General features: G+C 73.4%; 52 protein-coding genes and 5 tRNA genes (2 of these 57 running past the window's edge). 30 read left to right on the forward strand and 27 right to left on the reverse strand.

The features are described from left to right. Both O7613_RS03660 and O7613_RS03665 read right to left on the reverse strand, forming a co-directional pair. Positions 1-91: the beginning of an ATP-binding cassette domain-containing protein gene (locus O7613_RS03660; protein ID WP_282292079.1), read on the reverse strand. It extends 842 nt beyond the left edge of the window; only the first 91 of its 933 coding nucleotides appear in the window; it begins with the start codon at positions 89-91; the stop codon falls past the left edge of the window. Between the two features lie 147 nt (positions 92-238). Then, the gene (locus O7613_RS03665; protein ID WP_281584194.1) at positions 239-922 is read right to left on the reverse strand and encodes a 50S ribosomal protein L11 methyltransferase; all 684 of its coding nucleotides are present in this window, start codon (positions 920-922) and stop codon (positions 239-241) included. Between the two features lie 177 nt (positions 923-1,099). On the opposite strand from O7613_RS03665, the gene O7613_RS03670 reads away from it, so the two are divergent. Together O7613_RS03670 and O7613_RS03675 are read left to right on the forward strand one after the other, a co-directional pair. Continuing rightward, positions 1,100-1,945 (forward strand): hypothetical protein, encoded by an 846-nt coding sequence (locus tag O7613_RS03670; protein WP_281584193.1) that lies wholly within the window; start codon positions 1,100-1,102, stop codon positions 1,943-1,945. An 84-nt stretch (positions 1,946-2,029) separates the two neighbouring features. Continuing rightward, the gene (locus O7613_RS03675; RefSeq protein WP_281584192.1) at positions 2,030-3,304 is read left to right on the forward strand and encodes an alkane 1-monooxygenase; all 1,275 of its coding nucleotides are present in this window, start codon (positions 2,030-2,032) and stop codon (positions 3,302-3,304) included. On the opposite strand, the gene O7613_RS03680 is transcribed toward O7613_RS03675, so the two are convergent. Beyond that, complete coding sequence (locus O7613_RS03680; RefSeq protein ID WP_281584191.1) at positions 3,225-3,827, reverse strand: TetR/AcrR family transcriptional regulator; 603 nt, start codon at positions 3,825-3,827, stop codon at positions 3,225-3,227. The two genes, O7613_RS03675 and O7613_RS03680, sit on opposite strands and share 80 nt — an antisense overlap. A 273-nt stretch (positions 3,828-4,100) precedes the next feature. Here O7613_RS03680 and O7613_RS03685 point away from each other — a divergent pair. From O7613_RS03685 to O7613_RS03700, 4 genes are all read left to right on the forward strand, one after another. Next, a tRNA-Gly gene (locus O7613_RS03685) sits at positions 4,101-4,173 on the forward strand. Between the two features lie 34 nt (positions 4,174-4,207). Further along, positions 4,208-4,278, forward strand: a tRNA-Cys gene (locus O7613_RS03690). Between the two features lie 13 nt (positions 4,279-4,291). Next, positions 4,292-4,366, forward strand: a tRNA-Val gene (locus O7613_RS03695). 89 nt (positions 4,367-4,455) lie between these two features. Continuing rightward, a complete protein-coding gene (locus O7613_RS03700; RefSeq protein ID WP_282292083.1) occupies positions 4,456-5,274 on the forward strand; it encodes an isocitrate lyase/phosphoenolpyruvate mutase family protein in 819 nt (272 codons plus the stop codon). A 92-nt stretch (positions 5,275-5,366) separates the two neighbouring features. Here O7613_RS03700 and O7613_RS03705 read toward each other — a convergent pair whose 3' ends face one another. Beyond that, on the reverse strand, positions 5,367-5,612 hold the full coding sequence (locus tag O7613_RS03705) for a DUF6458 family protein (RefSeq protein ID WP_282292085.1): 246 nt from the start codon (positions 5,610-5,612) through the stop codon (positions 5,367-5,369). A gap of 150 nt (positions 5,613-5,762) precedes the next feature. Here O7613_RS03705 and O7613_RS03710 point away from each other — a divergent pair. The 3 genes from O7613_RS03710 to O7613_RS03720 all read left to right on the forward strand — a co-directional run bounded on the left by O7613_RS03710 (position 5,763) and on the right by O7613_RS03720 (position 7,744). Next, a tRNA-Gly gene (locus O7613_RS03710) sits at positions 5,763-5,835 on the forward strand. A 13-nt stretch (positions 5,836-5,848) separates the two neighbouring features. Further along, positions 5,849-5,920 (forward strand) — tRNA-Val (locus O7613_RS03715). 177 nt (positions 5,921-6,097) lie between these two features. After that, positions 6,098-7,744, forward strand: a complete 1,647-nt coding sequence (locus O7613_RS03720) for a PKD domain-containing protein (protein WP_282292087.1) — start codon at positions 6,098-6,100, stop codon at positions 7,742-7,744. Between the two features lie 61 nt (positions 7,745-7,805). Here O7613_RS03720 and O7613_RS03725 read toward each other — a convergent pair whose 3' ends face one another. Then, the gene (locus O7613_RS03725; RefSeq protein ID WP_282292088.1) at positions 7,806-8,363 is read right to left on the reverse strand and encodes a hypothetical protein; all 558 of its coding nucleotides are present in this window, start codon (positions 8,361-8,363) and stop codon (positions 7,806-7,808) included. Between the two features lie 830 nt (positions 8,364-9,193). Between O7613_RS03725 and O7613_RS03730 the strand changes: the two genes are divergently transcribed. Next, complete coding sequence (locus O7613_RS03730) at positions 9,194-10,198, forward strand: NAD-dependent epimerase/dehydratase family protein (RefSeq protein WP_282292090.1); 1,005 nt, start codon at positions 9,194-9,196, stop codon at positions 10,196-10,198. Between the two features lie 21 nt (positions 10,199-10,219). Here O7613_RS03730 and O7613_RS03735 read toward each other — a convergent pair whose 3' ends face one another. Then, positions 10,220-11,188, reverse strand: a complete 969-nt coding sequence (locus O7613_RS03735) for a nitroreductase family protein (RefSeq protein WP_282292092.1) — start codon at positions 11,186-11,188, stop codon at positions 10,220-10,222. Between the two features lie 165 nt (positions 11,189-11,353). Here O7613_RS03735 and O7613_RS03740 point away from each other — a divergent pair, with 165 nt between their 5' ends. Beyond that, the gene (locus O7613_RS03740; protein ID WP_181572435.1) at positions 11,354-11,992 is read left to right on the forward strand and encodes a response regulator transcription factor; all 639 of its coding nucleotides are present in this window, start codon (positions 11,354-11,356) and stop codon (positions 11,990-11,992) included. Between the two features lie 2 nt (positions 11,993-11,994). Here O7613_RS03740 and O7613_RS03745 read toward each other — a convergent pair whose 3' ends face one another. Together O7613_RS03745 and O7613_RS03750 are read right to left on the reverse strand one after the other, a co-directional pair. Continuing rightward, the gene (locus tag O7613_RS03745) at positions 11,995-13,662 is read right to left on the reverse strand and encodes a GAF domain-containing sensor histidine kinase (protein WP_281590421.1); all 1,668 of its coding nucleotides are present in this window, start codon (positions 13,660-13,662) and stop codon (positions 11,995-11,997) included. A 92-nt stretch (positions 13,663-13,754) separates the two neighbouring features. Next, positions 13,755-14,765 (reverse strand): nitroreductase, encoded by a 1,011-nt coding sequence (locus tag O7613_RS03750; protein WP_281584185.1) that lies wholly within the window; start codon positions 14,763-14,765, stop codon positions 13,755-13,757. 170 nt (positions 14,766-14,935) lie between these two features. Between O7613_RS03750 and O7613_RS03755 the strand changes: the two genes are divergently transcribed. Then, positions 14,936-17,269 carry a heavy metal translocating P-type ATPase gene (locus O7613_RS03755; protein WP_348775398.1) on the forward strand — a complete coding sequence of 778 codons (2,334 nt, stop codon included), beginning with the start codon at positions 14,936-14,938 and terminating at the stop codon, positions 17,267-17,269. Positions 17,270-17,344: 75 nt separating this feature from the next. Here O7613_RS03755 and O7613_RS03765 read toward each other — a convergent pair whose 3' ends face one another. The 4 genes from O7613_RS03765 to O7613_RS03780 form a co-directional block, all read right to left on the reverse strand. Continuing rightward, positions 17,345-18,205 (reverse strand): universal stress protein, encoded by an 861-nt coding sequence (locus O7613_RS03765; RefSeq protein ID WP_281584184.1) that lies wholly within the window; start codon positions 18,203-18,205, stop codon positions 17,345-17,347. 43 nt (positions 18,206-18,248) lie between these two features. Next, positions 18,249-20,660, reverse strand: a complete 2,412-nt coding sequence (locus tag O7613_RS03770) for a phosphoketolase family protein (protein ID WP_282292095.1) — start codon at positions 20,658-20,660, stop codon at positions 18,249-18,251. A 128-nt stretch (positions 20,661-20,788) separates the two neighbouring features. Next, complete coding sequence (locus O7613_RS03775) at positions 20,789-21,616, reverse strand: universal stress protein (RefSeq protein ID WP_281584182.1); 828 nt, start codon at positions 21,614-21,616, stop codon at positions 20,789-20,791. A 93-nt stretch (positions 21,617-21,709) separates the two neighbouring features. Next, on the reverse strand, positions 21,710-22,510 hold the full coding sequence (locus tag O7613_RS03780; protein WP_282292096.1) for a PP2C family serine/threonine-protein phosphatase: 801 nt from the start codon (positions 22,508-22,510) through the stop codon (positions 21,710-21,712). 103 nt (positions 22,511-22,613) lie between these two features. On the opposite strand from O7613_RS03780, the gene O7613_RS03785 reads away from it, so the two are divergent. The 6 genes from O7613_RS03785 to O7613_RS03810 all read left to right on the forward strand — a co-directional run bounded on the left by O7613_RS03785 (position 22,614) and on the right by O7613_RS03810 (position 27,889). Continuing rightward, entirely contained in the window at positions 22,614-22,850 is a 237-nt protein-coding gene (locus O7613_RS03785) for an HTH domain-containing protein (RefSeq protein ID WP_089153892.1), read from the forward strand. Then, a complete protein-coding gene (locus O7613_RS03790; protein ID WP_282294470.1) occupies positions 22,850-23,425 on the forward strand; it encodes a Clp protease N-terminal domain-containing protein in 576 nt (191 codons plus the stop codon). Before O7613_RS03785 ends, O7613_RS03790 begins: the two co-directional genes overlap by 1 nt. A gap of 92 nt (positions 23,426-23,517) precedes the next feature. After that, entirely contained in the window at positions 23,518-24,525 is a 1,008-nt protein-coding gene (locus O7613_RS03795; protein WP_281584180.1) for a diacylglycerol kinase family protein, read from the forward strand. Then, complete coding sequence (locus O7613_RS03800) at positions 24,518-25,519, forward strand: YihY/virulence factor BrkB family protein (RefSeq protein WP_282292099.1); 1,002 nt, start codon at positions 24,518-24,520, stop codon at positions 25,517-25,519. The genes O7613_RS03795 and O7613_RS03800 overlap by 8 nt, the downstream gene beginning before the upstream one ends. A gap of 76 nt (positions 25,520-25,595) precedes the next feature. Continuing rightward, complete coding sequence (locus tag O7613_RS03805; protein WP_282292100.1) at positions 25,596-27,086, forward strand: phosphatase PAP2 family protein; 1,491 nt, start codon at positions 25,596-25,598, stop codon at positions 27,084-27,086. Between the two features lie 5 nt (positions 27,087-27,091). Then, on the forward strand, positions 27,092-27,889 hold the full coding sequence (locus O7613_RS03810; protein ID WP_282292102.1) for an endonuclease/exonuclease/phosphatase family protein: 798 nt from the start codon (positions 27,092-27,094) through the stop codon (positions 27,887-27,889). Here O7613_RS03810 and O7613_RS03815 read toward each other — a convergent pair. Both O7613_RS03815 and O7613_RS03820 read right to left on the reverse strand, forming a co-directional pair. Further along, the gene (locus tag O7613_RS03815) at positions 27,886-28,521 is read right to left on the reverse strand and encodes a GAP family protein (RefSeq protein ID WP_282292104.1); all 636 of its coding nucleotides are present in this window, start codon (positions 28,519-28,521) and stop codon (positions 27,886-27,888) included. The two genes, O7613_RS03810 and O7613_RS03815, sit on opposite strands and share 4 nt — an antisense overlap. A gap of 57 nt (positions 28,522-28,578) precedes the next feature. Beyond that, a complete protein-coding gene (locus O7613_RS03820; RefSeq protein ID WP_281584175.1) occupies positions 28,579-29,541 on the reverse strand; it encodes a TIGR03557 family F420-dependent LLM class oxidoreductase in 963 nt (320 codons plus the stop codon). 259 nt (positions 29,542-29,800) lie between these two features. Here O7613_RS03820 and O7613_RS03825 point away from each other — a divergent pair, with 259 nt between their 5' ends. The 3 genes from O7613_RS03825 to O7613_RS03835 all read left to right on the forward strand — a co-directional run bounded on the left by O7613_RS03825 (position 29,801) and on the right by O7613_RS03835 (position 32,845). After that, complete coding sequence (locus O7613_RS03825; RefSeq protein ID WP_281584174.1) at positions 29,801-31,195, forward strand: cellulase family glycosylhydrolase; 1,395 nt, start codon at positions 29,801-29,803, stop codon at positions 31,193-31,195. Positions 31,196-31,873: 678 nt separating this feature from the next. Continuing rightward, positions 31,874-32,134: a winged helix-turn-helix domain-containing protein gene (locus O7613_RS03830; protein WP_281584173.1), complete on the forward strand. Its 261-nt coding sequence runs from the start codon at positions 31,874-31,876 to the stop codon at positions 32,132-32,134. 141 nt (positions 32,135-32,275) lie between these two features. Beyond that, positions 32,276-32,845: a hypothetical protein gene (locus O7613_RS03835; RefSeq protein ID WP_282292107.1), complete on the forward strand. Its 570-nt coding sequence runs from the start codon at positions 32,276-32,278 to the stop codon at positions 32,843-32,845. A gap of 117 nt (positions 32,846-32,962) precedes the next feature. Here O7613_RS03835 and O7613_RS03840 read toward each other — a convergent pair whose 3' ends face one another. From O7613_RS03840 to O7613_RS03855, 4 genes are read right to left on the reverse strand one after another with little or no spacing between them, the layout of a single operon-like run. Then, positions 32,963-35,194 (reverse strand): alpha-galactosidase, encoded by a 2,232-nt coding sequence (locus tag O7613_RS03840; protein ID WP_282292109.1) that lies wholly within the window; start codon positions 35,192-35,194, stop codon positions 32,963-32,965. Then, positions 35,191-36,075: a carbohydrate ABC transporter permease gene (locus O7613_RS03845; RefSeq protein ID WP_281584170.1), complete on the reverse strand. Its 885-nt coding sequence runs from the start codon at positions 36,073-36,075 to the stop codon at positions 35,191-35,193. Before O7613_RS03845 ends, O7613_RS03840 begins: the two co-directional genes overlap by 4 nt. Beyond that, positions 36,072-37,028, reverse strand: a complete 957-nt coding sequence (locus tag O7613_RS03850; protein WP_282292110.1) for a sugar ABC transporter permease — start codon at positions 37,026-37,028, stop codon at positions 36,072-36,074. Before O7613_RS03850 ends, O7613_RS03845 begins: the two co-directional genes overlap by 4 nt. 22 nt (positions 37,029-37,050) lie before the next feature. Continuing rightward, entirely contained in the window at positions 37,051-38,382 is a 1,332-nt protein-coding gene (locus tag O7613_RS03855) for an ABC transporter substrate-binding protein (protein WP_282292112.1), read from the reverse strand. A gap of 217 nt (positions 38,383-38,599) precedes the next feature. Between O7613_RS03855 and O7613_RS03860 the strand changes: the two genes are divergently transcribed. Both O7613_RS03860 and O7613_RS03865 read left to right on the forward strand, forming a co-directional pair. Then, the gene (locus O7613_RS03860; protein ID WP_282292114.1) at positions 38,600-40,603 is read left to right on the forward strand and encodes a beta-galactosidase; all 2,004 of its coding nucleotides are present in this window, start codon (positions 38,600-38,602) and stop codon (positions 40,601-40,603) included. Positions 40,604-40,639: 36 nt separating this feature from the next. Further along, positions 40,640-41,416: a DeoR/GlpR family DNA-binding transcription regulator gene (locus O7613_RS03865; protein WP_282292116.1), complete on the forward strand. Its 777-nt coding sequence runs from the start codon at positions 40,640-40,642 to the stop codon at positions 41,414-41,416. Position 41,417: 1 nt separating this feature from the next. On the opposite strand, the gene O7613_RS30745 is transcribed toward O7613_RS03865, so the two are convergent. Beyond that, positions 41,418-41,630 carry a hypothetical protein gene (locus O7613_RS30745; protein ID WP_348775411.1) on the reverse strand — a complete coding sequence of 71 codons (213 nt, stop codon included), beginning with the start codon at positions 41,628-41,630 and terminating at the stop codon, positions 41,418-41,420. 341 nt (positions 41,631-41,971) lie between these two features. Here O7613_RS30745 and O7613_RS03875 point away from each other — a divergent pair, with 341 nt between their 5' ends. After that, positions 41,972-42,994, forward strand: a complete 1,023-nt coding sequence (locus tag O7613_RS03875; RefSeq protein WP_282292120.1) for a sporulation protein — start codon at positions 41,972-41,974, stop codon at positions 42,992-42,994. 61 nt (positions 42,995-43,055) lie between these two features. Here the strand turns inward: O7613_RS03875 and O7613_RS03880 are convergent, their stop codons facing one another. Continuing rightward, positions 43,056-43,391 (reverse strand): hypothetical protein, encoded by a 336-nt coding sequence (locus O7613_RS03880; RefSeq protein WP_281590416.1) that lies wholly within the window; start codon positions 43,389-43,391, stop codon positions 43,056-43,058. 411 nt (positions 43,392-43,802) lie between these two features. On the opposite strand from O7613_RS03880, the gene O7613_RS03885 reads away from it, so the two are divergent. Continuing rightward, positions 43,803-44,225, forward strand: coding sequence for a hypothetical protein (locus O7613_RS03885; protein ID WP_281590414.1), 423 nt, complete (start codon positions 43,803-43,805; stop codon positions 44,223-44,225). A 55-nt stretch (positions 44,226-44,280) separates the two neighbouring features. On the opposite strand, the gene O7613_RS03890 is transcribed toward O7613_RS03885, so the two are convergent. Then, positions 44,281-46,497 (reverse strand): AAA family ATPase, encoded by a 2,217-nt coding sequence (locus O7613_RS03890; protein WP_282294471.1) that lies wholly within the window; start codon positions 46,495-46,497, stop codon positions 44,281-44,283. A 240-nt stretch (positions 46,498-46,737) separates the two neighbouring features. Beyond that, on the reverse strand, positions 46,738-47,871 hold the full coding sequence (locus O7613_RS03895; RefSeq protein WP_282292122.1) for a sigma-E factor regulatory protein RseB domain-containing protein: 1,134 nt from the start codon (positions 47,869-47,871) through the stop codon (positions 46,738-46,740). Between the two features lie 95 nt (positions 47,872-47,966). Here O7613_RS03895 and O7613_RS03900 point away from each other — a divergent pair, with 95 nt between their 5' ends. After that, positions 47,967-48,623 carry a response regulator transcription factor gene (locus O7613_RS03900; RefSeq protein ID WP_281584163.1) on the forward strand — a complete coding sequence of 219 codons (657 nt, stop codon included), beginning with the start codon at positions 47,967-47,969 and terminating at the stop codon, positions 48,621-48,623. Beyond that, positions 48,620-50,140 carry a HAMP domain-containing sensor histidine kinase gene (locus tag O7613_RS03905; RefSeq protein WP_282292123.1) on the forward strand — a complete coding sequence of 507 codons (1,521 nt, stop codon included), beginning with the start codon at positions 48,620-48,622 and terminating at the stop codon, positions 50,138-50,140. Before O7613_RS03900 ends, O7613_RS03905 begins: the two co-directional genes overlap by 4 nt. A gap of 3 nt (positions 50,141-50,143) precedes the next feature. On the opposite strand, the gene O7613_RS03910 is transcribed toward O7613_RS03905, so the two are convergent. Beyond that, positions 50,144-51,835 (reverse strand): tetratricopeptide repeat protein, encoded by a 1,692-nt coding sequence (locus tag O7613_RS03910; protein WP_282292124.1) that lies wholly within the window; start codon positions 51,833-51,835, stop codon positions 50,144-50,146. A gap of 48 nt (positions 51,836-51,883) precedes the next feature. Beyond that, complete coding sequence (locus tag O7613_RS03915; protein ID WP_282292125.1) at positions 51,884-52,354, reverse strand: MarR family transcriptional regulator; 471 nt, start codon at positions 52,352-52,354, stop codon at positions 51,884-51,886. A gap of 50 nt (positions 52,355-52,404) precedes the next feature. Here O7613_RS03915 and O7613_RS03920 point away from each other — a divergent pair, with 50 nt between their 5' ends. Beyond that, a complete protein-coding gene (locus O7613_RS03920; RefSeq protein ID WP_281584160.1) occupies positions 52,405-52,926 on the forward strand; it encodes a VOC family protein in 522 nt (173 codons plus the stop codon). 48 nt (positions 52,927-52,974) lie between these two features. Then, complete coding sequence (locus tag O7613_RS03925) at positions 52,975-53,865, forward strand: hypothetical protein (RefSeq protein WP_282292127.1); 891 nt, start codon at positions 52,975-52,977, stop codon at positions 53,863-53,865. 69 nt (positions 53,866-53,934) lie between these two features. Here O7613_RS03925 and O7613_RS03930 read toward each other — a convergent pair whose 3' ends face one another. Then, complete coding sequence (locus O7613_RS03930; RefSeq protein ID WP_269701047.1) at positions 53,935-54,108, reverse strand: DUF4236 domain-containing protein; 174 nt, start codon at positions 54,106-54,108, stop codon at positions 53,935-53,937. Positions 54,109-54,326: 218 nt separating this feature from the next. Here O7613_RS03930 and O7613_RS03935 point away from each other — a divergent pair, with 218 nt between their 5' ends. Beyond that, on the forward strand, positions 54,327-54,860 hold the full coding sequence (locus O7613_RS03935; protein ID WP_281584158.1) for a flavin reductase family protein: 534 nt from the start codon (positions 54,327-54,329) through the stop codon (positions 54,858-54,860). 9 nt (positions 54,861-54,869) lie between these two features. Here O7613_RS03935 and O7613_RS03940 read toward each other — a convergent pair whose 3' ends face one another. Together O7613_RS03940 and O7613_RS03945 are read right to left on the reverse strand one after the other, a co-directional pair. After that, positions 54,870-55,325 carry an Rrf2 family transcriptional regulator gene (locus O7613_RS03940; protein WP_281584157.1) on the reverse strand — a complete coding sequence of 152 codons (456 nt, stop codon included), beginning with the start codon at positions 55,323-55,325 and terminating at the stop codon, positions 54,870-54,872. 7 nt (positions 55,326-55,332) lie between these two features. Continuing rightward, a protein-coding gene (locus O7613_RS03945; RefSeq protein WP_282292131.1) for an AraC family transcriptional regulator crosses the window boundary here: on the reverse strand, positions 55,333-55,477 show its end. The gene runs 770 nt beyond the window's last position; 145 of the gene's 915 nt are visible here — the last part of the coding sequence; its start codon lies off the right edge, out of view — the gene reads right to left on this strand; its stop codon occupies positions 55,333-55,335.

The following is a 55,477-nucleotide window of genomic DNA, read 5'->3' on the forward strand; positions in this document are numbered from 1 at the left end:
CGGTCACCTGGCCGGGGCGGATCTCGACGGTCAGGTCGTCGACGGCGGTCACCCCGCCGAACCGTTTCGTCAACCCACGAAGTGTGATCATGCGCCGACGCTAGGCGGCGGCACGTGCGCGCCACCGCCCCCCAACGGCACCCACCCACCCCCACTTTGGTAAGGCGGGGGCCCCGCTTAACGCATTTGGTAGAGGCGGGGGCCCCGCTTAACCCCACCTGTTAAGCGGGGCCCCCGCCTAACCGGCGCGGGCGGGGCGGCGGGTGCCGGGCGGGTCGGGGTTCAGCTCCCATACCCGGGTGTGCTTCACCCGGACGCTCTCCAGCGCCTCGGGGACGGGCACGTCGTACGCGGCCAGCTCGTGGAAGCGTTCGCGGGGCAGGTACGCCCGGTCCGGGTCACCCACCAGCACCCGCGCGCCGGAGCGGGCGGCCCGGAGCAGGAAGCGCAGCACCCGGCGGGCCATCGCCTCGCTGTAGAACACGTCCCCGGCCAGCACCACCTGGGCGTCCCCGGCGTCGGAGTCGAGGATGTCCCCGAGTTCGGCGTCGACGCGTACCCCGTTGCTGTCGGCGTTGAGGGCGACCGCCGCGACGGCCCGCTCGTCCACCTCGACGGCCCGGACGGCCGCCGCGCCGCCGCGCGCGGCGGCGATGGCGACCAGGCCGGAGCCGGCGGCCAGGTCGAGCACCCGGCGGCCGGCGACCAGCTCCGGATGGTCGGTCACGTACCTGGCGAGCGCCTGCCCGCCGGCCCAGGCGAAGGCCCAGAACGGGGGCGGCTGTTCGCTGCGGAACTCGCCCTCGGTCAGCTCCCAGAGACCGATCGGCTCGTCGGCCTGGTAGAGCCGCACCTCGGGGACGAACGCGACCGGGGTGAGGCGGGCGTGCAGCCGGACGAACGCGGCGGACAGCTCGGACACCCGGAGATTGTGGCCCACCGCCGATCCCGGGCGTGTCGGCGGGTGGCCGTGACCGGTTCACCACCGTCGGTGAAACCGCCCCCCGATGTTGACGTTGGGTGCGAACACGCCCGTCTACCGGGGCGGTGGCCGCGCTCCTAGCGTTGCGGGTGGATACGACCGAGGTGAGGAGGCGTGGTGAGCGGGTGGCGGCAGGCGCTGCGGATCGGGCTGGTGCTGACCTGCCTGGCGGGAGCCGGGTACGGCGGGGCCGCGCCGGCCCGGGCCGCGGCGACCTTCTCCACGGAGTTGAGCGGCCTGCCGGACGAGTTCACCGCGGGCAACCGGGTGGAGACGCTCTCCGCGGTGGTGTCCCGGTCCGACCGCGCCGACCGCAACGACTGCGTGAAGGTGCGCTGGTCGATGCTTCTCCAGGTGCAGGGCCTGCGGCTGGACCAGGTCAAGGTGGACCGGGTGGAGGAGACCGGCTCGTTCCCGCTGGAGATCCGCACCGAGGGGGACACCGCGCGCCTGACCGACCGGCAGCTCGATCCGGGGGTGCTCTGCCCGGGCCGGACCGTGACCGCGCAGTACCGGGTGGCGTTCGCCGAGGACGTGGGGCGCGGCCGGGTGAGCATCGCCGCCGAGGCGTACGACCCGCAGTTGCGGCTGTTGGCCCGGCGGACCGCCTCGCGCCAGGTGGTGGGTGAGGCGGTCGAGCCGACGCCGGAGCCGTCGCCGACGAGCGCCGCGCCCACCGATCCGCCGAGCGAGGAGCCGCCCACCGAGGAGCCGGTGACGGACGAGCCGACCGACGCGGCGGTGGTGGAGCCGCCGCTGCCGGGCGCGGCCGGCCGGCCGGTGGCCGAGACCGGGGGCTTCGGTGTGGTGCAGGCCGCTTTCCTGCTGGGTGGGCTGCTGCTCTTCCTCGGCGGCGGGTTGCTGCTGCGCATGCGGCGCCTGCTCCGTCCCGCGGGTGAGCCGGCGGAGGAGGAGACGGCGTCGTTCGGGCGGCGGCGGACCGTCCGGCGGGAATGGCGCTGACGCCCCTTTACAAAAACTCCGGTCTTGTAAAACTGCTCCCCGGCTGACACAGTCGGGTCAGGAGCAACAGATCGGAGTACGACGATGCGCACCGGCACCGTTCCGTGGCGGGACCCCCGCCGACCGCTCTGGCCGCTCGCCCTGCTCGTCCCGGCGCTGCCGTTCGTGGCCTGGTCGATCTGGCACGCCGGCGGCGCCGGCTGGGCCTGGTGGCTCACCCCGGCGGTGGTCTTCGGCGTCATCCCGGTGATCGACCTGCTGATCGGCGACGACCGGGAGAACCCGCCCGAGGCCGCGGTGCCGGCGTTGCAGGCCGACGGCTACTACCGCTGGCTCACCTACCTCTACCTGCCCGCCCAGTACGCGGCCCTGGTGCTCTGCTGCGCCGTCTGGGCCGGCGGCCGGCTCTCCTGGCCGGCCGCCGCCGGTCTGGTCGCCACCGTCGGAGTGGTGGACGGCATCGCCATCAACACGGCCCACGAGCTGGGGCACAAGCGGGAGCAGGCGGAACGCTGGCTGTCGAAGATCGCGCTCGCCCCGGCCGGGTACGGGCACTTCTTCGTCGAGCACAACCGCGGCCACCACACCCGCGTCGCCACCCCGGAGGACCCGGCTAGCTCCCGGCTCGGCGAGTCGTTCTGGGCGTTCTGGCCGCGTACCGTCGCCGGCAGCCTGCGCTCGGCCTGGCGGCTGGAGACCGGCCGCTTCCGGCTCCGCGGTCGCAGCCCGTGGACCTGGCGCAACGACGTGCTCAACGCCTGGGCCATGACCGTCCTGCTCTACGCCGTGCTGGCGGTGGTGTTCGGCCCCGGCGTGCTCGTCTTCCTGGTGCTCCAGGCGGTGGTCGGCTTCTCCCTGCTCGAGGTGGTCAACTACCTGGAGCACTACGGCCTGGCCCGGCAGCGCACCGCCGCCGGCCGCTACGAGAAGGTCGACCCGCGACACAGTTGGAACAGCGACCGGACGGTCACCAACGTCTTCCTCTTCCAGCTCCAGCGGCACAGCGACCACCACGCCAATCCGCTGCGGCGCTACCAGGCGCTGCGCAGCTTCGACGCCTCGCCGCAGCTGCCGGCCGGCTACGCCACCATGGTGGTCGCCGCGCTGCTGCCCCCGCTCTGGCGGCGGATCATGGACCACCGGGTGCTGGCCCACTACGGCGGCGACCTGTCCGCGGCGAACGTCCACCCGCCGGCCCGCGCCCGCTTCGCCCTTGGCCCGGGGCTGGCCGGCGGCCCGGGGCTGGCGGGTGGCGCCGGCCTCGGTCGAGCTGGTGGCCTCAGTCGAGTTGGCCGGGCTCCAGGCTCAGTTCGCGGGCGGCGACCAGGCGGACCCACTCGGCGATCTGCCGACGGGTGATCACCCGTTCGTGCACCGCGAGCTGCACCGCCAGGCCGTCCATCACGGCGCTGATCCGCCAGGCCGCGCCGGCCGGGTCGGGGCAGGCGAAGGTGCCGTCGGCGACGCCGTCCGCGATCACCGCCGCCAGGTCCTGCCGCCACCGCAGGTCGAGGCGGCGGGACAGTTTCTCCAACTCCGGGGTACGCAACGACTCCGACCAGCCGTCGATCCAGATCGACCAGGAGGCGGAGCGGCCGGTCGGCGCGTAGAGCCGGAGCATCCGGCGCAGCTTGGCCAGGGGCGGGGCGGTGGAGCGGAGCACCGCGTCGAGTCGGGCCAGGTCCTGCTCGACGGCGTACGCGAAGGCCTGCGCGAGCAGCCGGTCCTTGGTCGCGAAGTGGTAGAAGACGAGCGCCTGGCTGACCCCGGCGGCCTCGGCCACGTCGGCGGTGCGGGTGTTGGCGAGCCCTCGCTCCGCGATCACCTCGCAGGCCGTACGCAGCAGCGCGTCCAGGCGGATCTCGGCGGCTCGTCTCGTCACGCCGTTACGGTAACCCATCCGAATGACCACGAGGAGTTACCAGACCGGCCTGTCGAGGGTGGGACAGTCGGATGCCGGACACTCGGCCCGCCGGCTAGATTCGCAGGTGGACGGGCCTGTGATCGCTCGGCCGACCACCCCACCCAGGCTCCTAGGAAGCTTGGAGGGGTGCGCACCGTTCACCCCGAACGCGCCGGAAGGGGGATCCGATTTGGCAAGCCTTCCTCCGCTCGGCTAAAGTTCTCATCCGTCACCGGGAAACGCCGGGGGCGTGCGGACGTAGCGCAGCTGGTAGCGCATCACCTTGCCAAGGTGAGGGTCGCGGGTTCGAATCCCGTCGTCCGCTCGGAGATGCCGCCACGCACGTCGGGGGCAACCTCGGTGGAGTGGCCGAGAGGCGAGGCAACGGCCTGCAAAGCCGTGTACACGGGTTCAAATCCCGTCTCCACCTCGGCAGTTGACGAGGGCGATTGGCGCAGTGGGAGCGCGCTTCCTTGACACGGAAGAGGTCACTGGTTCAAACCCAGTATCGCCCACCAACGGAAAGGCCGTGTCGATCACTCGACACGGCCTTTCTCGTCGCTCGGGCGGGACACCGCGAGCGCCCCGCGTGCCCGAGACTGGCCGGGTGAACGAACAGCGCATCCGAGCCCAGCAATTCCGTAGCCTGCACCTGCCCGGCGAGCCGCTGGTCCTGGTCAACGCCTGGGACGCGGCGAGCGCCCGGATCGTGGCCGCCGCCGGAGCCCGCGCGGTCGCCACCACGAGCGCCGGCGTGGCCTGGAGCCGCGGCGCGCCCGACGGCGACGCGCTCGCCCGGGAGACCGCCGTCGACGCGATCCGCCTGGTCGCCGCGGCGGTGCGCCTCCCGGTCACCGCCGACATCGAATCCGGGTTCGGCGACACCCCCGACGACGTCGCCGACACCGTGACCGCGGTGCTCGCGGCCGGCGCGGTCGGCGTGAACGTGGAGGACGCCCGGTACGACGGGGACGGGCCGCTGCGCGCGGTCGACGAGCAGTGCGCCCGGCTCGCCGCGGTCCGGTCCGCCGCCGACCGGGCCGACATTCCGCTGTACCTCAACGCGCGGGTGGACACGTTCCTGCGCCGGGCCGGTGGGGTGCCGGAGACGGTCGCCCGGGCCGAGGCGTACCTGGCCGCCGGCGCGGACGGCATCTTCGTGCCGGGGACGGTCGACCCGGAGACCGTGGCGGCGCTGGTGGCGGCGATCCCGGCGCCGCTGAACGTGCTCGTCGGGCCGGGAGCGCCGCCGGTCGCCGAGCTGGCCCGGCTCGGGGTGGCCCGGATCAGCCTCGGGTCGAGGGTGGCCGCATCCGCGTACGCGGTGGCCGGTCGGGCGGCGGCGGAGGCGCTTCGCGCCGGGACGTACGAGACGCTCGCCGGGGGGCTCGACCACGGCACGCTGAACGAGCTGATGCGAGGCTGACCCGGGTACGCGGACGGGGGGCGCCGCTGGGCGCCCCCCGTCCGGACCAGGCCGGGGACCGATCAGCTCCGTCGGCCCCCGGTGCGGTCGGATCACATCGGCGGCGTGACGTCCCGCCGCTCCTCCACCCGGCGATATTCCACCGGCTGCTCGGCGGTGGTGGTGACCACCTGGCGGCGCCGGCCCCAGACCAGCGTCGTCAAGATCAGGCCGAGCACGCCGGCCGCCATCAGGATCCAGCCGACGATGTCGAGGTCGACGCCACCGACGTTGGCGTTCAGCGCGAACGTGAGGATCGCGCCGACCGCGATCAGGAAAATGCTCGTACCGATACCCACGACAGCCTCCTTCAGGGTGATGGTTGTGCTGTCGTGTCGCTCAGTACCCCGGTGGCGAGCAGCGCAATCGCCATCGCTCGGGGGGCTGCCGCGGGTGGGTCCGGGCGTCGGGTAGAGTTTCCCCCGTCGCCGGCGCGAGCCGGTGACGACGCGGACGTAGCGCAGCTGGTAGCGCATCACCTTGCCAAGGTGAGGGTCGCGGGTTCGAATCCCGTCGTCCGCTCGCGAACTGCCCCGGGCGATTGGCGCAGTGGGAGCGCGCTTCCTTGACACGGAAGAGGTCACTGGTTCAAACCCAGTATCGCCCACCCGAAGAAACATCCTCCGCCGCCGGTTGATCGGCGTGCGTATCCCACCGGCCGGCCGGCACCGGCCACATCGGTCGCCCATCGCGCCGACAGCCTGGTCGGCATCCTCCGAGCGGATTATGGAGCCCAGCTCCGGCGCATGTCAGGGTGAGGCCCGATGCGCAGGGAGGCGGTCACATGCGGGCGATCGGGCAGGGAAAATGGCGGCGGAACACCGCCCGACTCGGCGTGGCGGCGATCGTCGCGGCGGCCGGGGTGACGGTGGGGGCCGTGCCCGCACAGGCCACCGCGACGCGGACCGTGGCCTTCTGGAGCATGGACGAACCGGCTTCGTCGACCCTCCTGAGGGACAGCAGCGGCAGCGGACGGCACGGGACCGTCGGCGGCGAGGTGGTCACCGGCGCGATCTACGCCGGGGCGACCGGCCACCGTTTCGCCACCCACCTGCCCACGGACCAGGAGTACGTGCCGGACCACGTGAACCTGGTGCCGCACAGCACCGACTTCAACCCGGACGCCGGGGACTTCTCGGTGACCATCCGCTACCGGACCACGTACTCCTTCGGCAACATCCTCCAGAAGGGACAGGGCAACACCGCCGGCGGCTACTGGAAGTTGGAGGCGCCGGGCGGCCGGCCGAAGTGCCTGTTCCGCGGCGGTGACGGCGCCTCCCGGACCGGTTACACCGACGTGCCGATCGCCGACGGCCAGTGGCACACGGTGACGTGCAACCGCACCGCCGCCTACGTGGAGATGTACGTCGACGGCGTGCGGACCAGCCGGCTCAACGGGCCGACCAGCACCATCGCCAACTCCTGGCCGCTGTCCGTGGGCGGCAAGAGCCAGTGCGACGGTACGAAGGTGACCTGCGACTACTTCGCCGGTGACATCGACTACGTGAAGATCCTCAAGGGCTCGGGCGGCCCGGCGAACCAGCCGCCGGTGGCGGACCTGACACCGTCCTGCTCCGGGCTGGTGTGCACGTTCTCCGGGGCCGGCTCGACCGACGCCGACGGCGCGGTCCAGGACCACCTGTGGGACTTCGGCGACGGGTCCACCACCGACACCGTGTCCGTGCCGACCACCTCCCACACGTACGCGGCGGCCGGCACCTATCCGGTCACGCTGACGGTCACCGACGACCGGGGCGCCGCCGGCACCGTGACCGTGGACGTCACCGTCGCGCCGGTGCCGGAGCGGATCTCCTTCGTCGGGCAGGCCACCGCGAACGCCAACTGGACCAGCCACACGGTGACCGTCCCGACCGCCGTGCAGCCCGGGGACACGCTGCTGCTCCTGCTCAGCCAGAACACCCACACCGGCACCGGGGAGCCGACCGGGGTGACCGGCTGGAACCGACTCGACCGGCTCGACGGGGGCTACGCCACCACCACCGCATGGTGGAAGACCGCGACCGCCGGAGACGCGGGCACGGCGGTACGGGTGGCACTGGACAGCCAGGCGAAGGGCAACCTGGTGCTGGCCGCGTACCGCGGGGTCGCGCCGGGCCCGCCGGTGTTCGCCCGGACCACCGACCCGGCCAGCGCCGCCACCCGGACCACCCCGTACGCGCCGGTGACCACCGCACAGAGCTGGGCCGTGTCGTACTGGCTGCACGGCGACGCCGCCACCACCAGCCTCACCCCGCCGGCCGGGGTCGCGGTCCGCAGCAACAGCTCGCAGACCGGCGGCGGCCGGGTGACCGGTCTGCTCGCCGACGCGGCGAGCAGCGTCCCGGTGGGCAGCTACGGCGGACTGGCCGCGGTCGGCGCCGCGGCGAGCACGACCACCACCACGTGGACGTTCATCCTGCCGCCGGCTTGATCCGGGTACGCGTGAAGGCCGGCACCCCGTTGTTGCGGGTGCCGGCCTTCAGCGTTGTTCGTCAGCTGTTCCAGTGCTTGGTGACGAGGTCGGTGGCCTGGTTCTCCCACTGGGCGTAGGCGTCGGGGTAGGCGCTCACCTGGACGGTCTGGGCGGCCTTGGTCAGGGGCATGTCCTGCCAGCCGTCGACCTGCTTCAGGCCCTTGAGGAAGGCGAGGGTGGAGTATTCGGGGTCGGTGATCTGCTCGGGGGTGCCCCAGCCGGAGGAGGGGCGCTGCTGGAACAGTCCGAGGGAGTCGTGGTCGTTGGTGTCGCCGAGGTGGCCCAGGTTCTCCAGCTTGGATTCCTGGAGGCTGGTGGCGATGGAGATGATCGCGGCTCGTTCGGGCAGGCCGGCCTTCTTCGTGGCGGCGATGATCGCCTTGACGTTGGCGGTCTGCTCGTCGTTGAGGGTGATGCTCGACTGCTTGCCCTCGGCCTGCACCACGGCCGCAGCCGTGGCGGGCTTGCCGGTGTGGGTGGGGGTGTCGGCGTGGGCGGCGATCGGGCCGGCGAACACACCACCGGTGAACGCCAGACCAGCGATACCCAGGACGCTCTTGCGCAGGATCGTGTTCATCAGGGGGCTCCATTCCGGGGGTCGACACACGCACCGGGGGAGGGTGGCGCGCGGGCGAGCACCGTCAGGCGCTCAAAGTTTCGGGGGGATCCGACGTGGTCCGCGGGGCAGGGCCGCACCGCGGGGCGCCGGAGTGACTGTGTAACGACCGGCTGCCCACCGTCATTCCCGGGGGCGGGTCGACCGCGCGGCATGGGCGCGCTGGCCTTCCTCGGTCGTTCACCGGGTTACAACGCCCGCACCCCCGCGACGATTCCGCCGCCAGAGTGCCGCCCACCACCCCCGAACCGGACACCCCACCCACCCGCAAACACCCGACGGCACACGGCGACCGGATTCCACACGCCGTCAACACCCCCAGGCCCACGACGGGAACGCCATGGACGCCTCAGCACGCCCGAGACAGCCATAACGTTTCCACCCGCGCTCCACCCGGGCCACGACTGGAACGCCATGGGTGCCTCAACGCGCCCGAGACAGCCATAACGTTCCACTCGCCGCCGGACCCGACATCCCTGCCCACCCGGCAGCGGTGGGGGCGGGTGGACATCGTGGCGTGGCGGGTCTGAGCCGTCTCTGCCCTCAGCTCCACAGGCGACGCGGAGGCGGCTACGCCTGCCCGCACTCACTCGCGCCTCCGCGAACCGGGTCGCCTTCCGCCTTCCGAGATGGATCATCCGAATCGGGATCCGCCATCCCGTGCCGCCTCACGAGCGGGGGCGGGCGACTGGTCGATTGGGCGGAGCGGGGTCGTTCATTCTGCCGCTGGCAGATCCGCTCACCGTGAAACCGAGTGCCCGGGCTCGGTGCTACCGGGCAGGGTGGGGGTCATGCGACTGCTGATGCTGGGTGGCACGGGCTTCGTCGGTGGGGCGGTGGTGGCCGAGGCGGTACGCCGCGACTGGTCGGTCACCGTGTTCAACCGGGGGGTGCACGGGGAGGCGCCGGCCGGCGTACACCGGTTGCGGGGTGACCGGGACGCGCCCGACGGTCTCGCCGCGCTCGCCGGCGGCGAGTGGGATCTGGTGGTGGACACCTGGGACGGCGCGCCCCGGGCCGTCCGGGACGCGGCGCGGGCGCTGGCCGGCGCGGTGCCGCACTACGTCTACGTCTCCAGCGGCTCGGTGTACGCGCCGCCGGTCGACCCGGGCAGCGGGGAGGAGGCGCGGACCGTCGCCGCCGAGCCGGACGCGGACGACGGCGACTACGCGAGCAACAAGGCCGGCGGGGAGCGGGCCGCGGTGGAGGTGTTCGGCGACCGGGCGCTGCTGGTCCGGGCCGGTCTGATCCTCGGGCCGGGGGAGGACATCGGCCGGCTGCCGTGGTGGCTGCACCGGATCGCCCGGGGTGGTGCGGTGCTGGCACCGGGCCCGCGCGACCTCCCGGTGCAGTACGTCGACGTCCGCGACCTGGCGAGCTGGCTGCTGGACCGGGGCGCCGAGGGCGTCGGCGGGGCGTACAACGTGGTCAGTCGCACCGGGCACACGACGATGGGTGAGCTGCTCGACGCGGTGGTGGCGACGACCGGGTCGGACGCGACGCTGCGCTGGACGGAGCCGGAGCCGATCCTGGCCGCCGGGGTGGAGCCGTGGAACGACCTGCCGGTCTGGATCCCACGCGGCCACGAATACCGCTGGTTGCAGGAGCGGGACGTGGAGCGGGCGTACGCGGCGGGTCTGGTCTGCCGGCCGGTCGCCGAGACGGTCGCCGACACCTGGCGGTGGCTGCGCGAGGTGGGTCGGGTGCCGGCGCGGGCGGGACGGCCGGCGCGGGCACCGGTGGGTCTGGCCCCGGAGCGGGAGGCTGCGCTGCTGGCCTCGCTGCCGGCCGCCTGAGAGCGACCCGGGGCGCGCAGGTCAGGCCGGCACGACCGGCAGGTCGAGCACCTCGTCGACCGGGCGGCGCGGGGTGGCGCGTCCCGGCTGCCCGTAGCCGATCCGCATCACCATCTGCGGGGTGCCGAACCGGCCCAGGGACAACCGCAGCGCCTCCCGTGCCGCCGGCACCTCGATCGGTTGGGAGAGCAGCGACGCGCCGAGGCCGGCGTCGGTGGCGGTGAGCAGCACCCGTTGCAGGGCCTGCCCGGCGACGACCTGGTCGGTGCCGGTGTTGCCGGGGGTGCCGAGCACCGCGACGAGCGGTTCCGGTTCGAAGTCCCGGCCGGGGGCGCGGTGGCGTCCGCCGAAGCCGCGCTGCGGCAGCAGGTCCTGCGGCTCACTCTGCGGCCCGCCGGCGGCGGCAGGGACCCCGTCGGGGGCGGGCTCCGAGCGCATCCAGTCGACCCGCTCGGCCACGTACGCGGGGTCGCGTTCGAGCACCCGGTGGGCGCTGCGGGCGACCTCGGCGAGCGCGTTGACCGCGCTGGCGCCGATGACCAGTTCCAGCCAGCACTGCTCGGCCCGGGCCGCCTCGCCGAGCCGCCAGCGGGCCTCGGCCGGCACCGGGTCGGGCCAGAACGGCGCGCGGTTGCTGAACCGGCGGGCGATCGCCCCGTGCAGGCTCTGCTCGGTCGGGGTGGGCCGGCGCGGCACGTCGGGTTCGAGCCGGGCCACCACGTCCGGGTCGGTCGGGTAGGGGCGCAGCCGGACCGTGGCCGGGGTGCCCGCCACGGCGAGCGCCAGCCGCAGGTTGAACAGGGCCGCCCCGCAGGCGACCCGCGCGCCCCAGCCGGTCGGGTCGGTGGCGGGCAGGGCGCGCCGCGGGTCGACGGTGACCTCGATGCCGCCGTCGCGCAGTCGGAACCGCCACGGCTGGGTGTTGTGCAGCGACGGGGCGCGTACCGCGTCGGCGACCGCGCCCCGCAGCTGCCGGACGGTGTATCCCATGGTCGTGCTCCCTCCGCTCGGTCCACCCCCACGGTGCGTCACCGCGACGCGCCCTGAGCAGGGCCGGAGGTCCCCACCCGGGCGGGGCCGACCGTCCCGGACCGGACGGGTCGGACGGGACCTTCGGCCCGTGCGGGGGCGCCGGGGGAACGGTAGAAAGGACTGATGATCCGGGTGTTCCTGCTCGACGACCACGAGGTCGTCCGCCGTGGCCTGGCCGATCTGCTGACCAGCAGCGGCGACATCGAGGTGGTCGGCGAGTCCGGCCTGGCCCAGGAGGCGACGCGTCGGATACCCGCGCTCCGCCCCGACGTGGCGATCCTCGACGCCCGGCTGCCCGACGGCAACGGCATCGACGTCTGCCGGGACGTCCGCGCCGTGGACTCGTCGATCAAGGGGTTGATCCTCACCTCGTACGAGGACGACGAGGCGCTGTTCGCGGCGATCATGGCGGGTGCCGCCGGCTACGTGCTCAAGCAGATCCGCGGCACCGATCTGGTGGACGCGGTGCGCCGGGTGGCGGCCGGGCAGTCGCTGCTCGACCCGGCGATCACCACCCGGGTGTTGGAGCGCATCCGCAGCGGCGTGGAACAGCCGCGGGAGCTGAAGTCCCTCACCGAGCAGGAGCGGCGGATCCTGGAGTACGTCGCCGAAGGGCTCACCAACCGTGAGATCGCCGGCAAGATGTTCCTGGCGGAGAAGACGGTGAAGAACTACGTCTCAAGCGTGCTGGCGAAGCTGGGCCTGGAACGGCGGACCCAGGCGGCGGTCCTGGCCACCCGGCTGCTCGGCAAGACCCACTGACCTCAGTCGAGCGGGACGCTCCACCGCAGCTCGGTGCCGTGCGGCTCGACCCGGCGCAGGGTGAACCGGCCGCCGAGCCGTTCGGCGCGCTCGCGCAGGTTGACCAGGCCGCTGCGGGCCGCCTCCGGGTCGCAGCCGATCCCGTCGTCGGTGACCGTGACGTCGATTCGGCCGCCGTCCGCCGCCACCCGCACCGCCACCCGGTCGGCGTGCGCGTGGCGTACCGCGTTGGACAGCGCCTCGCGCAGCACGGCGACCAGCTCGGGGCGCAGCTCGTCCGGGACGGCGCTGTCGACCGGGCCGACCAGTTCCAGGTCGGGCCGGTGGCCCAGCGACTCGGCGGCGGCCTCGACCGCCTCCCGGATCTCGGTGCGCAGCGCCGCGCTCATCGGGGTGCGCAGCTCGAAGATGGTGCGGCGGATGTCGCGGATGGTGGCGTCCAGGTCGTCGACCGCCTGGTTGATCCGCTTGGCCGCCTCCGGGCGGGCGTTCATCGCGCCGCTCTGCAGTTGCAGGCCGGTGGCGAAGAGCCGCTGGATCACCACGTCGTGCAGGTCGCGGGCGATCCGCTCGCGGTCCTCCAGGACCACGAGCAACTCCCGCTCCTCCTGCCCGCGGGCGCGTTCCATGGCCAGCGCCGCCTGGCCGGCGAAGCTGGCGAGCAGGGCGAGGTCGTCGTCGGCGGCGGGTCCGTGGTCGGACCGGTGGGCGATCACGAGTACGCCGTGCAGCGTGTCGGCCGCGGCGAGCGGGGACACCACGGCCGGCCCGGCGATCACCGGGCGGGGCCAGGGCGCCGCCCCGGCGAGGTCGTCGACCTGCTCGTGCCGGCGTTCCGTGGCCGAGCCGGCGAAACTGGTCTCGGCGGCCGGCAGGACCGCGCCGACCAGCTCCCGGGCGGCCGGGTCGGCGCCGTCGACCACCTCGACGGTGAACTGCGCCTCGTCCTCGTCGTAGAGCAGGACCAGGGCCAGTTCCGCCTCGGCGACCTCGCGGGCGCGGCGGGCGACGAGCGACAGCGCGTCAGTGCGGCGGACCTCGCCCAGCAGCACCGAGGTGATCTCGGCGGCGGCGGCCAGCCAGCGTTCCCGCCGGTGCGCCAGCGCGTAGAGGCGGGCGTTCTCGATCGCCACGCCGGCCGCGGCGGCGAGCGCGGTCACGATCTCCTCGTCGTCGTCGGTGAACTCGGCGGCGCCCTGCTTCTCGGCCAGGTAGAGGTTGCCCCAGACGTGGTCGCGGATGCGCACCGGCACGCCGAGGAAGCTGTGCATCGGCGGGTGGTTCGGCGGGAACCCGTACGACCGGGGGTGCCGGGTGATGTCCGGCATGCGCAGCGGCTTCGGGTCGTCGATGAGCAGGCCGAGCACGCCCCGCCCGTGCGGCAGCTCGCCGATGCGGGCGTGCAGCTCAGCGTCGATGCCGTGGACGATGAAGTCGTGCAGCAGACGGTCGGGGCCGATCACCCCGAGCGCGCCGTAGCGGGCGCCGGCCAGCTCGCACGCCGACTGCACGATCCGTTGCAGCGTGCTGCGCAGGTCGAGGTCGGAGCCGATGCCGACGACCGCGTCGAGCAGCGCGCGTAGCCGTTCCCGGCTGGTCACCACCTCGCCGACCCGGTCGAGCATCTCCTGCAACAGCTCGTCGAGGCGGACCCGGGACAGCGGGGTCAGCCCGAGCGACGGCGTGACGTGCTCGTGCCGGGGGTTCGGTGCGGCGGCCACCGGGCGATGCTATCGCCAGGTGGCGCGCGCCGACGAGACCCTCAGGAGCTGTGGTCGCGTACCGCCGAGGTGTCGACGGTCTGCGCGGCGTCCAGCCGCGGGGTGTGCGGCGGGGCGGCCTGCGTCGGGTCGGCCAGGCCGAGACGCATGCTCAGGTAGGGGTGGCCGAGACCGGCGAGCGTCTGCCGCAGCACCTCGCGGGTGCCGTCGACCTCCACCACGCCGGAGAGCGGCACCAGGGACACCCCGTGCCGGGTGGCTTCGAGCCAGGCGGCGGAGAGCGCCTCGCCGGCGCGCAGCCAGCTCATCGGCTCGTCCTCGGAACCCCAGAGGATGGCGTAGACGGCGGCCTTGTCGTGGCCGGGGCCGATCGGCAGCGAGCCCGGGGTGCCGAAGTCGCGGCCCGGCACGGTGGTCTGCGCCGCCTGGTCGGGCAGCACCTCCGGCGGCAGGCCGGTGCCGGCGCCGGCCCGGCTGATCCAGTAGGCCAGCTCCTCGCGTAGCTCCGGGCTCTCCGACTCGACGACGGCGGCCTGCTGGGCGGCGCCGGCCAGCTCGATCTTCTGCATGTCGTTGAGGAGTTGCAAATTCACGCCCTCGCGGGTGGCGGCCCGGTCGATGTCGCCGAGCGTGGCGGTGGGGACCTGCTCGTCGCTCACCGGCCGCCGGTCGGTGTGCCGCACCCGCATGCACTGCACCAGGCGCATGGCGTCCGGGTCGGCGCCGGTGTGGCGCAGCCCGGTGAGGCGGGCCATCAGGTCGGGCTGGTGCGGGTCGGGCAGGCGTTCCACCGCCGGGGTCCAGCCCTCGGCGGCCAGCGCCACTCGGGCGTGGTGCAGCGCGGTGCCGCAGCTCACCACCAGCAGCCGGCCCTCCGGGTCCATGACGCTGAGGTGCCGTTCCCGGACGACCCGCAGTTCCAGCGCGTCGGGCAGGACGGTCCAGTGCCAGGGCTGGGTGTTGTGCACCGAGGGCGCGTGGCCGGCCATCCCGGCGGCCTCCGCGAGCGCGGTGGTCAGCGGGCGGTCGGTGGCCGGCGTCTCGTGGCTCATCGTCACGACCTTTCCTGTTTCTCCCCATCGTGCCCCACGCCCGGGACGCGCCGGGTGGGGTTGCCGCTCCATCCTCTGGCATGGTCGGGCGGATCGCACGGGTCCTTCGACCTCCCGGATTACCCGCGTTCGCCCTACCTGCCCCGCGCCGGCACTGAGACGATCCGCACGTGGGAACCGAACCGCGCGAATGCGTACCCGAACGGCCGGCCCGGGCCCGGCGGGCCGTGACCGCCGAGTGGGTCCCGCTGGCGCTGCTCACGCTGGCCGTGCTCGGCGGCGCGGCGCTGTGGTTCGCGGGCGCGCGGGGCGTGGCCGGTCTGGTCTGGGCCGCGGTCACCGTGTTCGCCCTGGTGCCGGCCGCCTGGTCGGTGCTGCGTCAGCTGCGGCGCCGGCAGTTCGGCGTGGACGTCATCGCCGTGCTGGCCCTGCTCGGCGCGCTGCTGGTGCGGGAGTACCTGGCCGGGGCCGTCATCGCGGTGATGGTCGCCACCGGGCGGGCGCTTGAGGAGTACGCCCGTGGCCGGGCCACCCGCGACCTGCGGGCGCTGCTGGAGCGCGCGCCCCGGCAGGCCCGCCGGCGCACCCCCGGTGGCGGGATCGAGGTGGTGCCGCTGGACCGGGTGGCCGCCGGCGACCGGCTGGTGGTGGGCCCCGGTGACGTGGTGCCGGTGGACGGCACGGTCGAGGAGGCGGCCACGCTCGACGAGTCGGTGGTGACCGGCGAGTCGCGGCTGGTCGGCCGCGCCGCCGGCGAGCAGGTGGCAAGCGGCGTGGTCAACGCGGGTGCCGGTTTCGGGTTGCGGTCCAGCCGCAACGCGGCGGAGAGCACGTACGCCGGCATCGTCCGGCTGGCCGGGGAGGCGACGGCGCGCAAGGCCCCGATGGTGCGGCTCGCCGACCGGTACGCGGCCGGGTTCGTGCCGTTCACGCTGCTGCTGGCGGGCCTGGCGTGGCTGCTGTCCGGCGAGTTCGTGCGGGCGGTGGCGGTGCTGGTGGTGGCCACCCCGTGCCCGCTGCTGCTGGCCACCCCGATCGCGGTGGTCTCCGGGCTGTCCCGGGTGGCCCGCCGGGGTGTGCTGGTGCGGGACGGCGGGTCGCTGGAGCAGCTCGGCCGCGCCCGTACCCTGCTGATGGACAAGACCGGCACGCTCACCGCCGGCCGGCCGCGGGCCGCGGAGACGGTGGTGGCGCCGGGCGGCGACCGGGACGAGGTGCTGCGGTTGGCGGCCTCCGTCGAGCAGCTCTCGCCGCACGTGCTGGCCGCCGCGCTGGTCCGGCAGGCCCGCGAGCGGGGCCTGCCGTTGGCCGAACCGACCGGGGTGACCGAGGAACCGGGGCGCGGGGTGGCCGGCCGGGTCGACGGCCGGACGGTCCGGGTCGGCCAGCTCGACGGCGAGCCGCCGCCGTGGGCGGACCGGGCGCGGGAGCGGGCCGAGCTGTCCGGCCGCTCCACCGTGTGGGTGAGCGACGAGCGGGGGCCGCTCGGCGCGATCCTGCTGGAGGACCCGGTCCGCCCGGACGCCCGGCGGACCGTGCGGCGGTTGCGGGAGGCGGGGCTGACCCGGCTGATCATGGTGACCGGCGACCGGCCGCGCACGGCCCGGCAGGTGGCGCAGGTCGTGGGCGTGGACGACGTGATCGCGCGGTGCTCTCCGCGGGAGAAGGCCGATCGGGTACGCGCGGAGTCGGCGCGGGCGGTGACCGTGATGGTCGGCGACGGGGTGAACGACGCGCCGGCGCTCGCCGAGGCGCACGTCGGGGTGGCGATGGGCGCGACCGGGGCGACCGCCTCCGCCGACGTGGCCGACGCGGTGCTCTCCGTGGACCGGCTGGACCGGCTCGCCGACGCGGTGGAGATCGCCAGGTACGCCCGCCGCGTCGCGGTGCAGAGCGCCACCGTGGGGATGGGGCTGGCGGTGCTGGCCATGCTGGTGGCCGCCGCCGGCCGGCTGCCGCCGGTGGCCGGCGCGTTCCTCCAGGAGGGCATCGACGTGCTGGTGATCCTCAACGCGTTGCGTGCCCTCGGCGGCGGCCTGCGGCGGCGGGAGGTGCCGCCGCACACCCGGGAGCTGCTCGACCGGTACGAGCGGGAACACGGCGGCGTGCGTGACGTGCTGGCCCGGCTGCGCGACACCGCGGACCTGGTGGCGACCCGCCCGGACGCCCCGGAGTGCGGGCCGGCGCTGCGCGACGTGCACCGCCGGCTGGTCGACGAGGTGCTGCCGCACGAGGAGGCGGAGGAACGGCAGCTCTACCCGGCGTTGGCCGGCCCGCTCGGCAGCGACGAGGCGACCTCGACGATGAGCCGGGCGCATGTGGAGATCGTCCGGCTGGTGGAGCGGATCGGCGGGCACCTGGCGACCCTGGACGGCCGGCTGCCCGCGCAGGAGGTGCCCGACCTGCTGGCGGCGCTCTACGGACTGGACGCGGTGCTGCGTCTGCACCTGGCCCAGGAGGAGGAGGACTTCTTCTCCCTCAACCCCGCCGACCGCCCCGCGTGACGGTCAGCGGGGCGGTCGGCGGGGCGTTAAGCGGGGCCCCCGCCTCTACCAAAGGCGTTAAGCGGGGCCCCCGCCTTACTCCCGGACGACGGCGACGGGGCAGGCGGCGTGCTGGATGAGCTGCTGGCTCACCGAGCCGAGCAGCATGCCGCGCAGGCCGCCCCGGCCGCGGCTGCCGACCACCACGAGCTGCGCCGATCGGCTCGCCTCCACCAGCAGCGACGCCGCGCTGCCGGGGACCGCCGAGATCTCCACCGGCACGTCGGGGAACGTCTCCCGCCACGGGGCCAGCTCCGCCTCGACGGCAGCCCGCTCGATCCCGGTGCTCTCCTCCGGGTCGAAGCCCGGCGACGCCCACCTGTCGCGCGGCGGATCCCAGGCCCGCAGCACCCGCAGCGGCACGTCCCGCTGGGCGGCCCGCTCCACGGCGAAACCGAGCGCCCGCAGGGCCGGCTCGGAGCCGTCCGTGCCGACCACCACCGGCCCGGACGTGGCGACCTGGCCGTCCCGGACCACCACCACCGGGCAGTGGGCGTGCGCGGTGACGGAGACCGCGGTGGAACCGGCGAGCAGGCCGCCGAAACCGCCGTGCCCCCGGCTGCCGAGCACCAGCATCCCCGCCTCGGCGGAGCGTTCCTGGAGCACCAGCGCGGGCGGGCCGTCGAACACCTCGCCGTGCACGGTGACGCCGGGCCGCTCGGCGGCGGCGTCCGCCGCCGCCTTGCGGACCAGTTCCTCCACCTGCCCCCGGGCGTGTTCGTCCGGCCAGATCCCCGGGGCCACGCCGGGACCGATCCAACCGGCCACGGTCAACCACTCGAAGACGTACGCCAGCCGCACCGGCCGGCCCGAGCGGCCGGCCTCGTCGAGCGCCCAGCGCAGGGCCACCGACGCGTCGGCGGAGCCGTCGTAGCCGACCAGGATCTCCTCGTTCATTCGCCGTGCCTACCTTTCGTTCGCGACTGCGGGGTCGGCGAGCTCACTGCTCCCGCTCACCGGTCCGCAGGGCCGGTTCGGTCTCGCGGATCCAGCGCCACTCGGCGACCCGGGGGTCGTCCTCGCCGTACTCGCGGGTGTGGTCGCGGCAGGACTGGCGGGTGTCCACCATCTCCTGGCGCAGGTGGGCGGCGCGTGACCGCAGCCCGGGCACCCGGTCGATGACGTCGATGACCAGGTGGAAGCGGTCCAGGTCGTTGAGCATCACCATGTCGAACGGCGTGGTGGTGGTGCCCTCCTCCTTGTAGCCGCGTACGTGCAGGTTCTCGTGGTTGGTCCGGCGGTAGGTGAGCCGGTGGATCAGCCACGGGTAGCCGTGGTAGGCGAAGATGACCGGCCTGCCGCGGGTGAAGATGGTGTCGAACTCGTTGTCCGGCAGGCCGTGCGGGTGTTCCGAGGACGGTTGCAGGCGCATCAGGTCGACCACGTTCACCACCCGCACCTTCAGGTCGGGCAGGTGCTGGCGCAGCAGGTCGGCCGCCGCGAGGGTCTCCAGCGTCGGCACGTCGCCGGCGCAGGCGAGCACCACGTCCGGCTCGGCCCCGTCGTCGGTGCTGGCCCAGTCCCAGATGCCCAGGCCACGGCGGCAGTGTTGGACCGCCTCGTCCATGGTCAGCCAGTTCGGCGCGGGTTGCTTCCCGGCCACCACCACGTTGATGTAGTGCCGGCTGCGCAGGCAGTGGTCCATGGTGGAGAGCAGCGTGTTGGCGTCCGGTGGCAGGTAGACGCGGACCACTTCGGCCTTCTTGTTGGCCACGTGGTCGATGAAGCCCGGGTCCTGGTGCGAGAAGCCGTTGTGGTCCTGCCGCCAGACGTGGCTGGAGAGCAGGTAGTTCAGCGAGGCGATCGGCTCCCGCCAGGGGATGTGCCGGGTCACCTTGAGCCACTTGGCGTGCTGGTTGACCATCGAGTCGACGATGTGGATGAACGCCTCGTAGCTGGTGAAGAGGCCGTGCCGGCCGGTCAGCAGGTAGCCCTCCAGCCAGCCTTCGCAGAGGTGTTCGGAGAGCACCTCCATCACCCGGCCGTCGGGGGAGAGGTGGTCGTCGCCGGGTTCCCGGCGGCCGACGAACGCGCGGTCGGTGACCTCGAACGCGGCGCCGAGCCGGTTGGAGGCGACCTCGTCCGGGCCGAACAGGCGGAACGTCTCCGGGTTACGGGTGATCACGTCGCGGACCCAGGGGCCGAGCGTGCCGGTCGCGCCGGCCACCGTGCCGCCCGGCTCCTCGATGTCCAACCCGTAGTCGCGGAAGTCCGGCAGGTCCAGGTCGCGCAGCAGTTTGCCGCCGTTGGCGACCGGGTTGGCGCTCATCCGCCGGTCGCCGGTCGGTGGCAACGCGGCCAGCTCGGCGACCGGGCCGCCGGTGGCGTCGAACAGCTCCTCCGGCCGGTAGCCGCGCAGCCAGCGCTCCAGCTCGGCCAGATGCGCCGGGTTGTCGCGTACCTCGGAGATGGGCACCTGGTGGGCGCGGAAGGTCCCCTCGACCTGCTTGCCGTCGACGTCCGCCGGCCCGGTCCAGCCCTTCGGCGTACGCAGCACGATCATCGGCCAGCGGGGGCGCTCGACGTCGCCGCCGGAACGGGCCCGGCGCTGGATCTCGGCGATCTCGTCGACCGCCCGGTCGAGCGTCGCGGCGAGCAGGTGGTGCACCGCCGTCGGGTCGTCGCCCTCGACCACGTACGGGTGGTAGCCGTAGCCGCGCATCAGGTCCAGCAGGTCCTCGGCGGGGATCCGGTCCAGCACGGTCGGATTGGCGATCTTGTAGCCGTTGAGGTGCAGGATCGGCAGCACCGCCCCGTCCCGGGCCGGGTTGAGGAACACATTCGACAGCCAGCTCCCGGCGAGCGGGCCGGTCTCCGCCTCGCCGTCGCCGATCACGCAGGCGACGAGCAGGTCCGGGTTGTCGAACGCGGCGCCGTAGGCGTGGCTCAGCGCGTACCCCAGCTCGCCGCCCTCGTGGATCGAACCCGGCACCTCCGGCGCCACGTGGCTGGGGATGCCGCCGGGGAAGGAGAACTGGCGGAACAGCCGCTGCATGCCGGACTCGTCCCGGGGGATGTGGTGGTAGAGCTCGCTGTAGGTGCCCTCCAACCAGGTGTTGGCGACGAGCGCGGGGCCGCCGTGGCCGGGGCCGGTGACGAAGATCGCGGACAGGTCCCGGTCGACGATGACGCGGTTGAGGTGCGCGTAGAGCAGGTTGAGGCCCGGGCTGGTGCCCCAGTGGCCCAGCAGCCGCGGCTTGATGTGCTCGGGCCGCAGCGGCTCGCGGAGCAGCGGGTTGTCGAGCAGGTAGATCTGCCCGACGGTGAGGTAGTTCGCCGCCCGCCAGTAGGCGTCCAGCCGGCGCAGGTCGTCGTCGGTCAGGGGGCTGTGCAGGTCCAGCGCGGTCTCCATGCTGCGTTAGCCTCTCGTGGCTCGGGGTCGTCTGCCACTCGGGGAGGTGTCTGCCGTCCCCGGCACGTCCAATCTCTCCCGTGGGCGGTGGCGCCGGTCAGGGCCGGAGGTCCCGGGCCGGGTGGGCGTCATGACCCGTCCCGGGCGTCCGGGTCGAGCCCGCGTACCACGATCAGCGGGGCCGGCGAGTGGTAGAGCAGGGACTGGCTGACCTCGCCGAGGCTGGACTGCACCGGCCCGTCGCCCCGCGCGCCGACGAGCGCGAGCTGCGCCGAGCGGGACCGGTCGAGCAGGACGGTCCGGGGGTCGCCGCGCACGGTCTGGCAGCTCGCGGCCACCCTCGGGTGCCGGGCGGCGTGCCGGTTGACCGCTTCTTCGAGTACGCCGTCGTCGTCGCCGCGGTCCGGCTCGACCACCCGGACGGCGAGCAGCCGGGCGCCCCGGCGTTCGGCGCAGTCGAAGGCGTAGCCGAGGGTGGCGCGGGAGCCCGGTGAGCCGTCGTAGCCGACGAGCAGCGGACCGGGCGGGGCCGGCTCGGTCCGACCGATCAGGACCGGGCAGCCGGCCCGGGCGGCCAGTTCGACGGCCGGCGCGTCGGCCGGTACGCAGGCCGAGCAGGTGGCCATGCCGCCGTCGCCGAGCGCGACCAGGAACGCGGCGTCGGCGGCCCGCAGCAGCGCCTCGACCGGTGAGCCCTCCACGATCTCGCCGCTGACCGGCACCTCCGGCGCGGCGGCGGCGGCGATCTGGCTGGCCCGTTCGAGCAGGTCCTCCGCGTCGGTGCGGGTGCCGCCGGCCGGGGCCGGGCCGGAGGTCGCGGCCCAGTTGAACGCGTGCAGCAGGTGCAGCGGCCGGTCGTGTGCGGCGGCCTCGCCGGCGGCCGTGCGGACCACCGTGAGGGCCTCCGTCGACGGGCCCACGCCGACGACCACCGCGCCGTGGCCGGGTGCGGCCATTGCGGCTCACCTCCCGACCGCGCTTTCCCCCACGGTAGACGGGTGGTCGGGTCGGCCGGACCGGGTCGCCGGAATCGGCGGGCGTCGGGATGCTCAGCGCGGGGCGGGCAGGGTGGGGTGGACGCGCAGCACCACGGCGGTGGCGTTGTCGTCGCCGCCGGCGTCGAGGCTGGCGTCGAGGAGGGCCTGGGCGGTGCGTTTCGGGTCGCGCCGGGCGGCGAGCAGGTCCCGCAGCCGGTGGTAGCCGAGCTGGTCGCTCACCCCGTCGGTGCAGAGAAGCCAGGTGTCGCCGCGCCGCAGCGGCACGGCGAGCAGGTCCGGGTCGGGCCGGTCCGGGTGGCCGAGGTAGCGCAGCAGTTGGTAGCGGGCCCGGACCGCCTCCGGCGAGCCGGCCGGCCACCAGCCGTGCAGCACGCCGAGCCAGGCCATCGTGTGGTCGACCGTGACCAGTTCCAGCAGCCCGTCGCGCAGCCGGTACGCCCGCGAGTCGCCGATCTGCACCAGCCACCCCTGGCCGCCGTCCGGTTCGACCACGAGCGCGGTGAGCGTGCACCCGGTCAGCCCGACGAGCGCCGCGCCGGCCCGGCGTACCCGGGTCTGGGTGACGGCGGCGGCGGCCCGCAGCCCGGCGGCGTCGACGGTCGGCCAGGCGGCGCGGACCTGCTCGACGAAGGTCCGCGTCGCGGTGGCGCCGGCCACCCGGCTGCCGTCGCCCTCGCCCATGCCGTCGCAGACCACGGCCAGCGGCAGCGTCTCGTCGACGTGCAGCACGTCGTAGTTCTCCGGGTAGTGGTGCCCGACCACGCTGCCCCCGGCGATCTCCACGGTGAACCGGCCGGCGGCGAGGCGGCGTGCGGCCCCGACCGGCTGATCCAGCGGACGGCGACGGAACACCTACGGACCGTAACATCGACCGGCCGCGCACGTGGTCAGGCGGCGGCGTGTCCGTCTGTCAATCGGAGTTGACACAATCCGTCTGTCAACCTACATTGACAGCATGAGTCAAGCGACGGAACTCGCGGCGGCGGCCGGCAGCACCGACCCGAAGGTCGGCCTGCGCGCGGTTCTCGCCCTGCGCCGGCTGCTCGAACGGCTCGAGGTGGTCCAGGTGGACAACGCCCGGCGGCAGGGCTGGTCCTGGCAGGAGATCGCCGACGCGCTCGAGGTCAGCCGGCAGGCGGTCCACAAGAAGCACGCCGGGCGGCCGGCGGTGCGCCAGAGCTGGGAGGCATGATGTTCGAACGATTCACCGACCGGGCCCGGGCCGTGGTGCGCCACGCGCTCGTCGAGGCCGAGACCGAGGGCCGGCGCCCGGTGGGCACCGAACACCTGCTGCTCGGCGTGCTTGCCGACCGCGACAACCTGGCGGTGCGGCTGCTGTCGGCCGACGGCGTCGACGCCGACGGCCTGCGCGCGGCGGTGGCCCGCCACACCGCGCAGGGCGTCGACGGGCTCGGCGCGGCGGACGCGGCGGCGCTGCACGAGATCGGCATCGACCTCGCCGCGATCGTGGCCCGGATCGAGGAGTCCTTCGGCCCGGACGCGCTCCGCGAGGCGGTGCCGCGCCCACGCCGGTGGTGGCGGCGCCGGCACGGCAGCGGCCGGTTCTCACCCCGGGCCAAGAAGGTGCTCGAACTGTCGCTGCGCGAGGCGCTGCGGCTGCACCACCGGCACATCGGCACCGAGCACATCCTGCTCGGCCTGCTCCGGGAGGGCGACGGACTGGCCGCGCAGGTGCTCACCGAGGCCGGCGCCGACCTCGACGACCTGCGGCTGCGGGTCGAGGCGGCGCTGCGCGAGGCGGCCTGACGCGGGGTCGGGATTTCAAACCTGATTGCGGTCCTCGCAACGACCGCGCCCGCCGGCTCGCCGCCGCGCCCGGCGTCCTGCACACTGACGCCGTGGACGGTGCAGACGACAAGCGCCCGGTGACCGCGGAGAACCCGACCCCGCGCTCCGCCGTGGTGGTCAACCCGGTGAAGGTCGCCGACCTGGACGAGTTCCGGCGGACCGTGGACGGCGCGCTCGACGCCGCCGGCTGGCCGGCCCCGACCTGGCACGAGACCACGGTCGAGGACCCGGGTCGCGGCCAGGCCGAGGAGGCAGTCAAGGCCGGGGCCGAGGTGGTCTTCGCCTGCGGCGGCGACGGCACCGTGATGGCCTGCGTCACCGCGCTCGCCGGCACCGACGTGGCACTGGCCGTGCTGCCCCAGGGCACCGGCAACCTGCTCGCCGCCAACCTCGGCCTCTCCGGCGACCTCGCCGCCGGGCTCCAGGTCGCCGTCGAACGCGGGATGCGCCGGCTCGACGTCGGCGTGGTCGACGACCAGTGCTTCGCGGTGATGGCCGGGATGGGCTTCGACGCCCAGATGCTCGACTCCACCTCCGAGACCACCAAGAAGCGGATCGGCTGGCCGGCCTACCTGGTCGGCGCCGCCCGTCACCTGCGGGACCGGCCGATGCGGGTCTCGGTGCGGATCGACGGCGGGCCGCCGCTGCGCCGCCGCGCCCGCTCGGTCCTGGTCGCCAACGTCGGCCGCCTCCAGGGCGGGGTACGCCTGCTCACCGACGCCGAGCCCGATGACGGCTGGCTCGACGTGGCGGTGCTGACCCCGCGCCGGCTCGGGCACTGGGTGGCCATGGGCTGGGCGGTGATGCGTCGCCGCGGCAGCGTGCCCCGGATGGAGGTGTTCCGGGCGCGCACCGTCGAGATCGCCAGCAACCGGGCCCAGCCCCGCCAGCTCGACGGCGACCTGATCGAGCCGGGCCGCTCGCTCAGCGCCACCATCCGGCCCGAGTCGCTCTGGCTCTGCGTCCCGCAGCCCGAGGACCACCCCGACCTGGCCGAGGACGCCGAGGCGGCCGGTGAGCGCGGCGAGCACCTGGTCGAGGAGGCGCGCCGTGAGTAGCACCAAGCTCGTCCCCGAGACCCGGCTGATGAGCTCCGACGAGCTCTCCGCCGACGACGCCTGGCACACGCTGCGCCGGCACGGCGGCTGGCACCTGCTGCGGGACGCCTTCATCCGGTTCCGCTACGGCGACGGCTTCAGCCACTCCCGCGCCCTGGCGTTCCAGCTCTGCCTGGCCGTGGTGCCGTTCCTGATCGCGCTCACCGGTCTGATCACCGACCTCGGTGCGGACGAGGGCGGCAAGGTCGTGGCCGACACGGTGCTGGCGATCACGCCGGGTCAGAGCGAGTCCATGGTGCAGGAGCTGCTGTCCGACTCGGACCGCACCGAGGACGTCGGTGAGCTGGCGCTGACCCTCGGCCTGATCACCGGACTGGTGGCGTTGACCACCACGATGGCGCAGATCGAGCGCGGCGCCAACCGGATCTACGGCGTGGAGCGGGACCGCCCGGCGTTCCCCAAGTACGTGCGCGCCGCGGTGCTCGCCGTGGTCGCCGGTGTGCCCGCGCTGGTCGGGTTCCTGATCCTCGTCGGCGGCGGCGCGGTGGGCGACTCGGTCCGCCGGCACTACGAGTGGGGCGTCGTCGCCACCGTGATCTGGGACGTGGTCCGCTGGCCGCTCAGCCTCGGCCTGACCGTGCTCGCCGTCGCCGCGCTGTTCCGGCACACGCCCCGACGCAAGCAGCCCGGCCTGTCCTGGCTCTTCTTCGGCGCCGGCATCGCCATCGCCATCTGGTGGGTGGCCAGCCTGCTGCTCGCCGTGTACGTGAAGTACGGCGGCGGTTTCGGCCAGACCTACGGCGCGTTGACAGGCATGATGGCGCTGCTGCTCTGGGCCAACCTCACCGGGATGGCGCTCTTCGGTGGGCTGGCCTTCGCCGCCCAGTTGGAGGCGATGCGGATCGGGGTGGAGGAGCCGGCCCAGCCGGACCTGTGGGAGCCGGACGCGCAGCGCGAGGAGCTGTTCGACACCGGCGAGATGACCGCGCTCTGACGCCGCGCCGGCCCGGCGTGTACGAAACACACCGATCGGGTACACCGCGCCTCGCAGAAGAAGAGGGAGGTGCGGTGTGACCGAGGTCAGGGAGTCCGGTCGCCGGCCGCTCGGCCACTTCGCGGAGCGGAGCCTGGTCGGGCTGCTCGCGGTGGCCGGGGCGGGCGTGGCGTTCGGCGTGCTGCTCATGCTCGTCCGGTTCCGGTGGAGCCCGCTCCAGCACGCCGACCACGAGGCGGCCGAGTGGTTCAACAACCTCGTGGCGCCGCACCACCCGCTGGTCACGGTGCTCCAGGCGATCACCGACCTGGGTGGCCGGCCGGTGCTGATCTGGCTGGTCACCATCGCCGTGGTGGGCCTGCTGATCCGTCGGCAGTCCCGGCTGGCGGTCTACCTGATCATCACCGGTGTGGGCGGGCTGATCCTCGACCCGTCGCTCAAGGCGCTCGTCGGGCGACTGCGTCCGGTGGTGGACGTGCCGGTCGCGAGCGCGCCCGGCAACAGCTTCCCCAGCGGCCACGCGCTCGGCTCGTTCGTCGCGTACGGGGCGCTGCTGCTGGTGTTCCTGCCGGCCATGGCGCCGCGCTGGCGCAAACCGGCCATCGCCGTCGCCGCCGTGCTGATCTTCCTGGTCGGGCTGACCCGGATCGCGCTGGGCGTGCACTTCGTCTCCGACGTGCTCGGCGGCTGGCTGCTCGGCGCGGCCTGGCTGGGCGTCACCGCGTACGCCTTCCGGCTGTGGCGGCGCGAGCGCGGCCGGCCGGTGCCGCCGCTCACCGAGGGCCTGGAGCCGGAGGCGGGCGAGGAGATCGCCCCCGCCCCGGCCGAGGAGAAGGTGCTGGAGCACCCCCGGTCCGCGGTGGCCGAGCTGCTGGTCGGCTGGGTGATCGTCTTCGGCGCGCTCTACGCGTTCGGCATGTACGTCAGCTACCACGCCAAGGGCACCGTCTTCGACTGGCTCGACACCGAGGTGCCCCGCTGGTTCGCCGCCCGGCACACCGACGCGCTCACGGATCTGAGCTGGTGGTGGAGCAAGTTCGGCGACACCCACGCCATCCTGCTCGTCTCGCTGGTGTTCTGCCCGATCGTGCTGGCCGTGTGGCGTCGCTGGCGGCCGGTGCTGTTCGTGGTGCTGGCGATGTTCGGCGAGCTGAGCCTCTTCCTGTCCAGCGCGCGGGTGGTGGAGCGGCCCCGCCCGCCGGTGGAGAACCTGGACGGGCAGATGCCCACCTCGTCGTTCCCGTCCGGGCACATCGCGGCGACCATCTGCCTCTGGGCCGCGATGGCGATCATCGTGTTCCCCCGCACCGACAGGTGGTGGCGGTGGCTGTTCGTGGCGATGGCCGTGATCATGCCGGTCGGCGTGGCCACCTCCCGGATGTACCGGGGCATGCACCACCCGACCGACTTCATGGGCGCGATCATCCTCGGCACGCTCTGGCTGTCGCTGCTGTGGTGGGTGGTCCGGCCGAACGCCGACGTGGCGCGGGGCAACCAGCCAGCGATCGAGTCGGAGCAGGTGGACGAGCTGGACGACGAGCTGGCCCGGGCCGGCCGGGCGGACTGACCCCGATGCTGCGGGTGATGACCTGGAACATCCGCACCGGCGGGCGCGACCGCGACGGCACCGACCGCCGGGACCGGATCGTCTCGGTGGTCACCGCGCAGCGCCCCGACGTGCTGGCCCTCCAGGAGCTGCGCGGGCTGGACCGTACCCTCGGCGGGCTGGCGGAGCGGACGGGGCTGGTGCCGCACCTGGCCCGGTCCTGCTTCGGCCAGCCGGTGGCGGTGCTGGTCCGGCCGCCGCTGCGGGTGTTGCGCGCCGGGCGGGTGCGCCGGCCGTTCCACCACGCCGCCGCCCGGGTCGAGGTGGCCACCGGGGCGGGGCCGCTGACCGTGTTCAGCACCCACCTCAACCCGTACTCGGGTGGGCGGCGGCGGATGGAGGCGGACTGGCTGGCGGCGGCGGTGCGGCGCACCGGGGGAGAGCTGGCCCTGCTCGTCGGGGACCTGAACACGCTGGAGCCGGCCGTCGACCACACCGACCGGCTGGCCGGGCTCGCCCCCGGCTACCGGCGTCGGCACCTGCGCCGCGACGGCCGTACCGTGGACACCCGCGCGGTGGCCCGGCTGCTCGACGGCGGCCTGGTCGACCTCTGGCCGCGCTCCGGCGGCGACGGGCCCGGCGGGTTGACCGTGCCGACCGGGCACGGCGGCGCGGAGTTCGCCGGGATGCGGCTGGACTACCTGCTCGCCACGCCGGCGCTGGCCGAGCGGGTCCGGGCGGTGCGGGTGGTCCGCGACGGCGACGCCGACGTCGCCTCCGACCACTACCCGGTGCTGGCCGAGCTGGACCTCGCGGCCGGCTAGGCCAGGTCGGACAGCACGATCGCCACGAAGATCAGGATCACCGCCTCGCTGATGATCCAGGAGTGCGCGTTCGACCAGTCGCGGACCTTCGGCAGCAGGCGCTCCGCGCGGGCGCCGAGCAGCACAAGCGCGAGCAGCGGCAGCGCCAGCAGCAGCACGGTCAGCACCAGGAACGGCAGCAGGTGCCACCACGGCTTGTCGTGGCCGGCCAGGCTGCCGGCGACCGACGCCATGGTGACCTCGTCGCTGGGCATGGCGAGGAAGAGCACCACGCCGAGACCGAACGCGAACGTGGGCCGCGGGTCCTCCAACCTGCGCATCCAGCCCGGGGGCTGGTTCCGCTTGCGCCGCAGGAACGTGATCACCATGAGTACGAGCAGCAGCACCAGCACGATCCAGTCGATCAGGTGCCGGCTGCCGCTGTCCTTCGTCCCGTTGCCGGCGGAGTGGCGCACCAGCCGGAACACGCCGTACCAGACGGTCAACGGGATCAGCGTGCCCAGCGCGGCGCCCGCCAGGTAGGCCACCGAACTGCGGCGCGGGTCGCGGCTGGCGGCCAGGAAGACCGCGCTGATCAGCTGCGGCCCAGCGATCATCACCAGCGTCAGCGGCAGCACGGTCAGCAGGTTCATGGGCTCATTCTGTTGCCGCCCCTGCGGTGGCGCGGCCGGTTCCGGAAACGCACGGCGTCACAGCTCGCGCAGTCGGGGCAGCAGCTCCTCCCGGGCCCAGTCGATGAACATCGGCTGGCTGTCCCCACCCACCTGGACCAGCGCCACGTGGGTGAAGCCGGCGTCGACGAACTTCTTGAACGCCTCGACGTGCCGGTCGGTGTCCGGACCGCAGGAAATGCCCTCGGCCACGTCCTCCTCGCGGACGAACTGGGTGGCCGCCGCGAACGCGTCCGGGTTCGGCAGGTCGGCGTTGACCTTCCAGCCCATCCCGAACCAGCGGAACTGGTCGTGCACGATCTTGCGGCACTCGTCCTCGTCCGGGCCGTAACAGATGGCCACCTGGCCGTAGCGGGGTCGGCCCGCGCCGCCGGCCTCCTCATACATGTCGATCAGGTGAGGCAGCGGATCGGTGGCGATCATGGCGTCCGCGTACTCGGCGGCGAGCGTGGCCGACTGCCGGCCGGACGCGGCCACCGCCATCGGCACCGGACGCTCCGGGCGGTCCCAGACGTACGCGTCGGGCACGTCGAAGTGGTTGCCGGAGAACGTCAGCGTCTCGCCGTTGAGCAGCGGCCGGATGATCTGGAGCGCCTCCTCGAACATCTCGTGCCGCTGCTGCACGTGCGGCCATCCGCCCACCACGTGCTCGTTCAGGTTCTCCCCGGCGCCGAGGCCGAGCGTGAACCGCCCGTCCGAGAGCACGCCGATGGTACTGGCCTTCTGCGCCACCACCGCGGGGTGGTAGCGCCGGATCGGGCAGGTGACGAACGAGAGCAGCTCGGGCCGGGTGGTGGCGTGCGCGACCGCGCCGAGCACCGACCAGGCGTACGGGGAGTGGCCCTGCGACTCCAGCCACGGGTAGTAGTGGTCGGACATGACCAGGTGGTCGAAACCGGCGGCCTCGGCGCGCACGGCGTGGTCGACCAGGTCCTTCGGGCCGGCCTGCTCGCACATCAGGGTGTAGCCGACGTTGACCATGGCGCCTCTCCTTCCGGGGTGGATCGTCCCGGGATACCCCGCCGGGCGCCGGTCAACCTTGACGCGTGGTTCGACGCTGCCTAGAGTCCGGCTTAACCGGTTCAGGCCGGGAGGCGCACCATCCTGTGGTGGGGATGACCGCCCCTGCGGCGGCCCGTGGCGACACGGGCCGCCGCAGGACTTAACCGGTTGCCTTCGAGGGCGCATCGTCCTACGCTGATGCCGGCGTCCGGGACGTCGCCACCTTCTGAGGACAGCCATGAAGAAAATGCTCTCCGTCGCGGGCGTCGCCCTGCTGACGGCCCTCGCCTCCGTCTTCGCCTTCGGGCAGCCGGCGCAGGCCGCCACCGGTTTCTCCGTCTCCAACGGGCGGCTCTACGACGCCAACGGCACCGAGTTCGTCATGCGCGGGGTCAACCACGCGCACACCTGGTACCCGCAACAGACCAGCTCGTTCGCCAACATCAAGGCGCTCGGCGCCAACACCGTCCGGGTGGTGCTTGCCACCGGCGACCGCTGGACGAAGAACAGCGCCGCCGACGTGGCCAACGTGATCTCGCTGTGCAAGACCAACCGCCTCATCTGCGTGCTGGAGGCGCACGACACCACCGGGTACGGCGAGGACGGCGCGGCCACCACGCTGGCGAAGGCCACCGACTACTGGCTGAGCATCGCCGACGTGCTCAAGGGTCAGGAGAAGTACGTCATCGTCAACATCGGCAACGAGCCGTTCGGCAACCAGGGCTACAGCGCCTGGACCACCGACACCTCGAACGCGATCAAGCGGCTGCGCGCCGGCGGCCTCACCCACACGATCATGGTGGACGCGCCGAACTGGGGCCAGGACTGGACGTTCACCATGCGCGACAACGCCGGCACCGTGTTCGCCGCCGACCCGCAGCGCAACACCGTCTTCTCCATCCACATGTACGGCGTCTTCGACACCGCCGCGGAGATCACCGACTACCTGGGCCGGTTCCGCACCGCCGGGCTGCCCATCGTGGTCGGCGAGTTCGGCTTCAACCACTCCGACGGCAACCCCGACGAGGACACCATCATGTCGTACGCCCAGGCCAACCGGATCGGCTACCTGGGCTGGTCGTGGAGCGGCAACGGCGGCGGCGTCGAATACCTGGACATGACCACCAACTTCAACCCGGCCCAGCTCACCACCTGGGGCCAGCGCATCTTCGCCGGGGCCAACGGCATCACCGCCACCTCCCGCGAGGCGTCGGTCTACTCCGGCAGCTCACCCAGCCCGACGACCAGCCCCACCACCAGCCCGAGCCCGACCACGAGCCCCACCACCAGCCCGAGCCCGACCACGCCGCCGACCAGCACGCCCCCGCCGGCCGGTGGCTGCACCGCCGCCTACACCGTCACCAACTCGTGGCAGGGCGGCTTCCAGGGCGACGTCAAGGTGACCGCAGGCTCCGCCGCGATCAGCGGCTGGACGGTGAAGTGGACGTTCGCCAACGGCCAGGCCGTCAGCCAGGCGTGGAACGCCACGGTCAGCAACAGCGGGTCGACCTGGACCGCCCGCAACGTCGACTACAACGGCCGGCTCGGCGCCGGCGCGAGCACCAGCTTCGGCTTCATCGGCAGCTGGACCGGCACCAACAGCACGCCCGCGGTGACCTGCACCGCGAGCTGACCGACCCCGCGCACGCCGGTGGCCGGGTCCGCACGGACCCGGCCACCCGTTTTCGGGTACGCCTCAGGCCGGTGCGGTCGGACCGTCGGCGTGCCTGCCGTGAGGGCAGAGACGACTTAGCCTCCGCCGCCCCGGCTTCGCTTCGACCGAACCATTCGGCGGTCACTCCGGCGCCCTGACACATCCATTCCGTTCCACCCACTAGCCGGGCGGGGCATGGGTGGAACGCTATGGGTGTCTCCGGCGCCCGTCGAGAGCATCCGCGCGAAGCGACGAAGACGAACCCGGCGTACTCATCCTCGCCTGGAAACGCTCCTAACCCGAACCGTCCTCTCGGAAGGCGACGCACTCTCGGGCGTGGTCCTCGATAGCCTCAGCCAGTTCGGACAGCGCCGTGAGTCGATGCATTGGCAACGGTGAGCCGCACTCGCCGCACTCCAACCGGTCAATCCGGGTAGGCCACCACCAAACGTTGGTGTTGACTGGAACGCGCATCGGCTCTTCCTCCGACAGCACCGATCCACCTCCGTTACAAGTCGGTGAGGCGCCCTGATCCGTGCCGGGGGTCAGGACGCCCTCCGATGGCCGACTGCCCGCACCGACATGACGTCCACTACGGGCCGCGCCTTTCCTGAAAATATAGTGCCAGAAGTGCAAGTAAGGCAAGTAGTGCCAGGCGTGTCAACGGTGCTGATCCGGGTAGGCGGCACGATGACGCCCGTGCCCATCCCGCACACGGCGAAGGAGATCGCCGACGATCTGACCCGCCGCATCGGCGCCGGGGAGTTTCCGCGCGGGACCCGCCTGCCGACGTACGACGCACTTGCCGCTGAGTACGGCTCGGCCCGGCGCACCGTCGCACGTGCCGTGGACATCCTCAAAGCGCACGGCATCGTGGTGGGCGTGCCGGGGTCGGGAACATACGTTGCAGAGGCGTAGGCGCCCGGCGACGATCCTCAGGAAACGGCCTCGGCTCGAATCCTGACACTGGGCGAGGTGCGGGCGTACGGGCCGAGCTGCCGTACGATCTGGCGCGCGTCGCGCCGACCGGCCGGCGCGCGATCGTCGGGAGGGGACGCGATGAGTACGCCGGGGACCAGGGGACGACCGTCGGGTTCGGTGATCGGCTCGCTCGTGGCGATCTCGTTCGGGACCGTCTTCATCCTGGTCAACAGCGGAGGACTGCCTTCGCCGTGGCCGCTCGTGGTGCGGGTGCTCGGTCTGTTGGTGGCCGCACTGCTCCTGGTCGGCCTGTTCCGGGTGGCCCGGCACGCCCCACCGGCAGCGCAGGGACCGGAGGCGGCCGGGTTCATGGACCGCCGCTACTGGATCGTGGTGGCGCTGGAGGCGGTCGCCCTCTTCGGCGGCCTGGCCGTGATCAACGGCGTGCTCGACCGGCCCGCCGTGGCGGTGGCCTGGGTCGCGGTGGTGGTCGGCGTGCACTTCTTCGGCCTGGCGGCGGTCTGGAGGATGCCGCGCTACCACTGGCTCGGCGCGGTGATGACCGCGCTCGGCGTGGCCGGCTTTCTCACCTACGCTTTCGGCGGCGACGCGGGAGCGGTCGGCCTGGTCTCCGGCGTCGGCTGCGGCGCCGCCCTCTTCGCCACCGTGGCCCTGGCCCTGCGCGACACCACCCGCCGGCCGACCTGACGCACGGCACCAACCCGCTGGCCGGCCTGACGCACGGCACCGCCGGCCGATCTGACGTCCGCTCGGCTTCGGGTGCGTCTGACGTTGCCCGAGCGACGACAGACACACCCGAACTGGTCAGACGGCGGTGACCTCGAGCAGCAGCGCCTGCTCCGGATGCAGGGCCGGCAGTTGCAGGCCGACCGCGCCGAGCACCGACCCGGCCAGCACCACCCCAGCACCAGCCCCAGCACCAGCCCCAGCGCCGGTACCGGTACCGGTACCGGTACCGGCATCAGCGCCGGCCAGCCAACCCGGTGGGGCCAACTCCAGCGTGGCCGGTTCCGGCACCCCGGCCGGCGGGCGTACCCGGTAGCGCCGCGCCGGGTCCAGCCCCGGCAGCCGCACCGCGCCCGGCGCCTGCGCGACGGACGTGGCCAGCCGGCTGATCGCGTACACCGCTTCGGAGCGGTCGTGGGCGATCACGCCGTGGGCCTGCACGGCCGGGTCCGGGTGGTCGACCCGGACCACCCGACCGCCGTGCAGCAGCGGGCGCAGCCGCTTGTGCAGCGCGACCCAGGCGGCGAGTTCGGCCCGCGTGGACGCGTCGATCGCGCTGATGTCCCATTCGATGCCGTGGTGGCCGAAGAGCGCGGTGACCGCCCGGAAGCCGAGGTCGTGCACGCGGCGCGTGGTGTGCGAGCGTTCCGGGCCGATGTGCGTGCCGATCAGCTCCGGTGGCAGCAGCAGCCCGGTCCAGCGTTGGATGGCGAGCCGTTCCAGCGCGTCGTTGCAGTCGCTGGCCCAGACCCGGTCGGTGCGGCGCAGGATCTCCAGGTCGACCCGGCCGCCGCCGGACGAGCAGCTCTCGATCTCCAGGCCCGGGTGGCGGGCGCGCAGCTCGTCCAGCAGCCGGTAGGCCGCGAGCGTCTGGGCGTGCACGCCGGGTCGGCCGGCGTGCCCGGCCTCGGTGAGGTCGCGGTTGTGGTCCCACTTCAGGTAGGCGATGCCGGCGTGCTCGGTAAGCACCGCGTCGAGCCGGCCGAGCAGGTACGCGTACGCGTCCGGGTGGGCCAGGTCGAGCACCTGCTGGTGCCGCCACGGCGGGGGGAGTCGGCCGGGTGCCTGGAGCACCCAGTCGGGGTGGGCGCGGAACAGGTCGGAGTCGGGGTTGACCATCTCCGGCTCGACCCAGAGCCCGAACTGCATGCCGTGCCCGCGTACGTGGTCGATGAGGGGTTGCAGCCCACCCGCCCAGACCTGCTCGTCGACGAACCAGTCGCCGAGCCCGGCGAGGTCGTGCCGCCGGCCGCGAAACCAGCCGTCATCGAGGATGAAGCGTTCCACCCCCACCTCGGCGGCCCGGTCGGCGAGCCCGCGGAGCCGGTCCAGGTCGTGGTCGAAGTAGACCGCCTCCCACACGTTGAGCGTCACCGGCCGGGGCGTGCGCGGATGGCCTGGCCGGGCGCGCAGGTGGGTGTGCAGCGCGTGGCTGAGCCCGTCCAGCCCGTCGGCCGACCAGGCCGCGTAGAGCAGCGGGGTGGCGTACTCCTCGCCCGGCCCGAGCACGATCTCGCCGGGCGCGAGCAGCTCGCCGCCGCCGAGCGTCGCCTCGCCGGTGGGACGGCGCTCGGCCACCGTGACGTGGTCGCCGCTCCACGCGGGGTGCACCGCCCACACCTCGCCGTGCCCGAAGCCGAAGCCGGGGGTGCCGGCGACCAGCAGCAGCGTGGCGTCGTGCCCGGTGCGGCCGTGCCGCCCCTCGCGGACCCAGGCGCCCATCGGCCACGGGTGCCGCTGCGGCGCGCGTTCCCGGCACCACCGGCCGGTCAGGTCGAGCAGTTCGGTGGCGACCGCCGGCACCGGCAGCACCGGGGTCAGCTCCCGCAGCTCGTAGCGGCCGTCGCCGTCGTTGCGCACCCGGTGCCGCAGCGTCAGCACCCCCGCGGCGTCCAGCGTGATCTCGACGGTGAGGCTCAACCCCGCGTCGGCGTCCACCGCCCGCACGGTCAGAAGGAGGGGGCCCTTCTTAACGCCTGGGGTAGATGAAGGGGCCCCTCCTAACAGCTCGTCGTGCAGCTCGATGCCGGTGAGGCGGAAGGCCGTCGACCAGTCCCGGCCGTCGCGGTGACCGGCCAGTCCGGGCCGCCCGCTCCACCCGGCGCTCGCCTCGGGCAGCAGCGACAGCACGGTCGGCGCGTCGAAGCTGCTCGGCACCACGGGCGCGACGGTGGCGTCGACGAGGGCGGGCAGGTCCTCGGTGGATAGTGGCCCCAGGTCGGCACCCCAGTGCACGATCCGGGGCAGGCCGGGACCGCGCGCGTCGAGCACCAGGCTGGTCCGCGCGCGGCGCAGGTGGACGATCGTCATCCCTTGGAGGCTCCCAGCGTCAGACCCCGGACGAACTGCTTCTGCAGCAGGAAGAAGATCACCAGGGTGGGGATCGCGACAAGCACCGAGCCGGCCGAGACCAGGTTGTTGTCGGTGAAGAACTCGCCGCGCAGGTTGTTCAGCGAGCTGGTCACCGGGAACTTGTCGCCGGTACGCATCAGCACGGTGGCCCAGAAGAACTCGTTGTAGATCCAGGTCACCTCCAGCGTGGCGAGCGCGGCCAGGGCCGGTCGGCACAGCGGCATGGTCACCTGCCAGTACTGCCGCCACACGCTCGCCCCGTCGACCATCGCCGCCTCGTACAGCTCGTGCGGCAGCGCCTTCATGTAGTTGCTCAGCACGAAGACGCAGAAGCCGCACTGGAACGCCACGTTGACCAGGATCAGCCCCCAGTAGCTGTCGTAGAGCAGCTCCGAGTCGCTCATCCAGGCGGGCAGCGGGATCTCGGTGAACATCCGGAACAGCGGGATGAGCAGGGACTGCTGCGGCAGCAGGTTCGCCGCGGTGAAGAGGCCGAGCAGCGCGATGTTGAGCTTCCAGCTGAACCGGGCGATCACGAACGCCACGCACGAGGCGAGGAAGAGCGTGAGCAGCACCGCCGGGACGGTGATGTAGAGCGAGTTGAGGAAGTGCTTGCCGAACTCGGCGGTGCGCCACGCGGTGACGTAGTTGTCGACCGTCCAGCCGCCGAGCGAGACGTACCCGTGCACGGCGGTGTACCGGTAGGAGCGGAACGAGGTCAGCACCGCCCAGAGCAGCGGGAACAGCCAGCCGACGGCGACCGTACCCAGGAAGACGTGCAGGACGACCCGGGCGGGCCGCACGGGCCGGCGGCGCCCGGGGGAGACGGCGGCGGTCATCGCTTGTCCTCCCGCATGACGGTCCAGAGGTAGATGGTGATGAAGACGAGCGACACGGCCAGCATGATGGTCGCGAGCGCGGAGCCGAAGCCGATCCGGCTGGCCTCGCCGACCACGTTCTGGGTGACCAGCGCGGAGATCAGCTCCAGCCCGTTGCGGCCCTTGTTGATCACCCAGACCAGGTCGAACGCGCGCAGCGACTCGATCACGGTCACCACCAGCACGATGACGTTGATCGGGCGCATCACCGGGAAGACGACCCGGAAGAACGTGCTGGTCTCCGAGGAGCCGTCCACGGCGGCGGCCTCCCGCAAGGTCGGGTCGACGCCCTTGAGGCCGGCCAGGTAGAGCAGCATGATGTAGCCGACGTGCCGCCAGCCGGCGGCCACCAGCAGGGCCCAGATGTTGACGTCCGGGTCGCCGTACCAGTCGGTCTGCCCGCCGAACACGCCGTTGAGCAGGCCCTGGTCCCGGCTGTAGATGAGCTGCCAGATGAAGCCGACGAGCGCCAGCGAGAGCACCACCGGCAGGTAGAGCGCGGTCTGGTAGAACCGGCTGCCGCGTAGTTCCTTGTCGAGCAGCACGGCGAGGAACATGCCGAACGGGGTGGCCACCACGAAGAGCGCGGCCAGCCAGAGCAGGTTGTGCCGCACCGCGGGGACGAACGGCGGGTAGTTGTGCACCACGTCGTCGTAGTTCTTCCACCCGACCCAGTCGATCTCGCCGACCGGGCCGATGCCGTCCCAGTTGGTGCCGGAGAGCAGCACCGTCGCCGCCGCCGGCAACCAGACCAGGCCGAGGACGAGCAGCAGGGGCACCACCACCATCAGCGTGATCACCACGCGGTCGGTGCGGGACAGGAGCCGTAGCCGTCGGCCGCGACCACCCGTGGTGGTGGTCGCGGCCGGTGGCGGCACGGCGCGATCCGCTTGGATCAGGGGCAGGTCGGACATGGTGTCCTTCCCCCTTCCGCCGTCAGCTTGTGAAGATCGACTTCTTCTGGTTCTCGACGCTCGTGAGCATCCCGCCGATGTCCTTCGGGTCCTTGATGAACTGCTGCAACGCCGGGATCATCACGGTGGAGGCGAAGTCCGGCCTGGTGTCCCGGTCGAGGAACTGGGCGATCTCGGTGGCCGAGCCGACCAGGTCGGCGGCCTTCTTCTGGAGCGCGGTGTAGCTGGCGATGTCCGCGCCGCTGTTGGCCACGAGCGTGCTCGGGTCGTTCTTGACCGTGATGTCGGCGGCGTCCTTCGAGCCGAGGTAGGTCAGCAGTTTGGTGGCCGCGTCCTTGGACTTCGGCTTGCGGGCCATCATGTAGCCGTCGATCGGCGCGTCCAGGGCCTTCGCGCCGATGGTGGAGTCGACCTCGGGGAACGTGAAGAAGTCGAGGTCCTCCAGGTCGGCGCCGCTGAACTGCTGGCCGACGAAGAGACCCAGCAGATACATGCCGCTCTTCTTCTGCTGCAACGACTGGGCGGCCTCCTGCCAGGTGCGGCCCAGCGCGTCCGGCTGGTGCAGGGGGAGCAGGCCGGCCCAGGTGTCGAAGACCTTCTTGACCTTGTCGGAGGTCCACGCCTCCTTGCCGGCCATCAGGTCGATGTGGAACTGATAGCCGTTGATCCGCAGGTTGAGGATGTCGAACGTGCCCATCGCCGGCCAGCCGTCCTTGTCGGCGAAGGCGATCGGGTTCAGCCCGTCCTTCTTCATCTGCGCGCCGAGTGCGGTGAGCTGGTCGAGCGTGGTCGGCACCTGGTAGCCGCGCTGCTGCCAGACCGACTTGCGGTAGAAGACCGCCCACGGGTAGTACGACGCCGGGACGAAGTACTGCTTGCCGTCGTCGCCCGTGGACGCCTTCTTGAACGCGTCGGAGTAGCCGTCGAGTTTGCCCCAGACGTCGCTGAGGTCGCCGGCCAGGCCCTTGGCGGCGAAGAACCGCATCCGGTAGCCGGCGAACCAGGTGAACACGTCGTCCGGCTTGCCCTGGAGATAGTTGTTGATGTTCTCCTGGAACGTGTTGTGGTCCACCGTGTTGATGTTGACGGTGACCCCGGAGGACGTCTTGAAACCGTCCATCACCTTGGCGGTGACGTCCTTGGGCTTCGGGTCCGACTGGTTCGAGCCGAGCGAGACGGTCTTCGCGTCGCCGCCGGAACCGGAGTCGGAGTCGCCGCAGCCGGCGAGCGCGCCGGTGCCGAGCAGCGCGCCCGCGCCGGCCGCGCCGGCCAGCAGCGAGCGCCGTCGCAGGCCGGCGACGGACGGGGGTACGAGCCGGGCGAGGTATTCGGCTTGTGAGCGGGGACGGGACATTGCGCCTCCTGCGTGGAGAGGTGTGCGACGAGATCCACCGAGAATCCACACGTCCGAACAGAAATAGCCGGTGGCGGTTGAAGCTACCCCTTGATTCGGCGCTGTCAATAGGGCGGAAAGGTGTACTGGGCAGGGGAAAAAGATGGTAAACGTTGTAACATCTGTCGATGTTGGAAAGTGTTGACTTGGGTGGCGTTCGGGGGCACCCTCAGCTCTCATGCGGACCTGGCACGGCGAGGGCATCTGGTACGGCGCCGACTACAACCCGGAGCAGTGGCCCGAGGAGGTGTGGGCCGAGGACGTCGACCTGATGCGCCGCGCCGGGGTCAACCTGGTCTCGGTTGGCATCTTCTCCTGGGCCCTGCTGGAGCCCGCCCCGGACCGCTACGAGTTCGGCTGGCTGGACCGGGCGCTGGACCTGCTGCACCGCGGCGGGATCAGCGTCGACCTGGCCACCGCCACCGCCAGCCCGCCGCCGTGGCTGGCCCACCGGCACCCGGAGACGCTTCCCCGCCGCGCCGACGGCACGGTGCTGTGGCCCGGCGGCCGGCAGGCGTACTGCCCCAGCTCACCGGTGTTCCGGGACCGCTCGCTCGCGCTCGTCGACGCGGTCGCCCGACGCTACGCGGCGCACCCGGCGGTCGTGCTGTGGCACGTCTCCAACGAGCTGGGCTGCCACAACGTGCACTGCTACTGCGACGTCAGCGCCGAGGCGTACCGCCGGTGGCTGCGCGAGCGCTACGGCGACCTGGACGCGCTCAACGCCGCCTGGGGCACCGCGTTCTGGAGCCAGCGCTACCACGACTGGGCCGAGGTGAACCCGCCGCGCGCCGCGCCGACCTTCGCCAACCCGACCCAGCAGCTCGACTTCCGGCGTTTCTCCTCCGACGAGCAACGCGCCCAGCTCCGCGCCGAGCGGGAGCTGCTGAACCGGCTCGTCGCCCAGCCGGTCACCACCAACTTCATGGTCGGCGCCGGCATCAAGCACATGGACTACCACTCCTGGGCGTCCGACGTGGACGTGGTCGCCAACGACCACTACCTCTCCGCCGCCGATCCGCAGCCGCACGTCGACCTGGCGTTCGCCGCCGACCACACCCGCGGCGTGGCCGGCGGCGCGCCCTGGCTGCTGATGGAGCACTCCACGAGCGCGGTCAACTGGCAGCCCCGCAACGTGGCCAAGACGCCCGGCCAGATGCGCCGCAACAGCCTGGCGCACGTGGCGCGCGGCGCCGACGGGGTGCTGTTCTTCCAGTGGCGTGCCTCCCGTGCCGGCGCGGAGAAGTTCCACTCCGCGCTGGTGCCGCACGCCGGGCCGGAGACCAAGGTGTTCCGCGAGGTCTGCCGGCTCGGCGCCGACCTGCGGGCGCTTGCCGAGGTACGCGGCAGCCGGGTCGACGCCGACGTCGCCCTGCTGTTCGACTACGAGGCGTGGTGGGGCGCGGAACTCGACTCCCACCCCAGCGTCGACGTCACGTACACCGATCGGCTGGCCGCGCTGCACGGCGCGCTGTGGCGGGCCGGCGTCACCGCGGACGTGGTGCACCCGTCGACCGACCTGTCCCGCTACCGGCTGGTCCTGGTGCCCACGCTCTACCTCACCCGCGACGCCGACACGGCCGCGCTGCGCCGGTTCGTCGAGGCCGGCGGCACCGCGCTCGTCACGTACTTCAGCGGCATCGTGGACGAACACGACCACATCCGGCTCGGCGGCTACCCCGGCGCGTTCCGCGACCTGCTCGGCGTACGCGTGGAGGAGTTCTTCCCGCTGCGCGCCGGCGAGACGGTACGCCTCGACGACGGCGCCCGCGCCGACGTGTGGACCGAGTGGCTGCACGCGGAGGACGCCGAGGTGCTTGCCGCGTACGCCGACGGACCCCTGCCGGGCGTGCCGGCGCTGACCCGGCGCGTGGTCGGCGCGGGCGCCGCCTGGTACGTCGGCACCCGGCTCGACGACGCGGCCACCGACAAGCTGGTGGCCCGGCTGCTCGCCGAGGCCGGGGTACGCCCGGCGGCGCCCGTGCCGGCCGGCGTCGAGGTGGTCCGCCGCCGGTCGGCGGACCGGAGCTGGCTGTTCGTGGTCAACCACACCGACGAGCCGGCCCGCCTGCCGGTCACCGGCGTCGAACTGCTCACCGGCGACCGGTGCGACGGCGAACTGACGGTGCCGCCCGGCGAGGTGGCGGTGGTCCGCGAGGACCGCGTGCCCGCGACCACCTGACCGGTACCCTGCCGCTCGCGCGCCGAGGAGGTCCACATGCTCGCCCAGCAACGGCAGAGCGCCATCCTGGAGCTGATCCGCCAACGCGGCGGCGTCCGGGTCAGCCACCTGGTGAGCCGCTTCGGCGTGTCCGACATGACCATCCGGCGCGACCTGGAGGTGCTCGTCGAGCGCGGCCTGATCGACAAGGTCCACGGCGGGGCGACGCTCGCCGGCCCCGGCTCCACCGAGGAACCCGGCTTCGCCGCCAAGTCGGCGCGGCAGCAGGCCGAGAAACGGGCCATCGTGGAGCGGGCCGCCGGGCTCGTCGAACCCGGCATGGCCGTCGCGCTCTCCGCCGGCACCACCACCGCCGCGCTCGCCGCACGCCTCGCCGAGGTACGCGGACTGACCGTGGTCACCAACTCGATCCCGGTCGCCGACGCGCTCTACCAGAACCCGCGCACCGACCAGACAGTCGTGCTGACCGGCGGCATCCGTACCCCGTCGGACGCGCTGACCGGCCCGGTCGCCGAGGCGGCCATCGCCGCGCTCAACGTCGACCTGCTCTTCCTCGGCGTACACGGGATGAGCCGCCGCACCGGCTTCACCACCCCCAACCTGCTGGAGGCGGCGGTGAACCGCCGACTGATCGGCGCCGCCCGCCGCCTGGTGGTGCTCGCCGACCACACCAAGTGGGAGACCATCGGCATCGCCACCATCGCCCCGCTGGAGGAGGCCGACGTGCTGATCACCGACGGGGGCCTGCCCGAGCCGGCCCGCCGCGAACTCGGTGAACAGGTGGGCGAGCTGATCGTCGTGAAGGTCGGCTGACTCACCCGCCGTCGGGCGCGCACGCCCCGTCGTGGTCGGCCGCGCAGCGCCGCCGGTCCGGCATGGTCCGGTCGCCGAACACCCATCGGCGTACGTGCTGGGCGTCCTCGGCCGAGACGGTGACACCCGCGACGTCGATCCCCGGGACCAACGCCGGCGAACGCGCCAGGGTGTACGCGAAGCGCACCGCGTCGTCCGGTTCGTCGACCGTGATCGGCGGGTGGACGACGTGGCGTTGCTCGTCCGCGCCGCTGCCGGCGACCGCCGCGCCCGGCTCCGTGTCTTTGGGTGCGGTTGTTGTCGCCCTGGCAACAACAACTGCACCCAAATCCGCGCTCATGACTGGCGTCCTCGGGCCTGGGCGCTGTGCCGGTCGCGCAGTGCCCGTTCGATCCAGGTGTTCTCGTCCGTCTGTCGCGCCACCTCGTGCCGCAAGATCGCGCCTGCGCGCGGTGACTCTGCGCGTCTCACAGGTACTTCTCAGCGACGGCGGTTAGGGTCCCCTCACCATGCGCCCGACGGTCCATGTCGGAGCGCCGTCCCGCGGGAGAGACGATGGTCTTCAAGAAGATGTTGAGCGCGTTCGGCGTGGGCGGCCCCAGCGTCGACACGGTGCTCGCCAACCCGAACACCCGACCCGGGCTGGCCCTGGACGGGCACGTCAACCTGGTCGGCGGCGACGCGCCGACGCGCATCGAACAGATCAGCGTCGGCCTGGTCACCCGGGTCGAGATGGAGGGCGGCGACAGCGAGTACGCCGGGGTCATGGAGTTCCACCGGATGCCGGTCAGCGGCGCGTTCGAGCTGGCGCCGAAGCAGCAGCTCGCCATCCCGTTCCAGCTGCCGGTGCCGTGGGAGACCCCGATCACCGACGTCTACGGCCAGCGGCTGCACGGCATGACGATGGGTCTGCGTACCGAGGTCGCGGTAGCCCGGGCGGTCGACAAGTCCGACCTGGACCAGGTGTCGGTGCACCCGCTGCCGATCCACGAGCGGATCCTCGACGCGTTCCAGGCGCTGGGTTTCCGGTTCAAGCACGCGGACCTGGAGCGCGGCCACATCTACGGCGTCCCGCAGACGCTGCCGTTCTACCAGGAGATCGAGTTCTTCGCGTCGCCGCAGTACGCGCAGACCGTCAACGAGGTCGAGTTGACGTTCGTGACCAGCCAGCAGGGCATCGAGGTGATCCTTGAGTGCGACAAGCGCGGCGGTTTCCTCACCGCCGGGCACGACGCCTTCGGGCGATACTCCGTCCCGCACACCGACGCCGCCCGTACCGACTGGGTGCCTGTGGTCGACGGTTGGCTGCAGGAGACCACCTCCCGGTACGGCGGCCTGCGCGCCCAGGGCTACGGCGGGCAGGGCCACTACGGCGCGCCCGGCCACTACGGCGCGCCCGGCCACTACGGCGCGCCCGGCCACTACGGCGCGCCGGGTCACCACGGCCGGCGCGGCCCCGGCATGGGCGGGGTGGTGGCGGGCGCCGCGCTTGGCGTCGCCGGTGGTCTGGTCGCCGGTGAGCTGATGGACGACGCGTTCGGTGGCGACGACGACGGCGGGGACTTCGGCGAGGAGTGACCACACGCGACGACGCCCCCGGGACGGATCCCGGGGGCGTCGCCGTTCGCATGCGGAGCGGTCAGTGCCGGCCCCGACGCTCCCGGCCGGAGCGGCGCGCGCTACCCGCCTTGGACAGGCCCCGGCTGACCAGGTACGCGCCGGTCAGCGCGGTCAGGTACCACCAGGCCTGGTTCGGGTTGTTGATGTTCAGGCCGTTGGCGGTGGTGCCCTTCCAGAACGCGGCGATCACGACGACCGCGGCGGCTGCGGCGTACACCCAGAACTCGGTGGTGAGGAACGCCTGCTTCGTCTCGGTGCCGGGGGCGGGCATCTCCTCCCGGTGACCGTCGTGCATCGACGGCATCGGACGCGTCGGCGACTCCTGCATGCCGGTCCGGTTCTGGACGTCGGACATCGGCCGGTTCATCGGCCTGGTGGATGCAGCCTGCGTGCTCATCTGGTCCTCCTCAGGATTTGATGAGTCGTTACCTGCACACCCTCGCCCCGCTACCGCAGGTCGGCCACGGCACGGTTCGCGCTCTGTGGCGGGGGCACCCTCCGTCTACCCGGCCCCCGAGACAAGCTAACCGCCGGATCCCGGCCGTATCCCCGCCCCGCACCCGGCCCTTGTCCGCGCCGTGCCAGCGCCCTTGCCGGCACAGACCTTGGACTTGTGGTGCCATGATTTGACCTTTTTGTCGGTTATCGGAGGTGCCACAACTTCAAGATCGACGAAAGGAGTGCGGTGCGGCGGTGGGCGGTTTCAGCCGTCGGGGGTCGGGCACGCATGACCGACAGCCACATCACGAGCTGCGAGGTGGTCGACGTGCGTGAGGACGACATGCGGCAGGACGCCGCCCGGCAGGCCGAACAGCGGGTCGCCGGCGGGGTGTACGGCGAGGGCGCGCTCGACGAGGTCACGGTGCCGCAGACCGACGTCGAGCGGATGCGGCAGGAACTGGACCCGGACGACCCGGCGGACGTGCCGGTGGACCCGACCGTGCTGCGCGACGGCGGACCGACCCGGGGCCAGGGCGCGGTGACCACGACCGGGGGTACGGCCGGCCCGGCGAGCGCACGTCGGGTGGCCCGGCAGCCGGAGCAGCACCGGGGCAAGGTGGCGCCGACCACCACCGGGGACGCCACCACCGGCGGTCTGAGCACCCCGGCCGGCGGCTCCACGAGTGACGCCTCGGCGCCCGGCGCCCAGGTCGGCAACGTCACCGACGAGGGCGCCGACCCCGGGTGAGTGGTGTTAATAAGGGGCCCCGCCTCTACCGAAAACGTTAAGCGGGGCCCCCTCCTTACATCCGGAGGATGCCGAGGCGCTGGGTGGCTCGGGTGAGGGCCACGTAGAGGTCGCTGTGGCCGCGGGGGGACTCGGTCACGATCCGGTCCGGGTCCACCACCAGCACCGAGTCGAACTCCAGGCCCTTGGCCTGCTCGGTGGTGAGCACGACCACCCGGTTCGCCAGTTCCGGCTGCTCGCCGACGGCCGCCTCGGGCAGCGCCGCCACGACCGCGCCGCCCAGCTCGGCCACCCGGCCGGCCGGCACGATCACGCCGAGCCGGCCGTCGCCGAGCGAGGCGGCCTCCCGGGCGGTCGCCTCGACAAGTTCGCCGACGAGCCGGTCCGCCGGGACCGTCCGGTCCCACGGGGGTACGCCGGTGGCGCGTACCGAGCGGGGTGGGCGCAGCGCCGGGTCGATCTCGGCGAGCACGCCGGCGGCGACCGCCATGATCTCGGCCGGGGTGCGGTAGCTGACGGTCAGCTCCTCCAGCCGCCACCGGTCCGCCACGTACGGGCGCAGCGCCTGGCCCCAGGACGGGGTGCCGGCGAGCGCGCCGGTCTGCGCCACGTCCCCGACGATCGTCATGGACCGGCTCGGGCACCTGCGCATCAGCAGCCGCCAGGCCATCGGGGACAGCTCCTGCGCCTCGTCGACGATCACGTGCCCGAACGCCCAGGTGCGGTCCGCGGCGGCCCGTTGGGCGGTGGTGAGCCGGTCGGACTCCTCCTGCCGTTCGGAGAGCCGGGCGGCGTCGATCAGGTCGGTCACGCCGAGGATCTCACCGCCGTCGGCCTCGTCCTCGACGTCGATCGAGCGGGAGCCGCGCCAGATCTCCAGCACGCCCTCGGCGTACTCGCGTTCCATCGTGCGGATCCGCTCCCGGCGGGCGGCGGCGGCGCGTTCGTCCTCGCCGAGCAGCTCGGCGGCCTCGTCCAGCAGCGGCACGTCCGCCGGGGTCCAGCCGCCGGGTTCCCGGTGCAGGGCGGCCCGCTCGGCGTCGGTGAGCGTCGGCGCGGCGGTGGCGAGCCGCTCCGGCGAGGCGAACAGGTCGGCGAGCAGACGCTGCGGGGTGAGCACCGGCCACAGCTCGTCCAGCGCGGCCACGATCTCCGGTTCCTCGCGCAGCTCGCGGCGGATCTCCGCCCGGTCGGCCTCGGAGAGCAGGTTGTCGCCGCCGAGCGGGTCGGCGCCGATCCGCTCGGCCACCTGGTCGGCGAGCGCGTGCACGATCTCGATGTCGAACAGCGCGCGGGCCAGGTTGTGCGGGCGGCCGGTGCGGCGGACCCGGTCGCGGGCCTGGCGCACGGTCTCCGGGTCGAGCGTGAGCACCTCCCGCTGCGGCAGCTCGACGGCGATCGGTTCGGCCGGCACCCACTGCCGGTCCCGGACCGCCTCGGCGAGCGCCTCGGCCCAGAGGGCGCGGCCCTTCAGCGCGGCGGTGGTGGCCGGCTCGACGCGTCGGGCGTGCACGCCGGGAAAGAGGTCGGCCTGGGTACGCAGCAGCACGCCGGTCTCGGCGAGCGCCGGCAGCACCTGGGAGATGTAGCGCAGGAACGTGGCGTTCGGGCCGACCAGCAGCACGCCTCGGGTGGAGAGCTGCTGGCGGTGGGTGTAGAGCAGGTACGCGGCCCGGTGCAGCGCCACCGCGGTCTTGCCGGTGCCCGGCCCGCCCTGCACCACCATCACGCCGGGCAGGTCGGCGCGGATGATCCGGTCCTGCTCGACCTGGATGGTCTCGACGATGTCGCGCATCCGGCCGGTGCGCCCGGCGTTGAGCGCGGCCAGCAGCGACGCCTCGCCGGTGACCTCCTCGTGCGCGGTGGGGGAGGCGGCGGTGATGTCGAGCACCTCGTCGTTGAGCCCGGTGACCTTGCGGTCGCGGGTGCGCAGGTGCCGACGTCGGCGTACGCCCTGCGGGTTGGCGGCGGTGGCCAGGTAGAACGGGCGGGCGGCCGGCGCGCGCCAGTCCATCAGCAGCGGGTCGTAGTCGCCTGCCGGGTCGAAGATGCCGATCCGGCCGATGTAGCGGGCGGCGTCGTCGTCGCCGTCGAGGCGGCCGAAGCACAGGCCGGACTCGACGGCGGAGTACTGCTCGACCTGGTCGGCGTACATCGCCACGGTGGAGTCGCGCTGCGAGCGGGCCTGCTGGGTGCCGCCGTTGTGGCGCAGTTCCTCGTCGAGCCGGCGGGCGGCCTGCTCGCGCAGCCCGTCCAGCCGGTCGTAGAGCATCGAGACGTACTCCTGCTCGCGACCGATCTCGTCGCCCTGGTGCAGCTCACCCGACACGTCGGAGTGCGTTGACAAGCCGGCTCCTCATTGACTAAAATTGCCGCAAGAATGGCATTCAAATGCCATTCTTTTTTGTGTCTGAACTGAGAAAGATAGCGCGTCGCCCGCCATTCGACCAAGCCCGGACACGGCTCGGGGCCCGGCCGGCGGGTGCCGACCGAGCCCCGAGCCCGGCGTCGTTCAGCCCTTCGCAGCCTGGTAGAGCCGCTCCGGCGTGACCAGCCCGGCCACCACCCGGCCGTCGTCGGTCAGCAGCACGCTGAACAGCTTGCCGCTGAGCAGCCGGCCGCTGCCCCAGTCGCCGCTCACCTTCGGCAGGTCGCCGAGCACCTGGGCGAGCATGTCCGCGTCCGGCGCGTCCGCGCCGGCCTTCGCGCCGTCGGCTCCGCCCGCGCCGCCGAGCTCGGCGACCACCACCGTGGTCCAGCCGGTGCCGACGGTACGCACGTCCGGCCGCTCCGCGTCGGCTTGGCCGGGCTTCGAGCCGGGCACCTTGCCGGACGCCTTGCCGGCCGGGCCGGGGCGCGCGTCGGTGGACTCCTCGGTGACCTTCACACCCGGCGGCGGGTTGAACCGGAACTGGTCGGCGGCCGGGGTGCGGAAGTCGACCTGGGTGAACGCCACCTCGAACGCCGGCTCGTCCTGACCGTCGGCGAGCACCTCGAAGCGCAGCGGCACGTGCTCCTCCGCGTCGAGCGCGATCCGCACCTGGTGCACCAGCGACGCCTTGTCGCGCGGCGTGAGCACCAGCTCGTACGCGTCCCGTCCGGCCACGGTGGCCGTCCGGCCGACGGTCACCGCCGTGGTCGGGTCGATCGCGGCCAGCGCCTGCTGGGCGGCGTCGGCCGGGGTGGCCGGCGCGGACGGCAGGTCCTTGCCGTCGGCGGGCAGCTCGCGGTGGACCGCGGTGTTCTCCCGGCTGTTCCAGGTCCAGACGTCGCGGCCGTTGCGCAGCACGTCCTGCTCGCCGAGCGTGTCGACCAGGGCCAGCCGCTGCCGGTCCTCCCCGCCGTACCAGACCCGTAGCGTGTGCGTGCCGGAGACCAGGCCGGCCAGCTCGTTGCCGGTGGCCTTGCCGGCGAGCGCGGCGATCGGCGGCAGGCCGAGGTCGGCGCGCTGCACCACGGTGCCGGAGAGCCCGTCCAGGCGGGACGTCCGCAGGTCGTCCAGGAGCTGGGCGGCGCTGCGTGGGGGCAGGGCCGGGTCGGCGCCGGCGGCGAACGCGCCGATGGCGGCGCCGCCCCCGATCACGGCGACCCCCGCGGTCACCGGGACCAGCCAGCGCAGCACGGCGCGGTTCTTCATCACAGACATAGTGTGCACCTCCTGCGCACCATGCTGCGGGATCGTCGCTGTGAGGACGCTGAGCTGATCCCCTACGGGTGACCCGGGGGTGGCACCCTGGACCGGTGCGGTTGCTGGTGGTGGAGGACGAGACGCGGCTCGCCGCGGCGTTGCGCCGGGGCCTGTCGGCGGAGGGTTTCGTGGTGGACGTGGCGGCCACCGGCCCGGCCGGGCTGGACGCGGCCCGGCACGGCGACTACGACGCGATGATCCTCGACGTGATGCTGCCCGGCCTCTCCGGCTACGAGGTGGTGCGCCGGCTGCGCGCCGAGCAGCGCTGGCTGCCGGTGCTGATGCTCTCGGCCAAGGACGGCGAGTACGACCAGGCCGACGGCCTGGACTGCGGCGCCGACGACTACCTGACCAAGCCGTTCTCGTACGTGGTGCTGCTGGCCCGGCTGCGGGCGTTGCTGCGGCGCGGCGCGCCCCGCCGGCCGACCGTGCTCACGGTCGGCGACCTGCGCCTGGACCCGGCTCGACGGCGGGTCACCCGGGCCGACGTCGAGGTCGCGCTGACCAGCCGCGAGTACGCGCTGCTCGACTACCTGATGCGTCGTGCCGGCGAGGTGGTGTCCAAGACCGAGCTGCTGGACCACGTCTGGGACGCCTCGGTGGAGACCGCCCCGAACGCGGTGGAGGTCTACGTCGGCTACCTGCGTCGCAAGATCGGCCGGGAGCGGCTGGAGACGGTGCGCGGCGCCGGCTACCGGTTGGCCACATGAGCCGCCCGTGGTCGCGTCTCGGCCTGCGGGCCCGGCTGCTCGCGCTCGGCGTGCTCGGGCTGGTGCTCGGATTCGCGCTCGGCGGCGCGCTGCTGCTCGGCGCGCTCGGCTGGACGCTGCAACGTTCGGTCGACGCGGAGGCGCTGCGTACCGCGGACGCGGTGGCGCTGCTCACCGCCGAGGACGCGCTGCCGGATCCGCTGCCGGTGGCCGGCGGGCAGCTGCGCGTGCAGGTGGTCGACGCGCAGGGCCGGATCCGGGCCGCCTCCATCGACGCGGACCGACTCGTGCCGATGCTCGGCCCGGACCGGTTGCGCCCGGGGCAGCGGCAGCGGCTGGTGGTGGACGGGCGGCGGGTCGGCATGTCCGGGCCGGTGCGGGTGGTGACGGTGCCGGCCGGCACGCCCGCGGAGCCGCGTACGGTGCTTGTCGCGAAGTCGCTGTCGGACGTGCGGCACAGCCTGTACGTGGTGCGCAACCTGCTGTTCGTCGGCTTCCCGCTGCTGGTGGCGGGGCTGGCGGTGGTGGCCTGGCGGGTGGTCGGGGCGACCCTGCGCCCGGTGGAGGAGCTGCGCAGCGGCGCCGCCGAGATCACCGGGCGGGCCGGGGCGGAACGGCTGCCGGTGCCGGCCGGGCAGGACGAGATCCACCGGCTCGCGGTCACGCTCAACGACATGCTGGACCGGTTGGCCGCGTCCCGGGACCGGCAGCGGGCGTTCGTCGCCGACGCCGCGCACGAGCTGCGCAGCCCGTTGACGAACATGCGTACCGCGCTGGAGGTGGCCCGGCGTCTCGGCGACGACACCGACTGGCCGGCGGTGGCCGACGACCTGCTCGCCGACACCGAGCGGCTGAGTCGCCTGGTCGACGACCTGCTGCTGCTGGCCCGCCTGGACGAGCAGCCGCCGCCGGACCGTCGTGGCCGCGCCGGGGCCGGGCAGCCGGAGCACCGGGGCCGCGCCGGGGGCGGGGGGCCGGAGCACCGGGGCCGCGCCGGGGGCGGGGGGCCGGAGTCGCAGGGCCGCGCCGGAGACGGGCGGCTGGCGCCGGTGGGTCCGGTGGAGCTGGGCGAGCTGCTGCGCGGGGTGGCCGCCCGCTACCCGTCCCCGCCGCTGTGGCTGACGTCGCCGGACGGGGCACGGTGGACCGAGGGGGATCCGGGGGAGCTGCGCCGGGTGCTCGTCAACCTGGTCGAGAACGCGCTGCGGCACGCGGACAACGGGGTGGAGCTGGCGGTCTCCGGCCCGGACGGGCCGTACCACCTGGTCACGGTGACCGACGACGGGCCGGGCATCCCGGCGGCCGACCGGGAGCGGGTGTTCGCCAGGTTCACCCGGCTGGACGACGCGCGGGCCCGCGACGCCGGCGGCGCCGGCCTCGGCCTGGCGATCGTGCGGGAGCTGGTGCGCCGGGCCGGCGGCACGGTGGAGCTGGCCGACGCGACGCCGGGCGCCGCCGCGCCGGGGCTGCGGGTGACGGTACGCCTGCCGGTGCTCGCCGACGGCGACCCGGAGTGACGGTCAGCGGCGTCGCTTCGTGCAGACCGGCCCGGCGCGGGCGACCGTGTCGGTGGACCAGACGAGCGCCACGGTGAAGCAGTAGTCGGTGGTGCGGTCGAGCCCGTAGGCGATGTAGTCGCCGCTGCCGGCGGGCAACGTCGCGAACGTGCCCTGCGGCTGGCCGGCGCGGCCACCGGCGACCACCACCGGGCCTTCGGCGCCGCGCGGGTACGTCCAGCTCAGCACGATGCTGTCGCGCCGGTCGGTGATCGTGAACCGGCCCGGTGGGGTGCCCGGACGGGCGGCCGGCGGCGCGCTCGCGGTGGGGCGGGTGGAGGCGGGCGGCCCGCTCGACGGGCCCGCCGACGGCCCGGTCGTCGGCGTGACCGGGGCGTCGCGGGAGCCCACCTTGGACACCCCGGCGATCACCGCGATGGTGCCGAGCAGCAGCGCCACCACCACGCCGAGCACCGCCAGCGGCAGCCAGGGCCGTTCCCGCCGGGGCGGGACGGGCGGGCGGGGCACGTGCACCGGCAGGTAGCGCGACGGCGACTCCGGGGACGGCGGCACCCGGCGTACGCCCGGCGCGTCGTCGGCGAGCCCGGCCACGGTCGGCGGCAGCGCCTCCTCACCCGGTCGCCGGGGCTGTTCGGCCGGCTCGCTCGACCGCCAGGGCTGTTCCGTCGGCTCGCTCGACCGCCAGGGCTGTTCGGCCGGCTCGCTCGACCGCCAGGGCTGTTCGGCCGGCTCGTCCGGTCGCCAGGGCTGTTCCGCCGGCTCGTCGGGCGGCCACGGGTAGTCGTCGTACGGGTCGCCGTCGGCCTCGGGCGGGGTACGGGGCGTCGGCACGTGCGCGGTGTCGGCGGCCCGGCCGGGCGGGTGGTAGAGCGGCGTCTCCACCGGGTCGTCGAGCGCGGGCGGGGCGTAGGGCGGCAGGTCGGGCGGCCCCTCGGCGGACGAGGGGACGCGGGCGGCGGGCACCACCGGCGTCTCGCGCGCGGGCGGCTCGGGCGGCGCGGCGCAGACGTGGTCGGGGTCGGCGGCGGCGCGGGCCAGCCCGGCCACCTGGACGGCGAGCGGGTCGTCCACGGCCAGGTGCTGGCGGCACAGGTCCTCGGCGAGGGCCAGGTGCTCGTGCGCGTCGTCGTACCGGCCGCAGTCGCGTTCCATCGCGCCGAGCTTCGCAAGCATCTTGATGCCGCTGGGGTGGCCGTCGCCGTAGACCTCGCGGTGCAGCTCCCAGGCGTCCTGGAGCCGGTCCCGGGCCACGTCGCACTGGCCGCGCGCGTATTCCACAGTGGCCAGGTCGGCGTGCGCGGCAAGCACCCGTTGGGACTCCGGCCCGTCACGGGCGGTCAGCTCGATGATGACGTCCGAGTAGAGCCGGGCGGCCCGGGCGTCGCTGCCGACGCGGTGCAGCACCGCGGCGAGCGTCGCGGCGGCGGTGACGGTGCGCTCGTCGGAGCGCCCGAACAGCCGGGTGGCCGCCGCGTACGCGAACGCGGCCCAGCCGCGGGCGGAGTGCGGCTCGCCGAGCGCGACGAGCAGCCGCGCCTGGAGACCGGCCGCCTCGGCCAGCTCGGGGGAGGCGTTGCCGGGGCGGGGATCGGCGTCGCTGAGCGCGTCGGCGAGCAGTTGCTGCGCGCCGGTGAGGTCGCCTTCGGACACCAGTTGGTGCGCCTGGACGGTCAGGTCAGCGAAGCCGGAGGACACGCCCCATCGTGCTCATCCGGCGACGTTTAGTACAAGCCCCGGAGTGGATCAGTTTGGTTCCGATCCGGTCAGGTGGTCGGCGAGCGTTTCGCTGATCCGGCGCAGCTGGTCGACCTGGGCCGGGCTGAGCGCGTCGAACAGGTGTCGGCGTACCCCCTCGACGTGGCCGGGCGCGGCGGCGGCCAGGGTGGCGAAGCCGTCGTCGGTGAGGACGGCGAGCTGGCCGCGCCGGTCGGTGGGGCAGTCCTCCCGGCGGATCCATCCGGCGGCCTCCAGCCGGGTGGCGGCGTGCGAGAGCCGGCTGCGGGAGGAGCCGGTGGCGTCGGCCAGCTCGCTCATCCGCAGCCGCCGGTCGGGGGCCTCGGAGAGCCGGACCAGGATCTCGTAGTAGGCGTGCGGCATGCCGGCGTCGCGTTGCAGCTCGCGGTCGAGCGTGTCCATCAGCGCGCGGGAGGCGGCGAGGAAGGCCCGCCAGGTCCGCTGCTCGTCGGGGTCCAGCCACCTGGTCATGACGCCCATCATACCGACAATAGTTGAATGCTCAACTAAGCCGCGCTACCGTCGGTGGCATGGGAATCCACCGCCTCAACCACGCCGTCCTCTACGTCAGTGACCTGGAGCGCAGCGTCGCCTTCTACCGCGACGTGCTGGGCTTCCGCCGGGTGCCGATGACGCCCGACGGCTTCCGCGGCGCCGCCTTCCTCCAGGCGCCCGATTCCACCAACGACCACGACCTCGGCCTGTTCGAGATCGGCGCGGCGGCCGGGGCGTCCGAGGCCGGCCGGCGCACCGTCGGCCTCTACCACCTCGCCTGGGAACTGGACACGCTCGACGAGCTGGGCGCCACCGCCGAGCGGCTGGCCGCCGCCGGCGCCCTGGCCGGCGCCTCCGACCACGGCACCACCAAGAGCCTCTACGGCCGCGACCCGGACGGGCTGGAGTTCGAGATCGTCTGGATCGTCCCGGCCGACCTGCTCGACGACGCCACGCTCGCCGCCCGCAAGCGGATCGGCCGGCTCGACCTCGACCGCGAGCGGCAGCGCTACGGCGGACAGACCCGCGGCGGCGTGGGCGTCTCCGTCCCGTCCTGACCGGGGTTCCCGGCCGGACCGGTCGCGCGGTGCGGTAGAAACGGCACCATGTCGACCGACGCCGTCCTGCGCGAGCTGCTCGTCCGCCAGCTCGACCACTGGCTCCCCGCGGCACTCCAGCGCGCGCGGCGGGCCACGCTCGCCCTCGCGTACGCCGGCAACGCCGCCGCGGGCGCGGAGGCGGCGCTGGGCGTGGTGGGGGAGTTCGCCGACCGGCTGCGCGGGCGGCGGCTGACCGTGCTGGTGCTCGCTGACGGCGACGCGGACCTGCCGACGCGGATCGGCGCGGTCGAGGCCACCCTGCCGGCCGACGTCGCCGTGCACGTGGTGTCCGGCCGGCCGGACCGGCTGCCGGTGGCGCTCAAGGCGGCCGGCGCGGCCGGGGCGCCGCTGCTCGCCGTGGTCGACGGCGGCGAGCCCGACCGGGCGCTGCTGGCCGCCGTCGCGTCCGGCCGCCCGGCCGAGCTGCTGCTTGTCACCGAGCCGGGCCGGTCGCTGCGCCCGGCGCTCTCCGCCGCCGGCTTCCCGCTCGCCACCGAGGTCGAGCTGGTGCCCGCCGGCGACGCGCCAGCCCGGCTGCTCGGCTACGGCACCGGCTCGGACCGGGGCCTGGAGGCGCTGAAGGAGGCGCTCTGGGCGGTCGACGAGTTCGCCGGGGTGCGCTACCGCGACCCGGCCGACCCGACGGGGCGGCTGCTCGACATCGGTCCCGACCCGGAGCCCGGCCCGCTGCGCCGCGAGCTGCTGGCCGAGCTGGGCCGCTCCGGCCCGCTCACGGTGACCGAGCTGCGCCGGTTCGCCGCGACCGCCACGGTCTACCGGGCCGCCGACGCCAACCGCGCGCTCGTCTCGCTGCTCGACGACGGCGCGGTGACCCGCGACCCGGAGCCCGGCCGGCTCGGCGGGGACGTGGTGATCAGCGCCGTGCGGACCGCCTGACCGCCACACCCGCCCGAACGACGAGTGGGGTGCCGGCGGATCGCCGGCACCCCACTCCTCGCCCGGGGATCAGGCCTTGTCCTGCTTCCAGGAGAGCGGCCCCGGAAGGTCCACGCGGTGGGCGCGGGTGTTCGAGTTCCAGGACCAGCGGCCGATCTTGATGCTCCACGAGGAAAACCCGTTCTGGGTGAAGTGGAGGATCAGCGGCCCGAACTTCTTGCGCTTACGGAACTGGACGCCCATCGGGGGTGCCTCCTTCGTCTCCCTGCCTCTGCGGGATCGAACATGCCCGGATCGACGAAAAGCGAAACCCGGTCGCCTCCGCTCTGGACGGTGGATGTCGCACCGGGCACAATCTCTATCCAGCGGGTAGGTTATAGGGGGTGGCGGATGCTGGTAGAAGAAGATCAGCGCGAGAGTAACGATCAACATCTCACTGCATGGAAGAAGGCGGTGGCGTCGTGACCACCGTGGAGCGGCCCGCCACCGTCGAGCTGCGCCCGGTCGACGTCGACTCGTTCCGTGGCCTGCTGCGCCGCCAGGCGACCACGGTCACCGTGGTCACCACGCCCGGCCTGCACGGCGGCCGGCACCTGCCGACGCTGCCGCCGGCCGGCTTCACCGCCACCTCGTTCACCTCGGTGTCGCTGGACCCGCCGCTGGTCTCGGTCCGCCTCGGTCACGCCTCGGCGAGCTGGCCCACCGTCGCGCACGCCGAACACGTGGCGGTGCACCTGCTCGCCCCCGACCAGCAGGAGATCGCGCAGATCTTCGCCACCAGCGGCATCGACCGGCTCACCGTCCACCCCGGCTGGACCGCCGGCCCGTTCGGGGTGCCGCTGATCGGCGACGCGCTGGCCGTGCTGCTCTGCCGGGTGGTCCGCCGGCTCACCGCCGACGACCACACCGTCGTGCTCGGCGAACCGCTGGCGCTCGGCCTCGGTGCGGACGACGACCCGCGCGGCCGACCCGTCACCACGCCCGAGTCGTGGTGACCGTCCCGGTCAACGCGGCTCCCACGCGTCCGGCTGGGTGGTCAGCTTGCGCACGTGCGCCGGCAACCGGCCACTGACCAGCTCGTCCAGGCTCACCTCGTCGACCACCCGCCGCACCGAGGCGCGCACCGCCACCCAGAGCCGGGGCAGGTTCTCCGCCGCGCCGTCGTACCGGGTCTCCTCGGGGCGCAGGCCGCGTACCCCGGCCAGCGGGCCGTCGACGGCGCGCAACACCTGCCCGATGGTGACGTCGCGCGGCGGCCGGGACAGCGTGTAGCCACCCTCGGCGCCGCGCTGGGCCCGCACGATCCCCGAGCGACGCAGGTCCGCCAGGACCGCCTCGAGGAACTTGCGGGGCATCTCCTGCTCCGCCGCGATGGCCTGGGTGGACAACAGAGTGGGGTACGCGGTGGCCAGGCTCAGGGCTGCCCGGACCGCGTAGTCGCCGCGCGCGGAGATCTGCACCCTGACATCATGCCTGGCCGTCCCGCACGGCGGAGTCGGCGGGAGGGCGCGGGCGCACCGAACGGACCGGAAGCGGCTGCTCCCGGGCGGCCCGGAACGCGCCCGGGCTCACCCCGACCTCCCGGGTGAAGAAGCGGCCGAAGTTGGTCGGC

The sequence above is a fragment of the Micromonospora sp. WMMD975 genome, assembly GCF_029581215.1.
Taxonomy (GTDB): Bacteria; Actinomycetota; Actinomycetes; order Mycobacteriales; family Micromonosporaceae; genus Micromonospora.

Excerpts from the sequence above, each read along its gene's own strand:
- O7613_RS03675 (WP_281584192.1), top strand. The coding sequence starts at position 2,030 with ATGCGCACCGGCACCGTTCCGTGGCGGGACCCCCGCCGACCGCTCTGG.
- O7613_RS03720 (WP_282292087.1), top strand. The coding sequence starts at position 6,098 with ATGCGGGCGATCGGGCAGGGAAAATGGCGGCGGAACACCGCCCGACTC.
- O7613_RS03725 (WP_282292088.1), bottom strand. The coding sequence starts at position 8,363 with ATGAACACGATCCTGCGCAAGAGCGTCCTGGGTATCGCTGGTCTGGCG.
- O7613_RS03730 (WP_282292090.1), top strand. The coding sequence starts at position 9,194 with ATGCGACTGCTGATGCTGGGTGGCACGGGCTTCGTCGGTGGGGCGGTG.
- O7613_RS03735 (WP_282292092.1), bottom strand. The coding sequence starts at position 11,188 with ATGGGATACACCGTCCGGCAGCTGCGGGGCGCGGTCGCCGACGCGGTA.
- O7613_RS03740 (WP_181572435.1), top strand. The coding sequence starts at position 11,354 with ATGATCCGGGTGTTCCTGCTCGACGACCACGAGGTCGTCCGCCGTGGC.
- O7613_RS03750 (WP_281584185.1), bottom strand. The coding sequence starts at position 14,765 with ATGAGCCACGAGACGCCGGCCACCGACCGCCCGCTGACCACCGCGCTC.
- O7613_RS03765 (WP_281584184.1), bottom strand. The coding sequence starts at position 18,205 with ATGAACGAGGAGATCCTGGTCGGCTACGACGGCTCCGCCGACGCGTCG.
- O7613_RS03770 (WP_282292095.1), bottom strand. The coding sequence starts at position 20,660 with ATGGAGACCGCGCTGGACCTGCACAGCCCCCTGACCGACGACGACCTG.
- O7613_RS03775 (WP_281584182.1), bottom strand. The coding sequence starts at position 21,616 with ATGGCCGCACCCGGCCACGGCGCGGTGGTCGTCGGCGTGGGCCCGTCG.
- O7613_RS03785 (WP_089153892.1), top strand. The coding sequence starts at position 22,614 with ATGAGTCAAGCGACGGAACTCGCGGCGGCGGCCGGCAGCACCGACCCG.
- O7613_RS03790 (WP_282294470.1), top strand. The coding sequence starts at position 22,850 with ATGTTCGAACGATTCACCGACCGGGCCCGGGCCGTGGTGCGCCACGCG.
- O7613_RS03810 (WP_282292102.1), top strand. The coding sequence starts at position 27,092 with ATGCTGCGGGTGATGACCTGGAACATCCGCACCGGCGGGCGCGACCGC.
- O7613_RS03815 (WP_282292104.1), bottom strand. The coding sequence starts at position 28,521 with ATGAACCTGCTGACCGTGCTGCCGCTGACGCTGGTGATGATCGCTGGG.
- O7613_RS03820 (WP_281584175.1), bottom strand. The coding sequence starts at position 29,541 with ATGGTCAACGTCGGCTACACCCTGATGTGCGAGCAGGCCGGCCCGAAG.
- O7613_RS03825 (WP_281584174.1), top strand. The coding sequence starts at position 29,801 with ATGAAGAAAATGCTCTCCGTCGCGGGCGTCGCCCTGCTGACGGCCCTC.
- O7613_RS03835 (WP_282292107.1), top strand. The coding sequence starts at position 32,276 with ATGAGTACGCCGGGGACCAGGGGACGACCGTCGGGTTCGGTGATCGGC.
- O7613_RS03840 (WP_282292109.1), bottom strand. The coding sequence starts at position 35,194 with ATGACGATCGTCCACCTGCGCCGCGCGCGGACCAGCCTGGTGCTCGAC.
- O7613_RS03845 (WP_281584170.1), bottom strand. The coding sequence starts at position 36,075 with ATGACCGCCGCCGTCTCCCCCGGGCGCCGCCGGCCCGTGCGGCCCGCC.
- O7613_RS03850 (WP_282292110.1), bottom strand. The coding sequence starts at position 37,028 with ATGTCCGACCTGCCCCTGATCCAAGCGGATCGCGCCGTGCCGCCACCG.
- O7613_RS03855 (WP_282292112.1), bottom strand. The coding sequence starts at position 38,382 with ATGTCCCGTCCCCGCTCACAAGCCGAATACCTCGCCCGGCTCGTACCC.
- O7613_RS03860 (WP_282292114.1), top strand. The coding sequence starts at position 38,600 with ATGCGGACCTGGCACGGCGAGGGCATCTGGTACGGCGCCGACTACAAC.
- O7613_RS03865 (WP_282292116.1), top strand. The coding sequence starts at position 40,640 with ATGCTCGCCCAGCAACGGCAGAGCGCCATCCTGGAGCTGATCCGCCAA.
- O7613_RS03875 (WP_282292120.1), top strand. The coding sequence starts at position 41,972 with ATGGTCTTCAAGAAGATGTTGAGCGCGTTCGGCGTGGGCGGCCCCAGC.
- O7613_RS03880 (WP_281590416.1), bottom strand. The coding sequence starts at position 43,391 with ATGTCCGACGTCCAGAACCGGACCGGCATGCAGGAGTCGCCGACGCGT.
- O7613_RS03890 (WP_282294471.1), bottom strand. The coding sequence starts at position 46,497 with ATGCTCTACGACCGGCTGGACGGGCTGCGCGAGCAGGCCGCCCGCCGG.
- O7613_RS03895 (WP_282292122.1), bottom strand. The coding sequence starts at position 47,871 with ATGTCTGTGATGAAGAACCGCGCCGTGCTGCGCTGGCTGGTCCCGGTG.
- O7613_RS03905 (WP_282292123.1), top strand. The coding sequence starts at position 48,620 with ATGAGCCGCCCGTGGTCGCGTCTCGGCCTGCGGGCCCGGCTGCTCGCG.
- O7613_RS03915 (WP_282292125.1), bottom strand. The coding sequence starts at position 52,354 with ATGGGCGTCATGACCAGGTGGCTGGACCCCGACGAGCAGCGGACCTGG.
- O7613_RS03920 (WP_281584160.1), top strand. The coding sequence starts at position 52,405 with ATGGGAATCCACCGCCTCAACCACGCCGTCCTCTACGTCAGTGACCTG.
- O7613_RS03925 (WP_282292127.1), top strand. The coding sequence starts at position 52,975 with ATGTCGACCGACGCCGTCCTGCGCGAGCTGCTCGTCCGCCAGCTCGAC.
- O7613_RS03930 (WP_269701047.1), bottom strand. The coding sequence starts at position 54,108 with ATGGGCGTCCAGTTCCGTAAGCGCAAGAAGTTCGGGCCGCTGATCCTC.